The organism is Shewanella colwelliana ATCC 39565, from assembly GCF_000518705.1.
GTDB classification, from domain to species: Bacteria; Pseudomonadota; Gammaproteobacteria; order Enterobacterales; family Shewanellaceae; genus Shewanella; species Shewanella colwelliana.
Genome location: NZ_KI912479.1, coordinates 404,762 through 458,484 on the forward strand (window position 1 = coordinate 404,762; position 53,723 = coordinate 458,484).

At 42.6% G+C, this 53,723-nt stretch carries 49 protein-coding genes, 3 tRNA genes and 1 pseudogene (1 of these 53 cut by a window edge); 27 read left to right on the top strand and 26 right to left on the bottom strand.

The window, feature by feature from the left end:
- The 3 genes from L876_RS0118050 to L876_RS0118060 form a co-directional block, all read right to left on the bottom strand.
- Positions 1 to 593, bottom strand: the beginning of a protein-coding gene (locus tag L876_RS0118050; RefSeq protein ID WP_028765078.1) for an efflux RND transporter permease subunit. It extends 2,590 nt beyond the left edge of the window; only the first 593 of its 3,183 coding nucleotides appear in the window; it begins with the start codon at positions 591 to 593; its stop codon lies beyond the left edge, outside the window.
- A gap of 4 nt (positions 594 to 597) precedes the next feature.
- Complete coding sequence (locus L876_RS0118055; RefSeq protein WP_028765079.1) at positions 598 to 1,785, bottom strand: efflux RND transporter periplasmic adaptor subunit; 1,188 nt, start codon at positions 1,783 to 1,785, stop codon at positions 598 to 600.
- A gap of 322 nt (positions 1,786 to 2,107) precedes the next feature.
- Positions 2,108 to 3,118 carry a phosphotransferase gene (locus L876_RS0118060; RefSeq protein WP_028765080.1) on the bottom strand — a complete coding sequence of 337 codons (1,011 nt, stop codon included), beginning with the start codon at positions 3,116 to 3,118 and terminating at the stop codon, positions 2,108 to 2,110.
- Between the two features lie 148 nt (positions 3,119 to 3,266).
- Between L876_RS0118060 and L876_RS0118065 the strand changes: the two genes are divergently transcribed.
- Together L876_RS0118065 and L876_RS0118070 are read left to right on the top strand one after the other, a co-directional pair.
- A complete protein-coding gene (locus L876_RS0118065) occupies positions 3,267 to 3,599 on the top strand; it encodes a hypothetical protein (RefSeq protein WP_028765081.1) in 333 nt (110 codons plus the stop codon).
- A 59-nt stretch (positions 3,600 to 3,658) separates the two neighbouring features.
- Positions 3,659 to 4,354 (top strand): SDR family oxidoreductase, encoded by a 696-nt coding sequence (locus L876_RS0118070; RefSeq protein ID WP_028765082.1) that lies wholly within the window; start codon positions 3,659 to 3,661, stop codon positions 4,352 to 4,354.
- Positions 4,355 to 4,521: 167 nt separating this feature from the next.
- Here L876_RS0118070 and L876_RS0118075 read toward each other — a convergent pair whose 3' ends face one another.
- A complete protein-coding gene (locus tag L876_RS0118075) occupies positions 4,522 to 5,565 on the bottom strand; it encodes a hypothetical protein (RefSeq protein ID WP_051413183.1) in 1,044 nt (347 codons plus the stop codon).
- A gap of 117 nt (positions 5,566 to 5,682) precedes the next feature.
- Here L876_RS0118075 and L876_RS0118080 point away from each other — a divergent pair, with 117 nt between their 5' ends.
- The 5 genes from L876_RS0118080 (at position 5,683) to L876_RS0118105 (ending at position 9,121) form a co-directional block, all read left to right on the top strand.
- Complete coding sequence (locus L876_RS0118080) at positions 5,683 to 6,243, top strand: GNAT family N-acetyltransferase (RefSeq protein WP_037429185.1); 561 nt, start codon at positions 5,683 to 5,685, stop codon at positions 6,241 to 6,243.
- 33 nt (positions 6,244 to 6,276) lie between these two features.
- The gene (locus L876_RS0118085) at positions 6,277 to 7,608 is read left to right on the top strand and encodes an NAD(P)/FAD-dependent oxidoreductase (RefSeq protein ID WP_037429187.1); all 1,332 of its coding nucleotides are present in this window, start codon (positions 6,277 to 6,279) and stop codon (positions 7,606 to 7,608) included.
- 112 nt (positions 7,609 to 7,720) lie between these two features.
- On the top strand, positions 7,721 to 7,996 hold the full coding sequence (locus L876_RS0118090; RefSeq protein WP_028765086.1) for a hypothetical protein: 276 nt from the start codon (positions 7,721 to 7,723) through the stop codon (positions 7,994 to 7,996).
- 115 nt (positions 7,997 to 8,111) lie between these two features.
- Positions 8,112 to 8,501, top strand: coding sequence for a glycine zipper family protein (locus tag L876_RS0118095; RefSeq protein ID WP_028765087.1), 390 nt, complete (start codon positions 8,112 to 8,114; stop codon positions 8,499 to 8,501).
- A gap of 281 nt (positions 8,502 to 8,782) precedes the next feature.
- Positions 8,783 to 9,121, top strand: coding sequence for a hypothetical protein (locus L876_RS0118105; protein ID WP_028765088.1), 339 nt, complete (start codon positions 8,783 to 8,785; stop codon positions 9,119 to 9,121).
- 45 nt (positions 9,122 to 9,166) lie between these two features.
- Here L876_RS0118105 and gap read toward each other — a convergent pair whose 3' ends face one another.
- Positions 9,167 to 10,177, bottom strand: coding sequence for a type I glyceraldehyde-3-phosphate dehydrogenase (gene gap, locus L876_RS0118110; protein WP_028765089.1), 1,011 nt, complete (start codon positions 10,175 to 10,177; stop codon positions 9,167 to 9,169).
- 222 nt (positions 10,178 to 10,399) lie between these two features.
- A complete protein-coding gene (locus tag L876_RS0118115; protein WP_245686910.1) occupies positions 10,400 to 11,191 on the bottom strand; it encodes a DUF2989 domain-containing protein in 792 nt (263 codons plus the stop codon).
- Positions 11,192 to 11,449: 258 nt separating this feature from the next.
- Between L876_RS0118115 and L876_RS0118120 the strand changes: the two genes are divergently transcribed.
- The 5 genes from L876_RS0118120 to L876_RS0118140 all read left to right on the top strand — a co-directional run bounded on the left by L876_RS0118120 (position 11,450) and on the right by L876_RS0118140 (position 14,894).
- On the top strand, positions 11,450 to 12,886 hold the full coding sequence (locus L876_RS0118120; RefSeq protein WP_028765091.1) for a glyceraldehyde-3-phosphate dehydrogenase: 1,437 nt from the start codon (positions 11,450 to 11,452) through the stop codon (positions 12,884 to 12,886).
- Positions 12,887 to 13,120: 234 nt separating this feature from the next.
- Positions 13,121 to 13,196 (top strand) — tRNA-Gly (locus L876_RS0118125).
- A 30-nt stretch (positions 13,197 to 13,226) separates the two neighbouring features.
- Positions 13,227 to 13,300 (top strand) — tRNA-Cys (locus L876_RS0118130).
- A gap of 37 nt (positions 13,301 to 13,337) precedes the next feature.
- Positions 13,338 to 13,423: transfer RNA gene (locus L876_RS0118135), tRNA-Leu, on the top strand.
- Positions 13,424 to 13,700: 277 nt separating this feature from the next.
- Positions 13,701 to 14,894 carry an amino acid aminotransferase gene (locus L876_RS0118140; protein WP_028765092.1) on the top strand — a complete coding sequence of 398 codons (1,194 nt, stop codon included), beginning with the start codon at positions 13,701 to 13,703 and terminating at the stop codon, positions 14,892 to 14,894.
- Between the two features lie 55 nt (positions 14,895 to 14,949).
- Here the strand turns inward: L876_RS0118140 and yvcK are convergent, their stop codons facing one another.
- Positions 14,950 to 15,861 carry a uridine diphosphate-N-acetylglucosamine-binding protein YvcK gene (yvcK, locus tag L876_RS0118145; RefSeq protein ID WP_028765093.1) on the bottom strand — a complete coding sequence of 304 codons (912 nt, stop codon included), beginning with the start codon at positions 15,859 to 15,861 and terminating at the stop codon, positions 14,950 to 14,952.
- Between the two features lie 133 nt (positions 15,862 to 15,994).
- Here yvcK and L876_RS0118150 point away from each other — a divergent pair, with 133 nt between their 5' ends.
- Together L876_RS0118150 and L876_RS0118155 are read left to right on the top strand one after the other, a co-directional pair.
- Entirely contained in the window at positions 15,995 to 16,822 is an 828-nt protein-coding gene (locus tag L876_RS0118150; RefSeq protein ID WP_028765094.1) for a glucosaminidase domain-containing protein, read from the top strand.
- Complete coding sequence (locus L876_RS0118155) at positions 16,800 to 17,423, top strand: DUF2987 domain-containing protein (protein ID WP_028765095.1); 624 nt, start codon at positions 16,800 to 16,802, stop codon at positions 17,421 to 17,423. The genes L876_RS0118150 and L876_RS0118155 overlap by 23 nt, the downstream gene beginning before the upstream one ends.
- A gap of 95 nt (positions 17,424 to 17,518) precedes the next feature.
- On the opposite strand, the gene ttcA is transcribed toward L876_RS0118155, so the two are convergent.
- The 11 genes from ttcA to ccoN form a co-directional block, all read right to left on the bottom strand.
- Positions 17,519 to 18,472: a tRNA 2-thiocytidine(32) synthetase TtcA gene (gene ttcA, locus L876_RS0118160; RefSeq protein ID WP_028765096.1), complete on the bottom strand. Its 954-nt coding sequence runs from the start codon at positions 18,470 to 18,472 to the stop codon at positions 17,519 to 17,521.
- An 84-nt stretch (positions 18,473 to 18,556) separates the two neighbouring features.
- Entirely contained in the window at positions 18,557 to 19,489 is a 933-nt protein-coding gene (gene uspE / locus L876_RS0118165) for a universal stress protein UspE (RefSeq protein ID WP_028765097.1), read from the bottom strand.
- A gap of 94 nt (positions 19,490 to 19,583) precedes the next feature.
- On the bottom strand, positions 19,584 to 20,333 hold the full coding sequence (gene etrA, locus L876_RS0118170) for an electron transport transcriptional regulator EtrA (protein ID WP_028765098.1): 750 nt from the start codon (positions 20,331 to 20,333) through the stop codon (positions 19,584 to 19,586).
- Positions 20,334 to 20,388: 55 nt separating this feature from the next.
- A complete protein-coding gene (locus tag L876_RS0118175; RefSeq protein ID WP_028765099.1) occupies positions 20,389 to 21,081 on the bottom strand; it encodes a sulfite exporter TauE/SafE family protein in 693 nt (230 codons plus the stop codon).
- A complete protein-coding gene (ccoS, locus tag L876_RS0118180) occupies positions 21,078 to 21,263 on the bottom strand; it encodes a cbb3-type cytochrome oxidase assembly protein CcoS (protein WP_028765100.1) in 186 nt (61 codons plus the stop codon). Before ccoS ends, L876_RS0118175 begins: the two co-directional genes overlap by 4 nt.
- Positions 21,260 to 23,659, bottom strand: a complete 2,400-nt coding sequence (locus L876_RS0118185) for a heavy metal translocating P-type ATPase (protein ID WP_028765101.1) — start codon at positions 23,657 to 23,659, stop codon at positions 21,260 to 21,262. The genes ccoS and L876_RS0118185 overlap by 4 nt, the downstream gene beginning before the upstream one ends.
- A gap of 7 nt (positions 23,660 to 23,666) precedes the next feature.
- Entirely contained in the window at positions 23,667 to 24,146 is a 480-nt protein-coding gene (locus L876_RS0118190) for a FixH family protein (RefSeq protein WP_028765102.1), read from the bottom strand.
- A gap of 109 nt (positions 24,147 to 24,255) precedes the next feature.
- Complete coding sequence (ccoP, locus tag L876_RS0118195) at positions 24,256 to 25,224, bottom strand: cytochrome-c oxidase, cbb3-type subunit III (protein ID WP_028765103.1); 969 nt, start codon at positions 25,222 to 25,224, stop codon at positions 24,256 to 24,258.
- Complete coding sequence (locus L876_RS0118200) at positions 25,224 to 25,391, bottom strand: CcoQ/FixQ family Cbb3-type cytochrome c oxidase assembly chaperone (protein ID WP_028765104.1); 168 nt, start codon at positions 25,389 to 25,391, stop codon at positions 25,224 to 25,226. The genes ccoP and L876_RS0118200 overlap by 1 nt, the downstream gene beginning before the upstream one ends.
- 15 nt (positions 25,392 to 25,406) lie before the next feature.
- Complete coding sequence (gene ccoO, locus L876_RS0118205; protein ID WP_028765105.1) at positions 25,407 to 26,012, bottom strand: cytochrome-c oxidase, cbb3-type subunit II; 606 nt, start codon at positions 26,010 to 26,012, stop codon at positions 25,407 to 25,409.
- Positions 26,013 to 26,024: 12 nt separating this feature from the next.
- On the bottom strand, positions 26,025 to 27,452 hold the full coding sequence (gene ccoN / locus L876_RS0118210) for a cytochrome-c oxidase, cbb3-type subunit I (protein ID WP_028765106.1): 1,428 nt from the start codon (positions 27,450 to 27,452) through the stop codon (positions 26,025 to 26,027).
- A gap of 264 nt (positions 27,453 to 27,716) precedes the next feature.
- Between ccoN and L876_RS0118215 the strand changes: the two genes are divergently transcribed.
- A complete protein-coding gene (locus L876_RS0118215) occupies positions 27,717 to 28,193 on the top strand; it encodes a hypothetical protein (protein ID WP_028765107.1) in 477 nt (158 codons plus the stop codon).
- A gap of 48 nt (positions 28,194 to 28,241) precedes the next feature.
- On the opposite strand, the gene L876_RS0118220 is transcribed toward L876_RS0118215, so the two are convergent.
- On the bottom strand, positions 28,242 to 29,813 hold the full coding sequence (locus tag L876_RS0118220; RefSeq protein ID WP_028765108.1) for a DUF3369 domain-containing protein: 1,572 nt from the start codon (positions 29,811 to 29,813) through the stop codon (positions 28,242 to 28,244).
- A gap of 534 nt (positions 29,814 to 30,347) precedes the next feature.
- On the opposite strand from L876_RS0118220, the gene L876_RS0118225 reads away from it, so the two are divergent.
- Entirely contained in the window at positions 30,348 to 31,667 is a 1,320-nt protein-coding gene (locus L876_RS0118225) for a tyrosine-type recombinase/integrase (protein ID WP_037429196.1), read from the top strand.
- A 1,716-nt stretch (positions 31,668 to 33,383) separates the two neighbouring features.
- On the opposite strand, the gene L876_RS0118235 is transcribed toward L876_RS0118225, so the two are convergent.
- Genes L876_RS0118235 through L876_RS0118265 form a run of 7 tightly spaced genes read right to left on the bottom strand, consistent with a single transcriptional unit; the run spans position 33,384 to position 45,219 of the window.
- On the bottom strand, positions 33,384 to 36,638 hold the full coding sequence (locus L876_RS0118235) for a type I restriction endonuclease subunit R (RefSeq protein ID WP_028765111.1): 3,255 nt from the start codon (positions 36,636 to 36,638) through the stop codon (positions 33,384 to 33,386).
- Positions 36,635 to 37,933 (bottom strand): FRG domain-containing protein, encoded by a 1,299-nt coding sequence (locus L876_RS0118240; protein ID WP_028765112.1) that lies wholly within the window; start codon positions 37,931 to 37,933, stop codon positions 36,635 to 36,637. The genes L876_RS0118235 and L876_RS0118240 overlap by 4 nt, the downstream gene beginning before the upstream one ends.
- 52 nt (positions 37,934 to 37,985) lie before the next feature.
- Complete coding sequence (locus L876_RS0118245) at positions 37,986 to 39,755, bottom strand: Hsp70 family protein (protein ID WP_028765113.1); 1,770 nt, start codon at positions 39,753 to 39,755, stop codon at positions 37,986 to 37,988.
- Positions 39,743 to 41,080 carry a hypothetical protein gene (locus L876_RS0118250; RefSeq protein WP_028765114.1) on the bottom strand — a complete coding sequence of 446 codons (1,338 nt, stop codon included), beginning with the start codon at positions 41,078 to 41,080 and terminating at the stop codon, positions 39,743 to 39,745. The genes L876_RS0118245 and L876_RS0118250 overlap by 13 nt, the downstream gene beginning before the upstream one ends.
- Positions 41,073 to 42,164: a hypothetical protein gene (locus L876_RS0118255; protein ID WP_028765115.1), complete on the bottom strand. Its 1,092-nt coding sequence runs from the start codon at positions 42,162 to 42,164 to the stop codon at positions 41,073 to 41,075. Before L876_RS0118255 ends, L876_RS0118250 begins: the two co-directional genes overlap by 8 nt.
- Positions 42,165 to 43,463, bottom strand: a complete 1,299-nt coding sequence (locus L876_RS0118260) for a restriction endonuclease subunit S (RefSeq protein ID WP_028765116.1) — start codon at positions 43,461 to 43,463, stop codon at positions 42,165 to 42,167.
- Positions 43,453 to 45,219, bottom strand: a complete 1,767-nt coding sequence (locus L876_RS0118265) for a type I restriction-modification system subunit M (protein WP_028765117.1) — start codon at positions 45,217 to 45,219, stop codon at positions 43,453 to 43,455. The genes L876_RS0118260 and L876_RS0118265 overlap by 11 nt, the downstream gene beginning before the upstream one ends.
- Before the next feature lie 121 nt (positions 45,220 to 45,340).
- On the opposite strand from L876_RS0118265, the gene L876_RS0118270 reads away from it, so the two are divergent.
- From L876_RS0118270 to L876_RS0118320, 11 genes and pseudogenes are all read left to right on the top strand, one after another.
- Complete coding sequence (locus L876_RS0118270; RefSeq protein WP_028765118.1) at positions 45,341 to 45,937, top strand: tyrosine-type recombinase/integrase; 597 nt, start codon at positions 45,341 to 45,343, stop codon at positions 45,935 to 45,937.
- 9 nt (positions 45,938 to 45,946) lie between these two features.
- Complete coding sequence (locus L876_RS22920) at positions 45,947 to 46,120, top strand: hypothetical protein (protein ID WP_169731095.1); 174 nt, start codon at positions 45,947 to 45,949, stop codon at positions 46,118 to 46,120.
- Between the two features lies 1 nt (position 46,121).
- Complete coding sequence (locus L876_RS0118280; protein ID WP_028765119.1) at positions 46,122 to 46,589, top strand: DUF1643 domain-containing protein; 468 nt, start codon at positions 46,122 to 46,124, stop codon at positions 46,587 to 46,589.
- A 94-nt stretch (positions 46,590 to 46,683) separates the two neighbouring features.
- Positions 46,684 to 46,950, top strand: coding sequence for a hypothetical protein (locus tag L876_RS0118285; RefSeq protein WP_028765120.1), 267 nt, complete (start codon positions 46,684 to 46,686; stop codon positions 46,948 to 46,950).
- A 106-nt stretch (positions 46,951 to 47,056) separates the two neighbouring features.
- Entirely contained in the window at positions 47,057 to 47,545 is a 489-nt protein-coding gene (locus L876_RS0118290; RefSeq protein WP_028765121.1) for a hypothetical protein, read from the top strand.
- Between the two features lie 382 nt (positions 47,546 to 47,927).
- Positions 47,928 to 48,131 carry a helix-turn-helix domain-containing protein gene (locus tag L876_RS0118295; protein WP_051413185.1) on the top strand — a complete coding sequence of 68 codons (204 nt, stop codon included), beginning with the start codon at positions 47,928 to 47,930 and terminating at the stop codon, positions 48,129 to 48,131.
- A 47-nt stretch (positions 48,132 to 48,178) separates the two neighbouring features.
- Positions 48,179 to 49,876, top strand: coding sequence for a hypothetical protein (locus L876_RS0118300; RefSeq protein ID WP_028765123.1), 1,698 nt, complete (start codon positions 48,179 to 48,181; stop codon positions 49,874 to 49,876).
- Between the two features lie 787 nt (positions 49,877 to 50,663).
- The gene (locus tag L876_RS0118305; RefSeq protein WP_028765124.1) at positions 50,664 to 51,071 is read left to right on the top strand and encodes a LexA family protein; all 408 of its coding nucleotides are present in this window, start codon (positions 50,664 to 50,666) and stop codon (positions 51,069 to 51,071) included.
- 5 nt (positions 51,072 to 51,076) lie between these two features.
- A pseudogene (locus L876_RS23255) lies at positions 51,077 to 51,184 on the top strand (Y-family DNA polymerase); the annotation flags it as partial.
- Between the two features lie 143 nt (positions 51,185 to 51,327).
- A complete protein-coding gene (locus L876_RS0118315; RefSeq protein WP_028764735.1) occupies positions 51,328 to 52,758 on the top strand; it encodes a tyrosine-type recombinase/integrase in 1,431 nt (476 codons plus the stop codon).
- Positions 52,758 to 53,723, top strand: a 966-nt coding sequence (locus tag L876_RS0118320) for a hypothetical protein (RefSeq protein WP_028764734.1), incomplete at its 3' end; no start/stop codon positions are given. The genes L876_RS0118315 and L876_RS0118320, both read left to right, overlap by 1 nt.

A 53,723-nucleotide genomic window follows, 5' to 3' on the forward strand; every position in this document is an offset into this window, starting at 1 on the left:
TTAAACTCCCTTAACTTATCTTTACTCACCTCGATGGCGACTTCATAACCCAGACCGCCGTAGAACTCGGTAATATTCACCAAGGGCAGTTGCATTAATTCGTCGTGGATCTTTTCTCCAAGCTCTTTTAACTGCTTTGGCCCTACATCACCATAAAGGCTAATGTAAAACACCTCTTGCCGTAATTTGATTCGCTCGACTCTTGGGCGCTCCATGCCATCAGGAAAGCTGGATATAGAATCAATTTCAGACTTTATTTCATCGAGTACCACTTGCGGATCGTAAGAGTCTTCTATTCGAAAGTAGCCAGATGCTGAATTTCGATTAGAGTAGGTGATCACACGTTTCAGTCCTTGCACTCGCTCGAGCGCTTCTTCAACCTTAATGGTGATCCCTTCTTCGACTTCTTGAGGGGCAGCACCCGGATAAAAGGCGCTAAATTCAACCCAGTTAATTTCTACTTGAGGAAAAAACTGTTTACGGATTGTATTAGCCGTCAGTAATCCGCCTAAAATAATAATAATCATCAGCAGGTTAGCCGCAACACTATTTCGCGCAAACCAAGCGATGATATCTCTGTTTGTATCAGCCATCAGATTATTCCTTTTCTTCCATCGCTAATTGCGTAGGCTCTGCGCTAGGATCATCGATCGCTTTTTTGTCACCAGGTAAAGCTAGTTGCATCCCTTCAATGGGGTAGTCTAATGCTGATGTGATCACCTGCATGCCATCTTCTAGGCCATCACTGATCACAGCCAGTGCGCCTTGTTGGCGGACAACATTAACGGTTTGATATTTCAATTTTTTCTCGTCATCCAATATGGCGACTTTGTCTGCGACAATCAGGTGGCGAGCTAAGGTGGTGACATTCTCCGCTCTAGTACCATCAATATGCGCCGTAACGTAACTGCCAAACCGTAATTGATTTTTGTTGTCATGCAGTCCGTAGGGATCGTCTATTTGGGCGACGAGATAGGTCATACGGCTGCGGTTATCGATCACACCTTCGCTACGTACAATCTTACCTTTCCATTGTTGTTGTAATCCGGCGAATTGCCCCTGAATGGTGACTGAGGCACCGAGTCCTTTATTATCAAGGTAACGTATGTCTTTATCTGCAAGGGGGAGACGAATTTCTGCCTGAGCTGTACTAAGGAGCTTACCAAGCGGCGTGCCCATGCTTACGTACGAGCCCAATCCAATGGTACGGTTTTCGATTAGTGCATCATAAGGGGCTTTGATAATAGTTCGCTCTAAATTACGTTTAGCACGCTTTAACCCCGCTTCTGATGAGTTCAGCTTGGCTAACTCTTGTGCTAATTGTGGCTTACGTAGGCTTAGTTCGGTGGGGACACCGTCTTTAATGCGTTTCCACTCTTCTTCAGCTACTTTTCCATAGGCTTTTTCTTGCACTAGGGTTGCGCGAGCAGAGGCTAGGCTTGCTTCGGCATCGGTCAATGCGGCTTCATAGTCACTCGGATCAATTTTCGCGAGCACTTCCCCTTTTTTAATAAAACCGCCTCTAACAAAAGCTTCTGACAGATAAACTATTTCGCCATTAACTTGCGAGACGAGTTCGGTTTCATATTTAGCATTAACAATACCGTAGGAGTTAACGGTAAATACCATGGGGTCCATTTTAATAATATCGACTGAGACTACGGGCGTATTATCAACAATCGCTTTTTCTTCTGGTGGTTTTTTCATCGATGATATTGCCAAAAAACCGCCAATACCCGCGGCTAAAACGATGATAGGTAATATAATTTGCTTTTTGGTAGCCACAAACACTTCCTCTTGTTGAAGCTAAGTTACTCTAATCCACGAAGTAATTAACAAACGTAGATCTGACGATATAGAGATATAAAGTGTAGATGTTAACGAAATGAGGTGAATGTGAAAGGTCAATTATGTAAATAGGTGTGTGAAAATTGTTACAGCATGCGTAGATGGGAGTGATTAGTGTTTGAAAGAGAGTTGCGATGCCGAATTAGTGAACAAAATGTTGTTCGTGGGTACGCACCCGTTTACGTATACCGACAACTCTCTTGCTTTCAGTTTAGCTGCTTTGCGCTATTTTACTACCGAGCGCATGTCTCATCCTACCTCATAAGTTGTCTTGATCTAATGCGATTTGTGTCATTGATTGGCTAAAATTATTTAGCTTGTGATGTTGAGGCTGCCAACCAACAAGGAAGCGTTGAAAATCTGCCCACGCAAAGGGCAGTAATTCACGCCAAGATTGTTCTATTTTTACGATTTCAGATGGTGAAAATTTGGTTTGTAGCTCAGCACACAGTATTGAAAAATAAGCGTTAATAAAAGATTCATAGCCGTTCTCTAATTGGTGTTCTGATAACGCGCTGCCCAAAAAATAGATTAAATCTTTAATGCCAACGCCACCGCCTACGTATTGAAAGTCCACGGCTGCCACCTTAGGGGGGCAAGTGGGGGCCGGCTGTTCAGAAAAGCAGAAGTTCGCCACTTTGGCATCACCATGCACAATGGTCTGAAAAGGGCATTGAGTTAATTTTGCGTCAATGTGAGCTGCTAGCCGTTTTAGTTGGCTATCTGGCATCGCATTGTACTCTTCTTGTCGTGTTTCAAGGTGCCAATAGGTTCCTGTTGTCCATAAACCTTCGGGCCATTGTGGGGTTGGATTAACCTTAATAAAGCTTGCGTGGAAAATCGCTAGCCACTTAATGACGGCGAGAGCCTGTATGCCGTCCAGTTTTTCGTAACGTTTAGTGAAACCAGCTTGATCCAGGTCGCTGAGAATGATAATGGTCTGGTTTGAGGTTGTATCGTCAAGGCTTTGATAATAAACAGGTATTAAAGTGTCTTTGTGACAACGTTTAGACCAGTGCTGATACCACTGTCTTTCAACTTGATAAGAATGTAACTTGCGTTGGTGTCCTATGTCGCTATTCCACTGGTAGGGATGTAACGCGTTCTTAGGCGGTGTTATTAGTTTAACGATGTAGCGTTGTGGTTTGCCATTATGTAGTAGTTTATACCTTGCAATTTCACCGTAACCGCTCCAAAGGCGCTGTAATGTTCCAAGTTTAATGGCTTCACTTGCATTAAGTGTTTGGCATAGGTAGTTTGCTAAATTCAAATGAGAGTCATAATTGGATTTAAGATTGACGTGATTGTGACAAAAATAGCGTCAGATTTAAAGGCTAGTTAGAGTTAGATTAAATAGCTTTCGAGCGTATCCAGCCTTCGAGGTTATAATTAATAGCAAGAGTTGAGTAGGAGGTTTCATGACAGGGTTATCTGATGACAAAAAGTTAGTGCTCTTATGCCGAATAGAACCTGGCTGCTTAGGACCTGATGGGATCGACCACATCGCTAATTTCTGCCGCTTTGCTAATGGGGCATTAAAGCGTGTTGATGCTGAGTTTATTAAATGGCGACCACTGCCTAGATATGACAAATCTTTAGATGAAATTGAATATTCCATTGCAGGAAAAGGGCTCACCCGTCCTCAAGCAGCACAATACTTGGCCGTGTTTGATAAATCATTGGAAGAGTTTGAAGAACATTTCCATGACACCTTAACTGAGCTCATCGATATTTACTTAGCTAAAAAGTAGGGTAGGTCCGCCAGTATGTATTTATCGATTTATTTCAGCGCTAATTCAGGAAGTAATGTATGACAAAACATGTTGTGATCACTGGTGCTAACCGAGGTATTGGCTTAGGACTTGTTAAGTACTATTTAGACAAGGGCTATACTGTTGCTGCGTGCTGCCGCCAACCGAATCATGCCGATGAACTGAACGAGTTAGCAGAGCAATGTACCACACTTTCTGTTTATTCTCTTGATGTGGAGAGTGAGGCATCAATTAGCGACTTTGTCACTGCATTAGGGGATGCCGAGGTAGACCTAGTGATAAATAATGCAGGTTATTACGGTCCAAAAGGCTATGCTTTTGGTCAAGTAGACATCACGGAGTGGCATAAGGTGTTTGCTATTAATGCGATGGGACCATTATTGGTCGCGCAGCACTTAGCGCCGCTGCTGGCAAAGTGTGAAAATTCTAAGCTGGTTTGTCTCTCTTCTAAAATGGGGAGTATGACAGATAACACGAGTGGAGGAAGTTACTTATATCGGTCTTCAAAATCGGCCCTTAACGCTGTCGTTAAGAGCCTCTCTATCGATCTACTACCGCAAAATACTTTGTGTGTCGTCTTGCATCCCGGTTGGGTGCAAACAGAGATGGGAGGCCCCAATGCATTGATAACGGTAGAAGAATCGGTTCACGGGATGGCACAAACTATCGCTAAGTTGACCCTTGCTCAAACCGGGCAGTTTTTTAATTATAATGGTGAAACCATTCCTTGGTAGCACTCGTAACTAGCATAATTCGATTGTGATTCATTGTGAGATAAGTCCTCCAAAATCTTATTAAGTCGCAGTTAATAAGGCTTTGGAGGGGCTCAACTCACTCAATGATCTGTTAAAGCATATCAGTTAAGACCTACCCCTAATGCAAGCTTTTCAAAGTAAGAGGATTATTCAGGAAAAGCTGGCGAAATACATTTTTTCACTTCAAAACGATATTGATATTTTACGGTTTTATCGGGAATGATCTCTAGAATCTCATAATCATTGAGTTCAACCACGGAGGAGCCTGGCTGCTTGTGACAGCGTGAACGTTTGTCGCTTTCTAATTTGAATGCAAAATGGGCTATTAACTGCCTAACTTGAGTTTGATAGGTTTGTCTAATACGGGCATAGGTCGCTTCGTCTGGAAGTGGTTCGTCAGCAGTTAATGACTTAATACTATTTGTTTCTTCAAGTGCTTTAGGCTTCGTTTCGGACTTAGTTTCTTCAGCCCATACCTCAACAGCTGGAGTTTTGCTGGCTATCGTTTGGCCCATCTCGTCTATGGCATTATTTGATTGAGGTTGTTCAATGATTGCTAAGTTATTAAAGGTATCCTCGACATTCTGTTCCACATTGCCCACCAACATAAACACATGGTAGAGCACAATTGATGAGAGAATAAAACGTACGATCATCGTGATAAAGCGATAGTGCTTATTATCGGTCAAACGCCAGTTATTAACACCCAAAGGCCGCAGTATCAACAAAATTATGATATAAAAAGGCACAATTATCTGTGCCATCAATAATGCTATAGCACTGATGGCAATGACCCAAGCTGGAAGAAAAAGCAAGATTGCAAAGTTATGGGTGTAACTAAAATGGCTTGCTGGCACACCGACAATTTCGTTAACAGTGCTACTTGTCATGACTAAAGCAAAATTTGCCACGATCGCGTAAAACAGCAGCAGTATGGCTTTACCGGCTAGTGAGTGCCACAGTCGAGTAAATAGCGGCCAGAACTCTAGCATTAACGCAATGGTTGTAATAACGGCAATGGTGCCTAATTGGCTATCGGCAAAAAATAATACGATAGCGATCAAATAGAATCGCTGCGGCAAGGTTAAATTAGCCCAAATCAGCTTAATAGATTGCCATGTTGATTTGGGGTGCGAGGCAAGTAATTTGAGTCTCTTTTGGATATTTAACTGGGCAAAATTTGGTTGCACTATATTCCCTTACTCGCGGTGTCATTTTGTCTTAGATAGGTGCTTATGATTGATTATCGCCTATATGTTACTGTAGTGTTAATCGTCAGTAAATGCAGCAAATGATTACTTTATAATATGCCGATTAGAATAATACCACTCACAACTCCATATTTTAGCCAAGTGATCGCACTGGGAAACCATGTCCATGGTGATGGTTATTTGGATGCTGAGATGATGCAGCAGATCGCGAGCAAAGGGAGCAAAGACGGGATTAACGCTAACTTCGTTGCCTTAGACAATGAGCGCCTTATTGGTTTCAGACTCACCTATGCTCCGGGTTCGTGGACGATTGACCGTTGGTGTACGCCTGCCTCGTGGGATGTACCGACCGAGCAGCTCTGCTATTTTAAATGCAATACCGTCGCGACGGAATATCGAGGCCAAGGTGTTGGAGGTTCACTACTAAGGGCGTCAATAACTGCGACTCAAAAGCAAGGAGGGGTCGGAGGTTTGAGTCATCTCTGGAAACAAAGTCCGGATAATTCAGCTGTCGGATATTTTACTCGTGCTGGTGGCCGATTAATAAAAGAGCATCCAAATCGATGGAATAATAACCCAGATCATCCCGATTATGTTTGCGTATTGTGCGGCGAATCATGTCACTGCACCGCTTGTGAGATGTTGCTACTTTATTAACTCATCCTAGTGTTAGAAATTTAGGTTATTGCCATGACGTATGATCCGTTAATTACCCGATCCCCACATCACCAGCCTTGGCCCGATTCCTATTGGGCGTCTACGGTAGAGCGTCCACAGGTTCAGCCAGCCGTAAATGGAATATGCCAAACCGACGTTGCTATTGTTGGAGGAGGCTTTACAGGGTTGTTGACCGCATATTATTTGGCTAGTGAGTTCAATGTTGACTGTTGTGTTATTGAAGCAAATCAAATCGGTTTTGGGGCGAGCGGAAGAAATGCAGGTTTTGTTTTAAAGGGCTCGGGACGCTTAGGCTACCAGCAGATGGCAAAGCGCTGGGGATTGGAGACGACCCAGGGCGTATATCAAGAGTTTTCTGAGGCGGTACAACGTGTTGAGTCGCTCATTACTACCCATAATATCAATTGTGATACGCAGGCACATGGATATATCAAGGTCGCTCATAATCAGCGAGCTTATGAAAAACTCAAATCTACTGCGGCGTTTATGCAGCAACACCTAGGCGACAGTAGCGAGTTTTTGAGCAAGGAAGATCTTCAGGCTCAATACATGAACAATTATCAGGCCTATGGTGCACTGCGACTGAATGATGGTTTTGGGGTAAATCCTCTCAAGTTAGTATTAGGTTATAAAGAGGCAGTGATTGCTAGTGGCGTGTCTGTTTACGAATCAAGTTGCGTGTCACATTGGTTAACAGAAGGTGGTCAACATCGCCTATTAACCGAGCATGGTGAAGTCAGAGCAAATAAGGTGATCACTGCTGGTAATGCTTATACCCCAAAAAAGTTCAATGGTATTATCGACAAGCGATTTCTCCCTATTTTAAGTAATATCATCGTCACTGCACCGTTAAGCGAGCGACAATTGGCCTTATCTGGCTTAAAGACTCATCAGGTTACCATGGATACAAGGCTGCTAAAATATTACTACCGCCTTTTACCTGATAATCGTCTTTTATTCGGTGGTCGAGGGGCTATCACAGGTAAAAACGCTCAAGACCCCATTTATCAAAAACGTTTATTATCTGCATTGTCCGACTGCTTTCCAGCATTATCTGATTGTACTGTCACACATAATTGGACCGGATGGATTGCGGCCGCTCTCGATGATATGCCTCATGTGTTTAGCAAAAATGGGGTTGGATACAGTTTGGGCTACTGTGGTTCAGGTGTCGCGTATAGCGCACAAGCTGCCTATCGGTTAGCACAGAGTATAGTGGGAGAAACAGTACCCAATCTACCGCTATATCAAACGCCAATACCTAAATTTCCTTACGCAGGATTAAGGCGTTTAGGCCAGCGAGGGTATTACCACTATGCCTGGCTAAAGGATCGGTACTTTTAGTTGCCAATTTTGTTATGATGAAGCGTTAAACGCAAAAATTTCTGAATGTTCTATAATTTTTTATTCTCACATTCACCTAGGTATAGAAACGCTTACGTTCTAAGGCTTCGTTATGAAACATGTTGTAGATAAAATGCTTGATACCCACCAGAGTTTGGTACATTCAGAAGGGGTTAAGATCCTGTCTCACACTCAGCGTGAAATTGAAGAATGGGTACAACATACCATCACCATTGAGGGCTGTGACGCCCCGTTTAAGTTCAAACGAACCAAGAAGTATCGCAGCTTACAAGGCCAGAAAGTCAACATGACCTATTATCCTGAAACTGAAACCGTAGCAGGCTTTGATTTTGAAATCATGAAAGTGGTTCGCATAAAGCGTTACTGATTTAATTACTCGAATCTTTATTAAGCATTTGTACAGTTGTTGTCGGTTAATATCTTTCTATTATTTTAGAACTACTGAGCGAAGCACAGTAAATTTATAAAACAAAGGTGACACGATGAAGAAAGCCCTACTAATTGCCACTCTATTTTTATTTCATGGCGCTGCCAGTGCAAATGTCGTTATTGATAAATCAGGTGTAGATGAAAAAGACTATACCTACGATCTGCATCAATGCACTGAGCTATCGAACCAAGCGCAAAAGGATAAAGTTGAGGGCGGTATGGTCTCTGGTGCCGTTAAGGGGGCTGCTGTTGGGGCGGCAGTTGGTGCCATTTCAGGTGGTAGTGGTTCCAGTGGTGCGAAAACCGGTGCTGGCGTTGGTGTCGCGGGTGGTTTTTTGAATAGAAATAGCAGTAAAAGGGCGGCTGAGAAGTCCTTTCAAGATGAAAAACAAACCATCTTACGTAACTGTATGACCAACCGAGGTTATGTTGTGCTTAACTAGTGTTGCACTTGCTCCCCAATTTTTAAAGGCTCAAATTATGGGCCTTTTTTGTACCTGTTTTCAGGCCATAAAAATCATCGTTTCTAAACGCTAACCAAAAATGTGCTGCTCTTAATGTGTGCCAGGCGACTATATAAACTTTCTCGGTGTCATTATAAGTGTGATACAGATCTAATATCAGCCTTTTGTTCATTAGCTCCATCTTACGATTAAGACTCTGTTCAGCTTTTGCCCATTAAAATACTCGACACCACCAATATAGGCGATCAGTTGGAGCAGGTATGTCCCAAGTACAGCAAATAGACTCATTGAGAGAGTTGTATGTAGGCTCATTAAGTTTGCGAGAGAAAGCGAATTTTGCGAGTCGACGCCCTGCGGAGATAGTAAAGATGTTGGTTAATTCTGAATGTATGTTAGTCAGAGATTTTTTACTGGCTCACTACCTCGCCGATACAAGAGTACCGATTAAGTCGTTACTGCAGCAAAAGAAGCGAAGCTTAGACCTTTACCGCTATATCTTGACTGCAAAGCTGATACCCGTCGAAAAAGAGATTCTATTGAGCTACATGAATGCGAATATTCATCAATTAGATGAAGTGATTGTAGAGGTAAAGCATTAGCATAAAAAAGGAGCCATAAGGCTCCTTTTTCTATGTTGAGGCTAATTATTTAGCTGTCATCAACGCTACTGCGTTATCTAGCATGCGGTTACTGAAACCCCACTCGTTATCGTACCAAGCCATAACTTTAACTAGACGACCGTTAACACGGGTTTGTGTCGCATCAAAGTTTGATGAGTATGGATTATGGTTAAAGTCGATAGAGACTAACGGCTCTTTGTTTACCGCTAATACTTCGCTCATTGGCGCAACGCTTGCCGCTTTTTCAATAATCGCGTTGATCTCTTCAACTGTAGTGTCTCGAGCTGCGATAAATGATAGGTCAACCAGTGAAACGTTTACGGTTGGTACACGAACCGCTAAACCATCGAACTTGCCTGCAAGTTCAGGTACAACCAAACCGACAGCAGCCGCTGCACCTGTTTTAGTTGGGATCATTGACATGGCCGCTGCACGAGCACGACGTAGATCGGTGTGGTACACATCCGATAGACGTTGATCATTGGTGTATGCATGAATAGTGGTCATTAAACCTGATTCAATACCAATTTCGTCATTTAACGGCTTAGCAAAAGGTGCCAAACAGTTTGTAGTACATGATGCGTTAGAGATAACGGTCATGTCTGCAGTGATTTCATTGTTATTTACACCGTAAACAACGGTTGCATCAACATTCTTACCTGGTGCAGAGATGATAACTTTTTTAGCGCCTGCATTAAGGTGAGGTTGAACAGCTTCTTTTGAAGTGAAGATACCGGTACATTCGAACACCACGTCAACGTTTAGCTCTGCCCAAGGAAGCTTAGCTGGATCACGCTCAGAAAACGTCTTAATCTTGTCTTCGTTTACGTAGATAGCTTCTTCATCATGTTCAACTTTTGCATTGAAGCGACCATGTACTGAATCGTACTTGGTTAGGTGAGCATTGATTGAAGCATCGCCAAGATCGTTAATCGCAACGATCTTAATTGGATAGCCTTTTTCACTTTCATAAAGTGCGCGAAGTACGTTTCTTCCGATACGGCCATAGCCGTTAATTGCAACGCGGATAGTCATCTCATATCCCTCAGGTAATGTATAAAAATAATCTGGTAGTAAAATTACCAAATTGACAGCTATCGTCAAGTAATATCCCGCGTTATGCGCCAATTAGCTTAACAATTTTGCTGGTTTCTTTACAAAGATCAGGTTTTTTACAAAAAATGGTGTTTATTTTGTAAAAAAAATACTAGTGGCAAACATTTTGCCCAGTGGCCAGACGAGCCATTCTATCCCAAGCTATTTTTCTGATGGGCGATTAAGCTGCTGGCGAAGTTCACTAGAAGGGTAGTCACCATTTTTAAGTTGTTCAACTAAGCTTTCGGCTTGTTTATCTAAAAATGATTGCAGCTGAACATCACCATTAATCAAGGCTGACATTCTAGCGTCTGATGCGGTGTTTTTAGTCATCAAGACATTGGCTTTAGAAAACAGGTAGGTCTTCTCTAGATCACTTTTCTGTTGGTAGATACTGGCTAAACCAAGTAACCAGTCAGGGTTGACCTGTTCTGGAGATACCAAATCAAGTAACGTCAAATAGAGCGTCTTTGCTCGCTCAATATTGGATTTTTGATAGTAGGCCGCTAGGTGAGCAAGGATCAGTGGGTCGGTTATCTCATTATTGACCTCTGCATGGATCACTCTGGCTTGGGCGTTGAGATTGCCAAATCTTATCCAGTGGTAAAATGACAGATAGAGATCTGTGCTGTCTTTAGTTGAATCTTGCAGCTGAGCAAGGTTTTGGGCACTGATCCCAAAAGCCCGAACTCTGTCGTTGGTGCGTTCAGGGTGGAGAATATGTTGTACGCCAGCAGCAAGTTCGATGCACTTGCTATAGTTTTCGAGGTTAATTAGTTGCTGATATATCTGTTTACCTGTTGGGTTAGGGGTGTTTTTCAGCAGGAAACGCTTTTTAATTAGGTCCGCTTTTTCAAATCTGCACCAACTATCGCTATGTAGATCGTCACAAAGTTCAGGATTATTTTTACATATCGTGGTTGTATTAGCACCATTATCGCAGCCAAATAGCATCGAAATCATTAAAATCGATATTATTGGTGTAATGATTACAAAATAATTGCGCAATCGGACATCCTTTCGTGGTTTTTTCTAATATTATTACACGGTTACAGAAAATATCTTACTAGATCGAAAGGCGACTTTTCTTTACAATGTCGCCGACCAATACGAGGAATTATATTCCGATAATAATAGATTATTGGTCTTTTCTTTTTGTTACTCAAACATTTCTACAAATATAGTAGTTAAAGTGAGATAAAGGATCTGTAAATGACCGCTGATAAACACCTACAAAGTTGGCAAGAACGTTTCGAAATGGCTGAGGCAATGCAGCCGTTATTGGGAAAATTATATCGTAACCAGGGTGTAGAAGTCGTTCTATACGGTAAACCCCTTCTTAATGCTTCAACAATTGAAATCATTAAGTCTCACCGCTTAGTTCGTCGTCATGTTGGTGATAAATTAAGATTGCGTGAAAGCTTCCCGTTTGTCGAGGCATTAAGCAAACTTGCCGTAAAACAATGTAAAGTTGATATCGGTAAGCTGGCGATCAATTACTGGCGTGAACATAGCGATGCAAGCCAAGTCGAAGCCTATATGAGCCAAGCATTGGCATCAGCTATCGACCATGATGATAATCAGCAAGCACGTGATGTCGTACTATACGGTTTTGGGCGCATTGGTCGTCTACTTGCGCGCCTGCTAATTGAAAGAACGGGCGTAAGTAACAAACTATGTTTACGGGCGATCGTGTTACGCGGTGGTCGTAAAGGCGATTTAGAAAAACGTGCCAGCTTATTACGTCGTGATTCAGTTCATGGTCCATTTAATGGTTCAGTAGAAGTTGATGAAGAAAATAATGCAATCATTGCAAACGGTACTTACATTCAGGTCATCTACGCGAATTCGCCAGATGAGATTGACTACACCAAGTATGGTATCAATGATGCGTTAGTTGTCGATAATACAGGTATCTGGAAAGATGAAGCCGGTCTAGGGCTGCATTTGAAGTCTAACGGTGCCACAAAAGTGTTGTTAACTGCACCGGCAAAAGGTGCGATTAAGAATATCGTATACGGCGTTAATGAGAATGACATTCTTGATGAAGATACTATCGTCTCAGCAGCAAGCTGCACGACGAATGCCATCACACCAGTATTAAAAGCGGTTAATGACAAATACGGTATTGTAAATGGTCATGTTGAGACTATTCACTCTTATACGAATGATCAAAACCTTATTGATAACTACCATAGTGCCGATCGTCGTGGCCGCAGTGCACCGTTAAACATGGTGATCACTGAGACTGGCGCGGCTAAGGCTGTATCTAAAGCGCTTCCAGTGCTTGAGGGTAAGCTAACAGGTAATGCGATTCGTGTACCAACGCCAAATGTATCTATGGCGATTATCAGCCTTAACTTGAATGGCGAAACTAACAAACAAGATATGAATGAGTATCTTCGTAATGTTGCCTTATGCTCTGAGTTGCAAAATCAAGTAGATTTCACCGAATCGACAGAGATAGTGTCATCGGATCTCGTTGGCTCGCGTTATGCCGGCGTTGTTGATTCCCAAGCAACGATTGCTGAAGGCAATAGAACGATTTTATACGTTTGGTATGACAACGAATTTGGTTATAGCTGCCAAGTTGTTGGTGTGATGCAAAAGATGCTTGGTTTGCATTACCAATCGCTACCTGTTGCGTAAATTAGCTTAATTCGCAAAACGCCTTGGCCATTGCCAAGGCGTTTTTGTTTATGTAATCACCATTTTGACGAACAAAAAAACATAAAGGCGATTATTGCAGCAAACAGTTAATTAAACTCAATTATTGTTGTTTTTCACGTTGACTCTTTTAGTTAAATCGGTAGAATGCCATTCCGCAGTCAGGGGAAAGCTTCTTCAGGATACCTTTGGCTGAGATTGAACGTATTAAGATATGCGACATTAGCTCAGTTGGTAGAGCGATACCTTGCCAAGGTATAGGTCATCGGTTCGAACCCGATATGTCGCTCCAATTATGATTGGACTTAGACATTCAATGTATGGCGCGATGGCAGAATGGCTATGCTGCGGATTGCAAATCCGTCGATCTCGGTTCGACTCCGGGTCGCGCCTCCACTTTAAGTTTTAACGCAGTAGCGATAAAACACACATTGCCCGTGTGGTGGAATCGGTAGACACAAGGGATTTAAAATCCCTCACTGAATAAGCGTGCCAGTTCAAGTCTGGCCACGGGTACCATCTTAAGATGACAAAAAAGCCTCAACACATGTTGGGGCTTTTTTGTTTTTATCGAGCGGTAACACTCGGCATATTCATATTATCGAGATTTTATTCATTCTGTTTTAAATAGCTAATTATGATGAAGGATCGTCAATGTTTACTATTTATATTGCAGTTATCTCTCTCTTTCTAGTTTTATGTTGAACTTGCAAAAAATCCGCTTTTAAGGCTCAGTCGACAATGGTATAACTAGCGACGAACCCTACACTTTATCTATATTTTTAGGAAATCCGCCATGATTTTTAACCAGGTAGAACTTGCCCCTGCCGATCCGATCTTAGGTTTAACTGATGCATTTAAAGCTGACCCACGTGCCGAAAAGGTAAATCTTGGTGTTGGCATCTATAAAGATGAGTCGGGTCAAACACCCATTTTAAAGTCGGTGAAGTTAGCAGAGCGGAAACTACTTGATACGGAAACTAGCAAAAGTTATTTGGGTATTGATGGTGTCCAAGCTTATAACAGTGCAGTACAAACATTACTGTTTGGTGCAGAACATACCGTAATAGAAGCGGGCAGAGCGGTTACGGCTCAAGCACCAGGTGGGACTGGGTCGCTACGAGTTGCTGCGGAGTTTGTGGTCAGAAACACAGATTCTCGTACGATTTGGGTCAGTAACCCTACATGGGCAAATCATAATAATATTTTTGAGTCTGCGAAGTTATCGGTTAAGCAGTATCGTTACTATGATGCCGCGACACATGGTATGGATTTCGATGCCATGTTAGCTGACCTAGATGGTGCGGTCGCTGGCGATCTTGTCTTGTTGCATGGCTGCTGTCATAACCCTACAGGTATCGATTTAAACCTAGCTCAGTGGGAAGTGATAGCGCAGCTTTTCCTTGAAAAGGAATTAGTTCCTTTATTTGATTTTGCCTATCAAGGATTTGGAGCCGGCGTTGAAGAGGATGCACAAGGGTTACGCGTGGTGGCCAACGCTGTCCCAGAGCTGATTGTGGCTAACTCTTTTTCTAAAAACTTTGGTTTGTACAACGAGCGAATCGGTGCAGTAACTGTTGTGGCTAAGTGCCGCGAAACGGCTGAAATAGCCTTTAGCCAAGTAAAGAGTACGATTCGAGGCAATTACTCTAATCCACCGGCACATGGCGCACTTATTGTCGCCACCATATTAGCCGATGGGACACTTCGCACCTTATGGGAAAGCGAATTACAACAAATGCGAGAACGCATTGCTCAAATGCGCGTATTGTTTGTTGAAATGCTTAAGGCTGAAGGAGTAGAGCAAGATTTCAGTTTTATCTCAACCCAAAATGGCATGTTTAGTTTTTCGGGGCTGAATAAAGCGCAAGTCGGTCGTCTTCGTGATGAATTTGGTATCTATATCGTTGGCTCTGGACGCATTAGTGTGGCTGGGATGACAAAGGATAATATGCCAATTATCTGTAAGGCGATCGCTAAAGTCGTCTAACTGTTGTTATTGTTTATCATAAAAGCCCTTTACATTAATGTAAGGGGCTTTTGGTTTAAGCGGATTCGCTAAGTTTATCTTTGGACACGATTAACGATAATGCTTCGGCAATCGCTCCTCTATCATGCATTCCTTGATGATGTTTACTACGTAACGGATAGTAGGTGACATTATCGGCGCAGAGATAGTCTTCGCCATGGCATAGCACGTGATCAACTTGCTTATTGCCAAGGATTTGACTTAACCACTGTAATCGCTTTTCTAAACAAAAGTTTAGGGCACTGGATGGCTCTTGCGTTAGGTTTTCGATCAGCACAATCTTGGCTTTAGAGTCGGCTATCGCCTCGGATAATTTCGGAAGTAACAAAGGCGGCATAATACTGGTGAGGAAACTACCTGGTCCAAGTATTATCAAGTCTGCTGCGGCAATTGCTACACACGCTTCATCTGTGGCTTCAACCATAGGCTCGAGTGACAGTGCAATAGGATCCTCATGCATACCGTCTACTTCTACTTCACCAAAAATTTTATTGCCACAAGATTGAATAGCAACCAGATGGGTGGGCTGTTCCGACATCGGGATAACTTTTGTATCGATATTGAGCAGTTTACGAATGAGGTTGACGGCATCAAGCGGACGAACACATAGCTCATCGAGTGCTAAAAGAATGAGATTGCCCAAGTTATGATTAGTCAGCTCGCTATCGCCAGCAAATCGGTATTCAAACAGCAGAGAGCCGACTGATGGACGGCTGGCGAGTTGAGATAGGCAATTACGTAAATCTCCCCATGCAATACAATCTTGCTCTCTTCGTAAACGACCTGTCGAGCCACCATTGTCGGTTGTCGCGACGATGCCTGTAAGGCGCGGCCCCATAAAGCTGAGTGCGGACAGGACTCGGCCAAGTCCATGGCCTCCACCAATGGCGACGACATTGTTAAAACGATTTAGCGCATAGTCTTGCATTAGGGCTTTCCTTCCTGAATCCCAAATCAACTTCGTGGATATTATATCTGATATTATTGAATATTAGCGAGGTTTTGTTCTAGCTCATTAATGACATATAATCGGAATAATTTTAGTCATAAGAGTCGTTAATTTGAAAACAGGTCGTATAAATACTGTCATTTTGTCTTTGGGCATTGTCGTACTATTAATACTAATGGTTAAACTGTTTCTTATCGATGCTCAACAAGAGCAATCACACAGTTTAGGTAAGTTAAAGAAGAATAAGGCGCAATACAGTGCTATACCAGACTTTGCAGCGATCCCTGACGTTGGTGAAAAAAAACAGGCGTTTTTTGATTATCTAAGGCCTGCTATTACACATCACAATGCGATAATTCAGGATGAGCGAAAATTTCTATTGGCAACACAAGCGCATCTTAATGAAGGGTTATCGGTTTCTGAGGCAGAGTCATTTCGGGTACAGCAAATAGCCAGCAAGTATCAATATTCGCTTCGAAGCGTCAGCAACGACACGCTGGAGACGTTATTAATGAGAGTTGATACGATTCCAGAGAACATGGTACTCATTCAAGCCGCTAATGAAACAGGGTGGGGCAGTAGCCGCTTTGCAAGAGAGGGAATGAATTTTTTCGGCCAATGGTGTTTTAAAAAAGGGTGTGGATTAGTGCCACAGTCTCGCACTAAGGGGTTGAGCCATGAAGTTGCCGTATTTAAAAGTGTAGATGATTCAGTTGGCGCTTACATGCGTAATCTCAACTCTAATGCGGCCTATGGCTTGCTACGTTCCATACGTGCCGATCTGCGTGCCCAAGGCAAACCCGTCAAAGCAGAAGATCTAGTTTACGGCTTAATGCACTATTCTGAACGACAAGAAGCTTACATCGATGAGTTACTTGAAATGTTACGTCATAATAATCAATATTTGGTGGAAAATAATGAACAAAGGCCTGCTGTTTAGTTGCCTAATTACTGCTTCAGCCGTTGTGCAAGCAGCTCCTATATCACTGGAGTATCAAGGGTTTTATCAAAGATTAAAGCAGGTCAACAAAGGACATTACCCTTTGATTGAGGTAGCTTTCTCCGTTCCAAAAGCTAATGGTTGTGTGGTTAAATCGGGTAGTTTGACTACTGAAAAGGAATCATTTCCACTCACTATTACCGATAAACAACGTATATTCTTACCCTTTGATGACCGTCTTAAGTCTGATAGAGCGGTGATTAATTTGGACATGGTGGGTGACGCTAGCCAATGTGGGATTGCAATGCAGATCCGCGCTAAGCAAACAAAGCAACAATATCAGCAAGCAGAGATTGTCGATATACAAAACCAAATGAACGCTTTGTTAAGCGCCATGCAGGGCTTTCCCATGCGGTACTTTAGCGATGAGATCACTGGCGTTAACTTTGAGTTTGAACACCCAGCATCCGTTGTTATCGATGGTAATGCGCAACCTGTAGAGGGAGTATTTAGATTGTCTCGCCATGCGCTAGAACAGATAACTGAACTCTCTTTTAGTCGTGCTCCTGATGTTGTTAGTCCTTGGACCAACGGTCAGTAATGCTTATGGTGATTAGTATTAACCCTAGTATTTAAATGGTTACGCCCATAAAAAAGCCCTCAGTTGAGGGCTTTTTTAATCACGAATCACTATCGTTAGGGCTGATAAGTGCTTACGACCTCAATTTTTAACGCATCAGTATTTCGTTTCGCTTCATCAAGATCTATGTGCCCACTATTGGCTAAGTCGAGAAAATCGAATGCGGGTAAGTTTGACTCTGCGACATCGCCTTTCATCGGCGCATTTGGGTTACGGGTTAACGAAACAAAATCAAACTGCTCTCTGTCCACCCCTTGAGAAGGGCTGGTATTTTGCATTGCGGTGAAAATTGTCTCAATGCGTCCAGGAAAATCTCTATCCCAGCTTTTTAGCATATCCTTTACCGCTGCCCGTTTAAGGTTTTCCTGAGAACCACACAAGTTGCAAGGTATGATTGGAAACGCTTTTAACTCAGCATATTCAGCAATGTCTTTCTCGCGACTATAAGCCAGTGGACGAATGACTACATTAGCACCATCATCCGACAATAACTTTGGTGGCATGGCTTTTTGCTTACCGGCAAAAAACATATTAAGAAATAGCGTCTCGATAATATCATCGCGGTGATGACCCAATGCTATTTTAGTCGCGCCAATTTGTTGAGCAAACCCATATAAGGTACCACGACGAAGGCGACTGCAAAGGGAGCAAGTGGTTTTTCCTTCTGGTATCTTGTCTTTAACAATAGAGTAAGTATCTTTTTCTAAGATATGGTACGGCACATTTAGTGTATCTAAATAGGCGGGCAAAATATCTTCAGGAAAACCAGGTTGCTTCTGATCAAGATTTACTGCAACCAAGTTAAAGTTAATCGGCGCGCGCTGCTGCAGGTTGATAAGAATATCAAGCATTGCATAGCTGTCTTTACCACCAGATAGGCAACACATCACGGTGTCACCTTCTTCAATCATATTATAATCTGCGATCGCACTGCCAACTTCACGCCGTAAGCGCTTTTGAAGTTTGTTTAATCGAGTGATCTGTTTTTTAGAGAGGCTTTCTTCAGACATAATAAAAAACGCGCCTAGTATCGTAAAATTCTGGGCGCGTAGTATAGCTTAAATAAAAGATTGAAAGAAGCGATCTGTTATCGCTTAATCCTCTTCTAATGGAGACTTGTAGCCGTCTGGCTTAATAGCGAGAAGATCGCAGTTAATACTGTCGATAACATGCTCTGCAGTGTTACCGATTAGCGCAGCAGAAAAGCCTGTACGGCCAACAGTGCCAAGAATAACCAATTCGGCGTCAAGCTGCTCTGCAAGCTCTGGGATGACATCTTCTGGCAATCCCTCTTTAATATGACAATAGTCAGTTGATATGCCGTAGTTACTTGCTAAGTAGTTCACACGTTGCTCATGCTGCATACGGATGGTTTCGCTATAGGTATGGGCATCAAAATCAGGCAACTCAATCGCCAAGTTAACGGGAGTCCCTGGATAGCCATTAACTAAATGCACCTGAGCATCAAACTTTTTCGCTAAATCTTGCGCATGTTCGATAATTTTACCATTAAGCGTTTGATGGTCATCATCTTCAGAAGCAACGTTAATTGCACAAAGAATTTTACCCGCAACTGGCCAATCGTGCTCTTTAACCAATAATACGGGGACGGGAGCCTTACGCATTAAGTGCCAGTCGGTTGGGGTGAAAATAACCGATTTCAGCTTGTCGTGTTGATGGGTACCTTTGACAATAAGGTCAAATTCACCTTCCATTGCATGTAAAATAATGCTTTCAAATGGACGGTTATGCCAAATGACTTCGCTTTGAATGTCGACACCACTATCTTGATACTGCATTAAAATGTCTTCTAGCCAAGCTTTACGTTGTGCGATAACGCCTTGACGCATTGCTTCACGCTCTTGACCAGATAGAATTGAGGTCATCTCATAGGAAAAATCAAAAATCGACAAAAAGACGGTAACAGCGGCTTGGTTTTTAGAAGCAAGTTCAATTGCTCTAGCGAGTGCAGATTGTTTGTCGTTGGTTGGATCCACTACAACGAGGATTTTGTTATAGTCCTTCATAGATGATTCCTTTATCTGATGCGGTAATTTAATAATGGTCGATCACGGGTAAATTGCCTTGTTTTAGATCAATTTTACCCGTGATTTCGGATAGTTAGCGGCCTATCTTATTGTTTCCAGCCAGTTTGTTTAGTGACTCAAAGTCAATGATAGTAATGTATTTCCCTTTTACTTCTATTAACGCTGATTTTTGGAAGCGACCGAGTAAACGACTAATGGTTTCTACTGTTAGCCCTAGGTAATTACCAATATCACCGCGGGTCATCGTCAAGCGAAACTCTTTAGGTGAAAACCCACGATTACCAAAACGATTGGCCAAATTACTAATAAATGCAGCCAGACGTTCTTCAGCGTTTTTCTTACTGAGTAATAAAATCATCTCTTGATCGCTTTGGATCTCATTACTCATTAGGCGCATGATCTGCTGTCGTAGTTTGGGCATAGTGCCAGATAGATCATCGAGAGTATCGTAGGGGATTTCACATACCATAGATGTTTCAAGCGCTTGGGCAAAACTTTGGTGAGTTTGCGAATGAATGCCATCGAAACCGATAACGTCGCCAGCCAAATGAAAACCAGTGATTTGTTCATCGCCTTGTTCGGTAATGGTATAACTTTTAATGGTACCAGAACGTATCGCATAGAGAGATTTAAGCGTGTCACCAGACTTAAAAATTTGTTCGCCTTTTTGTATCGGCTTTTTACGCTCAATGATCTCATCAAGTTGATCGAGTTCATTGTTATTTAAGGTAAAAGGGATACAAAGTGTGCCCATGCTGCAGTCATGACAATGAATGGCGCATCCGGGTACTGCCGAACGACGACTTTTAATATTATCTGTCATAATCTCTCTCTAATTTAACAATTAGTCTTATGGTAAACCAATTTAGTAAACTGGGCTAGTTTAGCTGTGAAAATGCTATATACAAAGTCTGTATGCCGAAGCTGACGAGTATCAATCCACTGATTAAACGCACCGCTCTTTGTTGGACAAAGCGAGCAAAAAGCTCAGCGGCAACACCAACACTAACTAATGCTGGCAGGGTTCCGAGCCCAAATGCAGCCATAATCATAGCGCCTTGCTGGGCTGAGTTGGCGGCGACAGCCCACGTAAGCGTGCTATACACCAGTCCACAGGGTAACCAGCCCCAAAGGGTGCCAGCGATAAAAGCCTGTCTTAGGTTTTTTATGGGTAATAAACGTTTGGCGAGCGGGGAGAGCATGCGCCACAATAATTTACCTAAACGCTCTATCTGGACCACACCGGACCATATTTGTGCAATGTAAAGCCCGGTCGCTATCATCATTGCGCCCGCAATAATACGCAAACTGATAAGGTAAATATCGATACTAAATAGCGTACCTAACAGGGATGCTGAACCACCGACTAACGCCCCAGCAAGCGTATAGCTCAATATGCGTCCGAGGTTGTAACTAAGAATGAATTGCAGTTGTGAGAGCAAAATGTTTTGCTGTCGTGTTTGCGGCAACTGTTGTGAGAAGGCACCCACAAGTCCGCCACACATGCCAATACAATGACCTGCGCCCATTAAGCCGACTAAAAAAGCGCCGCTAACAGAAAAGGTTATCAATCTTGTTTCCGCTCTGTTTGGCTATCATCTGCATTGGGTTTAACGTCATCATCAAACAAAATGGACACGCTTTGTCTATCCAGATCGTCAAACTGTTCCGATTTAACCGCCCAAAAAAAGATACCGACTGCAATGAGAACAAATAGCATGGCAATGGGAATTAGTACGTAAATAATACTCATATTCGAACCTTAAGTAAGCGTAAACTGTTGGCGACAACAATGAGGGAACTGGCTGACATTCCAATGGCGGCGATATATGGCAGAACATGTCCAGTAACCGCTAGAGGGATTATAAACAGGTTGTAACCCAGCGCCCAGCATAAATTCTGTCGAATAATAGTACCTGTCAACTTAGCAACGTTAATCGCATCGGTGATCCTAGATAGTTGATCTCCAAGTAAGATGAGATCTGCGCTGTTTTTGGTAATCGCTGCCCCACTGCCCATAGCAACGGAAAGATTGGCACCAGCGAGTACTGGTGCATCGTTAATGCCATCGCCAAACATTGCCACCTGTTTATGCTGCTGTAACTGCTGAATTAACGTTAATTTGTCACTGGGCGATAACCCTTTATGGACATCGCTAATGCCAACGTTTCGGGCGACTTCATCAACGTGAGGGGAGTTATCACCACTGGCAATACTTAATGTACAACCAAGCTGAGTTAACGCCTTAGCGGTTTTGTTTGCATCGCTACGAATTTCATCCACCAAGGTAAAGCTAGCAAGGAGCGCTGTATCATTGGCTAAATAGATCTGCTGGGCTGAAGAGGTATTAACAGTAATATTTAAGGTGTCTTTGATGTATTTAGCGCTGCCGAGATAGTAGCCTTGGCCCCCGACTAATCCGGTTATGCCAGCACCTGAGATGTTCATGCACTCCCGTGCCTGCAGATGTGCTAGCCGGTAACCTTCAAATGCCTTCGCAATGGGGTGTAATGAATGAGCCTCAAGTGCAGCGCCTATCGCCAATACCTGTTCTTGGCTCACATCTGATTCGAGTGTGACTTGGCTTATCGTTAAACTGCCACAGGTGAGGGTACCTGTTTTATCAAACACCACATGATCAATGAGGGGCAGTTTCTCAAAAACACCGGGTTTACAGGCCACAACACCCATACGGGTAAACAGACCTGTGGCGCAAGTGACGGCAGTGGGGGTAGCAAGTGCTAGTGCACACGGACAAGTCGCTACCAAAACGGATAAGGTGACCCAAAAGGCATCTTCCGGCCAATAGGTTTTCCATATGACGTAAGTAAGGGCGGCGATGACTAAAATAGTCCAAGTAAAATAATTGGAAATCGAGTCAACATATAGCGCTACTTTAGGCTTGTTATTGGCAGCACTTTCTTGCAGGCGGATTATCTCTGCGACTAATTGATCTTGGCCTACTGCGGTAACCGTCACTTCAATAGGGTGATCTATGTTAATCGTGCCAGCAAAGACTTGGCTCTCAATAACTTTTGCTACCGGCATCTGTTCACCCGTTAGCATGGCTTCATTGATTGAAGTCGTCCCCGACTTTAGCTGTCCGTCTGCCGCTATCACTTCGCCAGGTTTCACTAAAATAATGTCACCTAGGGTTAAGCGTTTGGCTGAGATCTCACTGTGTTGGCCATCGGCCTCAATGATAGTGGCGGTTAAGGGGATCAGTTTATGCAAGTTATTAGAGCTAACGGATGCTTTTTGGCGCGCGTTTTGTTCGAAATATCTGCCAAGTAACAAGAAAAAGGTAAACATACTGACAGATTCAAAATAGACCTCGCCAGTGCCGTTAATGGTCGCAATACAGCTTGCGATATAGGCACCGCAAATAGCAATAGAAACGGACACATCCATGTTCAAACGGCCAGAAACCATGGACCGTAATGCACTAAAATAGAAAGGTTGAGCAGAGTAGAACACCACTGGTGCCGCAAATATCATGCTGACCCAACGGAAGTAGTCACGAAATTCTACGTCTAAATCGGTAAAGTAATCTGAATAAAGGGCGAGGGCAAACATCATCACCTGCATGGTCGCAAAACCAGCAAGACCCAATCGAAGAAGGAATTTACGACTATTCTTTTTACTTTGTATCTCTACATCATCAACCTGATAAGGGGCTGCTTGATAACCGATGCGGCTAATATGGGTTAAGATCTCACTGAGCTGAATGAGCGAATCATTCCAAACGATCAACGCGCGTTCGGTAGTGGTATTGACGGCAACCCGCTCAATGCCCTCAATATGTTTTAATTTGTGTTCAATTAGCCATGCACAAGCAGCACAGGTTATACCATCGATGGTTAAGGATATACTATTGAAAGCCCCATCGTTATGAACAAAGTCTTGTTGCACTTCTTTGAGATCGAAAGCAGAAAAGTGACCGAGTTCTTCGGGAACTAATGCGGTTTGTTTGCTGCCCGGCTCGGTTCTATACTTGTAATAGTTAGTGAGACCTGCGTCAATAATTGCCTGCGATACGGCTTGGCAACCAGGACAACACATAAGTTGTGTTTTGTTATTGATGATTGTGGTGAACTGCGAACCAGTAAGTACTGGCTCGCCACAATGAAAACAGTCTAGTTTTGCCATTAGTAAATTAGTTCAACCAGTACTGTGCATCATCTTTTAATTCAAGACGTTGCTGGATACGCCATGTACGGTCAAACCCTTCTAACCTGACTTCCCAAGCGCCAGTAATAGGTTGATCTAACTTGATGCGGTAGACATTATTACCATCAGCGGTGGCCACTTTGCCAAAATCACGCTTTTCAATAGTGGGATGGAAAAACTCAACACTCAACGCTGCAAGATATGGTTCGCCGCCGTGCTGGGTGAGGGTAACTTCGTTATCATCGACGGTAAGCTCAAACTGTAGACCGAGCTGTTTGGCTTGTTTAATTTTGCGTAAATCCATATTAATGGCTTTACCATCTTTGTAATAATCTTCTGATACTAAAGAGTCTTTATTATCAATGGCTAGAAAAAGAAGATTGATGCTGGCAACGACTGCGCATAAAGGCAAAATGATCAGAAACCAAGGCCAAAACTGTTTATACCAAGCTTGTGGTGTATTCATGGGTACTACCTGCTATTTTTGTTGGGCGTATTTTACCGTTATTGGCGCAATTTAGCACTTAAAAAAAAGGCCTCGATTATATCGAGGCCTTTATGTTACTTGTTTGTAACTACTTGTTTGACAAGCTATAAACGTAAGCAGAGATGACGTGAACCTTTTCTTCACCAAGTACGTCTTTCCATGCTGGCATTACACCAGAACGGCCGTTCTTGATACTTTGTTCGATCACGCCACGGCTACCGCCGTATAACCACGCATTGTCAGTAAGGTTAGGTGCACCCATAAACTTGTTGCCTGTGCCGTCCATACCGTGACAAGCAAAACAACCTTTCATGAACGAACCTTGACCTTGAGCAGCTAACGCTTCGTCATGGTCTCGGCCTGATAGCTTAACCACATATTCAGTCAGCCCTTTCAACTCGCTATCTTCGATAGGTAAACCACCTTTAGGCGGCATCATACCGTGACGACCGTCCATGATAGTGGTTTTGATCGTAGCCAAATCGCCACCGTATAACCAAGCACCATCGGCTAGGTTAGGGAAGCCTTTAGAGCCACGCGCATCACTACCATGACATTGAGCGCAGTTTTGTAGGAATAAACGACCGCCGACTTTTAGCGCTTCAGGGTCTTTAACCAACTCTTCTAGCGGAGTCGCTAGGTATGCAGCAAAGATAGGACCAAATCTCTCATCGGCTTTCTTAACTTCTTGGTCATACTGAACCCAGCGGCCCTCTTTTTCTGCAAGTTTTACTGCAGCTTCAGAGTCAGCTTTAATACCGTTTTCCGTACCAATGCTTTGGTTTGCACTAGACCAACCTAAGAAACCTTTAAAGTTACCAAGGCCTGGATATAGTGCCAGGTAAATCACACCAAATACGATAGTGAGATAAAACATGTAACTCCACCACTTAGGCAGTGGGTTATTGAGTTCTTCAATACCATCGAAGCTGTGACCCATTGATTCGCCTTCTTCAACACCTGTCGTGTTTTTAGAGACGATTTTCAGTAGGATGAAACATCCTGCGATTACCACTATAGTGAGTACGGTAATCCATATACTCCAGAAGCTACTCATCACTTATGCTCTCCTGAGTCCTTGCTTAACTCTTCATCAGAGAAAACAAGGTTAGCTGCTTCGTCGAATTGATTTTTACGACGAGCACTATAAGCCCATGCAAAAATACCGACAAACGTCAACATAACAACAATGGTGATAATCCCTTGTATTGTGCCGTAATCCATATTCATGCCTCCAATTTACTTAAGTGCGTGACCAAGTGACTGCAAGTATGCGATCAGTGCTTGCATCTCAGTTTTGCCTTCAACGGCTTTTTGAGCGTTGTCGACATCTTCTTGAGTGTAAGGAACACCGAAACCGCGGAATACTTCAATCTTTTGCGCTGTCAACTTACCGTCAAGTACGTTTTCAGCTAACCAAGGGAAACCTGGCATGTTTGACTGAGGTACCACTGCACGAGGGTCAATAAGGTGAACTTCGTGCCACTTATCACTATAGCGACCACCTACACGGGCAAGGTCTGGGCCGGTACGCTTAGAACCCCACTGGAAAGGGTGGTCCCAAACCGACTCGCCAGCAACAGAGTAGTGACCATAACGTTCTGTTTCAGCACGTAATGGACGAATCATCTGGCTGTGGCAGTTGTAGCAGCCTTCGCGGATATAGATGTCACGGCCTTCAAGCTCTAATGCTGTATACGGACGTAAGCCATCAACTGGTTCAGTTGTGTCTTTTTGGAAAAGCAAAGGTGTGATCTGTACCAAACCGCCAAAACTGATGGCAATAACGGTAAAAATCCCTAGAAGACCGATGTTTTTCTCGACTATCTCATGATTAAATTTCATCTAATCTACCCCTTATGCTTCAGCAAGTGCTGGCAAAGACTCTTTTGGTGCTTTAACTGTCTTGATAACGTTGAATGCCATGATCAGCATACCAGTTACGAAGAAACAGCCACCAAGGAATCGGACGAAGTAGAATGGGTATGAGGCTTCAATACTTTCTACAAAGCTGTAGGTCAAAGTACCGTCAGAGTTAACTGCACGCCACATTAGGCCCTGCATAACACCAGAAATCCACATAGAGACGATATACAAAACTGTACCAATAGTCGCCAACCAGAAATGGACGTTAACTAGGTTAGTGCTGTACATACGTCCATGTCCGTATAGAACAGGGATCAAGTGGTAAAGCGAACCGATAGAGACCATAGCAACCCACCCTAGTGCACCAGAGTGAACGTGACCAACTGTCCAGTCAGTGTAGTGAGATAGGGCGTTTACAGTTTTGATGGCCATCATTGGGCCTTCGAAGGTAGACATACCGTAGAAAGACAATGAAACAACAAGGAAACGAAGTACTGGGTCGGTTCTTAGCTTATGCCAAGCACCAGACAAGGTCATAATACCGTTGATCATTCCACCCCATGAAGGAGCGAATAGGATTAGCGACATCACCATACCAAGAGATTGAGTCCAATCAGGTAGTGCAGTGTAGTGCAAATGGTGAGGACCAGCCCAGATGTATAGCGCAATCAATGCCCAAAAGTGGACAATTGACAAACGGTAAGAATAAACAGGGCGACCAGCTTGCTTAGGTACAAAGTAGTACATCATACCAAGGAAGCCTGCTGTCAGTAGGAAACCTACTGCATTATGGCCATACCACCATTGAACCATGGCATCGACTGCACCAGCATATAGAGAGTAAGACTTCCATAAGCTGACAGGAACTGCCATAGAGTTAACGATGTGTAATACTGCTACCGTAATAATAAAGGCGCCGAAGAACCAGTTCGCTACATAGATATGTGACGTTGTTCTTTTAATTATGGTGCCAAAAAACACCACGGCATAGGCTACCCAAACGATAGTAATGGCGATATCGATTGGCCATTCTAGTTCAGCGTACTCTTTACCACTGGTAATACCTAGTGGAAGTGTTAATACTGCTGAAAGAATGATGGCTTGCCAACCCCAGAAGGTAAATGCAGCTATTCTAGGTGCAAATAGACGGGTTTGACAGGTACGCTGGACGATATAGTAGGATGTTGCGAAAAGTGCTGAAGTACCAAACGCGAAAATCACGGCATTAGTGTGCAGAGGTCTAAGACGACTGTACGTTAACCATGGAGTATCGAAGTTTAGTTGTGGCCAGATTAACTGGGCCGCGATCAATACACCAACTGTCATACCAATGATTCCCCACAAAACTGTGGTTAATGCAAATTGGCGGACAACAGTGTAATTGTAATCAGCGCCTTGAGGCTGGGAATGGTTCATCATATTGCTTCCACTGCTTATTACTTATACTTATTGTTTGAGCAAAGTAACACTTTACCCGGTAAAATGACGTCAAAGGCTTGTTTCCCTACGAAACAAAGTTGATCGTGTCAATGTGTTACACAACGTTAACGCAAATTAATGTTGAGCAACGCAATGATACTTGAGCAATATCAAAAAAGATAGGAATTATGCGGCCTGTAATATTGATCCAGATCAAAGTTGATATATAGAATGTAAACAGATTGATTCAGAAGGTTAAAATTTGTGCTAGTAAAAAAAATATCAAGTATATTCAAGGCTATTATCGGTATTGCTGTCATTATTGGCGTGAATGGCTGTAAACCGCCCGTCGATGACGGTGATCAACAGGCTAAACCAATATTTGTTAAGGATGTTAGCCTGTGTGATTTTTATGAAGGAATTTGTATAGTTAACGTCGGCGAAGATGCGTTGACTCTCAATATTACCCCCGCTAATACGCCAAGCGAAAAGCCGCTATCTGTCAGTGTAAACTTACCTGAGTCCGCCGTATTAATAAGCGCTAGAGTAGAGGGGAGAGATATGTTTATGGGTATTATCCCACTAAATCTTTCTCAAACAGCCAAAACCGAATATAAAGCAACTCTGATTTACGGTTCTTGTAGCAGCAATTACATGGTATGGCGGATGTTCGTTACCTATAGAAACAAGGGGGTAGAACAGACTGCAATGTTTGATTTTCTTGCCGATAATGACATTTAGTCAGAATATTTGAGTCATTAGCGTTATCGTTAATGACTCATTATCGACTCAACTATCGTCTGACAGTTCAACGCGCACCTTATTGAATATATCGATATTGTCGATAAATAGCTGAGCCAATGCTGGGTCAAAATGGCTACCCGAACTTTGACGGATCTCCTCAACAACATCTTCTATTGGCCAAGCTGGTTTGTAACATCGAGCGTGAGAAAGTGCGTCAAATACATCTGCTATCGCAACAATCCGAGCAAAGATATGGATCTGCTCACCACGTAAGCCAGATGGGTAACCTGAACCGTCAAACTTCTCATGGTGTTGCAGTGATATCGTCGCCGCGGCATTTAAAATGGGTCGTTCAGAATTGCCCAGTATTTGATGACCTATTGCAGGATGCTGACGCATGATTGCCCACTCTTCATCGTTAAGCTTACCAGGCTTAAGCAACACAGCATCAGGTGTAGCGATTTTACCAATGTCGTGCATTGGAGAGGCGTGTTTGATTAAATCGGCCTGTTGCTCGCCCAGACCAGCAAGCAGCGCCAGTTGGTAGCTGTATTCTGCCATCCGTTTAACATGGTTAGCAGCTTCCTTTGAACGGCTTTCTACCACATCACCTAAACGAAAAATCAGCTCTGATTGCGTGTCTTCTAACTCCTTATTAAGCAGCAAGTTCTCAAAAGCGACGCCAACATTCACCGCAAATATGTCGATAAGTTTCTTATCAAGGTCGCTAATGGTGTGGATGTTATCCATATAGAGGAGGTTTATCCAACCACTTTTGGCAGGAAAGTAACCCACGAAAATATCCTCTTCATAGAGGCAACGTTTTTCGTTTAACGCCTGTTTTAACAATCTCTCTATCGCATTGGGTATTGGTTTATCTTGATGGCCTGCGAACTGACCGGTACCAGCTAAAATATGTAGCCGATCAGTATTAACCACCTCACTCATTGCATCTATCGCATTGCAGCTTAAAATGAGTGTTTCATTGTCAAGGTTTAGCAGGTTTGCGACCTGGGTGAGCAGCCCGTCTGCAAAATTATGTAGGGTTCTGAGTTCAAACAGGCCAGAGGTGGCTTTGACGACTCGCTCTAGTCCTTCGCGATATTTGATTTGTGCAACCTTCGCTTGCTCAATTTCCATAATATCTCGGTATGAGCGCAGCGCTGAGTAAACGCTGGTGATGAGCTTTCTCGAATCAAGTTCGGCTTTTGCTTTGTAATCATTGATATCGTAATTAACAATGACATCTTCCTCTGGAGCTTGGCCTGGTTGGCCAGTACGCAGAATCAATCGAATTGATTTGTTTTTATTCTCCTCTCTTATCCAACGCACTAACTCTAGGCCGGCATGATCGCTTTCCATTACTACATCAACGAAGGCCATGGCTACGTTATTTTCTTTTGATAATATTGTTTTAGCTTCCTCACCGCTGTAGGCGTTTATAAATTCTATAGGTCGGTTGTCTAATCGAAAACGAGATAGCGCTAGTTTAGTCACAGTATGAACATCGGGTTCATCATCTACTATCAGTATGCGCCAAGCTGGACCTGAGTCTTTTTCTGGCTCTTTTTTACGGCCAGCGAAAAGTGGGCTCTTTTTTGCCATATCTATCAGCATTCGACTTCCTCAAGCAGGTTTAATAAATAAAATCCCTATCAATTATTGTAGAACACCAAAAAATTTTAACAGGCGTTTGTCGATGAAATATCTGATTTTTGTTGGCCAAACGCTAAATTCATCAGATTTATCTAATTCTTTTTCCTAAAGACCATATTTATGTAAGGGTTATAAACTGGTTTGTACACATTGAACTATTGCTGCCATTATCGATCACTGGATGGGATATTTGGCTGTTGTTATGGAGGGCTTAAAAAGGACTTGGACAGACTAGTTGGTGTCTATTTCATCGATTAACACTATTACGTAATGACAACATTTATAGGTATAATCATTTAGTTGCCGCAACTATTGGCTAATGATTTCAATTAAATTAATGGTGACATTTATCGCTAAACAAAGTGACGCGCAGTGCGGTGACACTGATTAATGGTTTCCTTTTGGACTTTATAAGCGGTGACCCAAGCCTAGAGCCGATTTGACCCGTACGCGTATCCTCCGCAGAACAAAGCCGTTAGAAACATAAGGCCTCCGATGAAGAATAGTGCTCAATCTGTTCAGTTAAACTTACCAGCGGTTATGCCGTTATTTGAAGCTCGAGAATATGTAGAGCAGGGCAATGCTATTGTTAACCAGTACATTACTCAGATAAGTATAAGTCGTGTTACAGATGCAGGGTTAGTCTACGAATTAGCCAACGATCTGCTATTTTCCCAGCGTGATAATGAAAACAGCTATAAAAGCTATCGAAGCGAGTTAACCTGCTTCTTGCATTGGTGTTTTGATGTAGCAAAATTATCTCCATCAGTCGTGTCTCGACGAGATATCGACAAATTTGTCGCATATTGCCAATCTCCACCAGCCAATCTTATCGGTGATCATAATGTTGCCCAATTTAAGTTAGATAAGTTGCTTGGCGAACGAGTTCCTAATCCAAAGTGGCTACCGTTCGTCGGCAAAAAACAATTTGGTGATAGGGTGCCTTATCAGTTAAGTGATAATGCTTTGAAAACAAAGATGGCTATCTTGTCATCTTTTTATGGTTTTTTGATGGCGGAGGACTATTGCGAACGAAACCCTTCACAAGCGTGGCTGAATCATTCACGCTTTGCGCATAAACATAAGTACCAGGTATCTGAAGACGATAGCGCCAGCCAGGCATTTTCCGAATTGCAATGGTCCTATGTTTTGGAAACGGTTGAAAAGTTAGCAAAGCAAGAACCTGCATCATTTCAACGCAGTGTTTTTTTAATTAAGCTTATGTATGGCTGCTATTTGCGGATCTCTGACGTTAGCGCTAGAGCAGGGTACACGCCAATAATGGGGCAGTTTATTCAAAATGTCCAAACGGGAATTTGGAGTTTCCATATTCCCAAAAGCAAAGGCGGTAAGCGTCGGGTGATACCTATATCTAATGCGATACTTGATGCATTGAAACATTACCGACGTTTTCTTAACTTGAGTGAATTACCTTCATATAAAGAGCAAACACCCCTATTTGTAAGGCATAGAGCGGCTGGTCGCGGAAGGGAAGTTGGTCTTGTCAATGCAAACCTTGGCATTAGGCAAGTACGCGATGATGTACAAAAGATCATTGATCTTGCGGCAAACAGTGCTGAACAAGATGGCATGATTCAAGATGCTATATCAATGAGGCAGTTAAGCGCGCACAGTATTAGGCACACAGGTATTACCCATGATATCAATCTTCATGGGAGGCCATTATCACATGTTCAAGCCGATGCCGGGCATGAAAGTATTGATACAACGTCTCAATACCTACACACGACGCAAGCCGAGCGCCATCAAAGTAAAGTCAACAAACCATTAGATAACCTAGCGGGAATCGAATGAAGTCAGTGAGGGGATCATAATGTTTGAAGATCTATATTATTAACAATAACCCTTACACGTACCTAGCTTTTATCGGGTTATGATGACCGGGCGACTATTTTTTATTCTATGATGAGTAAATGCCGATAAGTATCATTATCGGCATTTGAACACAAAGTAATGAGCATCTATTAGTGCAATGCTCTTGCATATATCTAGATGACACAATAACACCATACAAGTTATCGTTTTAGTACTGTAATGCCATTTGCACTGTTACATAGTGACTATTACCATCGCCCGATTAGATAAATGCAAGCCAACTTTGACGTAGATTTCTAGCTATCAGGACGAATGCTTTGACCTTAAGACGCGTTACATTATTTAGGGGTCGTCCGTTAACTCTGTACAGAAAGGAGTAATTAAACTCCTCAATTAAGTCCTCAACTAGGTAGCTAACATGTTTACCTAACCACCATGTTAAAAAGCCAAAGACGCTGAAGCATCCTAAGCTGGATAACTATGGATAATAATTTGTCTAAGATACTAAGTGAAGTATGAAAAGTAACAGATATTAGGCGTCGCTACGCTCACGAAATTTAAGTTGTCGGGTAGTTAGTTGTCAGATTTCGCGTAGCGACGCGCATAAAGCGCCCACAATGATAGAAATCGCGTTTTGCATCAGCATATTTCGAGAGCGTAAATAGACAATGTTATCTAGAGTTTGTAAATATAGAGTTTGCCGTCATTCAGTCTATTACCAGATGGATACTTAGTGTTATTGGATGAGTTGCTATAAAAGGTAGAGTCAGTTGATCATTACAGGTCAATGCCAATGGATCACAAAAGGGCTTTCGGTGCGACAGATGGTATGTAATGCATCTTGATAGAAGCAATTGCTAAAGCGGCTGAAAGCAGTGTTATACAAAATGTTAGTTGCAACGCGGACGATGACGTTGGAATTAGCAGCCATACCATAATGATGGCATTGTCGAGATTCCATATTGTCATTGTATCGGCACCTCTTTATCCTCATACGCATAAGTGCGCACAATGTATATTATGTTAAATAGTGTTTATGTAAGATATTGATTCTGCTAGATTTGTAAAGTTTCACTTAATTTCAGAATCTGAATCAAGAAGCAATTCAAGCTGTGACAGTCAATAGCCTCTCTGCCTTAGTCCAGATTGTTTAAATGATGAAAGGCAATTGAATTGATTAAAGATTAGGCGTCGCTACGTGCATGAAATCATTGATACCATACGATTGCCCAGTAGAATGTGCGCAGCGTTATGACAGCCTCTTTGGCAAATGCGTCAAATTCAATTTGGATAGAATTGTTGATAGTGATAAAAATGCAGCGGGCATGTACTTTTCTGCTCTGGTTTTCTATATCAGCGGTCTGATTACCTATAAATATGTGATTATTCCAGAATGAAAGGTATGGAAAGCCTCTAGAACAGTAAAGTTGGCCGCAACTTTTAGGTCCAATGGGTTCAGGTTGGTATCTATACGAAGTTATAGTACTGTCGCAAAGAATAGACACTAGTACGCTTTGACATTAGTCAGTTAAGTCCCCTAACCCATTTTGGGACAATTATTGCTTAGATATAAAACTCTAACTTGTTCCATTTTGATTACTTTCTTTAACCCTAAGTAGTAACTATTTGGTTTCTCATTAAAGAAATTATGCATAAATATACAAAAGGCAAGGTTGAGACGCCTTGCCTTTATCGTTACCTATACCAGTCATCAGCGAGTACTTCAGCTTGCTCTAAAACAAGCTTAATCGCAGCTTCTGCGGCGTCAGGTGGATACTTCCAGCGACGCAGCAGACGACGAACTAAATTACGCATGCGTGCTCGAACGCTATCACGCTTTTGCCAGTCTACCGTAGCCGACTTACGCAGCTGCTGAGTTAACTCGATAGCTAAACCACGCAAACTATCATCACCCAGTTCTCGCACTGAAGCTTCGTTCATGACCAGTGCTCGATAAAAAGCAATTTCATCAGGAGATAGATTTAGACCTTCTGCCATCTCTGCATCATCAGCCATCTCTTTCGCCCATTTGATTAGCTCTTCAATAACCTGAGCTGTTTCAATACTGCGATTATGATATTTTTGCAGTGTTGTCATGATGCGATCAGAATACTTCTTCTCTTGTACCACATCATTCTTCATCCGCGTTTTAACTTCATCACGCAGCAACTTCTCTAGTAACTCAACGGCAAGGTTCTTCTCTTTCATGTTCTTCACATCTTCCAAGAACTCTTCAGAGAGCAAACCAATATTAGGTTTATCTAACCCCACCATATTAAAGATGTCATCAACACCATCAGCAATAATCGCGTTATCTAATATCTGCTTTAATGCTGTGTTACGTTCTTCATCACTGCGTTTTTTATCAACTGTTGAGTGTTTAATATAAGCGGTTTTAATCGCAGAGTAGAAGGCTATTTCGTTTTTATAACCTTGGGTTTCATCCATGGTATTGCATAGAGAAAACGCTTTAGTCATTGCCGCCATTACATCCAAGAAGCGCCGTTTACCATCACGTACTTCTTCACCTTTACTATTGCGATGAGATAAACCTGATAAATGGTTTACTGCCCCAGGCAACAGACGCAGTGCATTCGTTTCAAACTCTGGTCGGTAGTTAAATACTGCACCATCAACTGGCGTGGCAAACATACCTCTCACAATATCAATTTTTTCCATTAATACTGAGAACGCTTCCGCTGTATCAACTGTTGGTTGCCCTTTACCTTGGCTATTGGTATAGGTTTTAAGGGCATTTTTTAGCTCATTGGCAATACCGATATAATCAACCACTAAACCGCCCGGCTTATCTCTAAACACACGGTTTACGCGTGCAATAGCCTGCATCAAATTGTGCCCCTTCATCGGCTTATCGATATACATGGTATGACAACATGGCGCATCAAAGCCTGTTAGCCACATATCACGCACAATCACCAATTGAAGTTCGTCATGGGTATCTTTATAGCGTTTTTCAAACAGCTTTTTGGTCTTCTTATCATGAATATGAGGCTGCATCTTCTCTTTGTCAGAGGCGCTGCCCGTCATCACGATTTTGATTGCGCCTTTATCGGGATCGGGGTGATGCCATTCAGGCTTTATTGCGACAATAGCATTGTAAAGATCGACACAGATCTCACGGCTCATCGCTACAATCATGGCTTTGCCGGGAAACGTCTCGCTGCGAGTGCTAAAATGGTTTACCAAATCGAAAGCGACTTGCTGAATACGAGGCTCAGCACCAACGAGCTTTTCTAGTGTTGCCCATTGTGATTTGATTTTCTCGCGGCTCGCGGTCTCTTCTTCCTCACCAATTTCATCTTCAACTTGGTCGTTAAGTTCTTCAATCTCTGCTTGATTGATATCAAGCTTAGCTAAACGAGATTCATAGTAGATTGGTACTGTGGCACCATCATCAACCGCATCTTGAATATCATAAACTGAGACATATTCGCCAAACACACCACGTGTATCTTTATCATCCATGGCAATCGGAGTGCCAGTGAAGCCAATGAATGAAGCATTAGGTAAAGCATCGCGCATGTATTTCGAGTAGCCAAATACATACTTAGAGCCGGTCACATTACCATTAGCATCTTTGACTTCGACTAACTTCGACTTATTACCATATTGGCTCCGGTGCGCTTCGTCAGACACAACTACAATGTTGGCACGCGTTGACAAGATAGGATGCTCAATTTCATCATCTAATAATGCAAACTTTTGAATGGTGGTAAAAATGATCCCACCCGATTGACGATTTAACAGTAATTGACGCAACAAGTCTCGACCATCTGCCTGTTGTGGGATCTGCTTTAATGTCTCCTGAGCCATACCGAATGTATTATAAAGCTGACCGTCAAGATCATTACGGTCTGTCACCACCACAATAGTTGGGTTATTCATTGCAGGCTGTTGCAGCAGCTTACTGGCGTAGCACACCATCGAGATACTCTTACCACTGCCCTGAGTATGCCAAACCACTCCAGCCTTACCGCTACCCGCTTTAATCTTATCTAAGCCTTTCGTCGCTTGAACCTGATATTTGCCTATACTCTCAGCAACCATAGGTAAATCGCTATCTGCTTGCTTAGCTTTAACGGTCGCTTCTACCGCAGCACGTACAGCATGAAACTGGTGATAGCCAGCTATCTTCTTAATGATGTTGTCGTTATCAATCTCAAAAAGAATAAAGTAACGAATATAATCAAGTAGCAAATCTGGTTTGAAGAAACCACGCACCATAGTTTCTAGTTGAAACTCCAGCAAGGGTTTATCGTCTTCGCCGGTTACTGTTTTCCATGGAAGGAAACGCTCTTTATTCGCCGTCAATGAGCCAACACGGGCAGTCCAACCATCACTTACAATCAATGCTTCATTAAAAACAAATAGATCAGAGATTTCATCTTTATAGGTTTGCAATTGATTGTACGCATTCCAGATATCTGCATGATCATCGGCCGGATTTTTTAATTCGATAACTGAAACGGGCAAACCATTAATAAACACCACCACATCGGGGCGACGGTTTCCCTTTTTGCCTGTAATGGTGAACTGATTAACAACAAGAAACTCATTATTATCTGGATGGCTAAAATCCATCAAACGCGCATGAGTGTGCTTAGTTTTAGTTTCCCCATCTTCATACACGCTGTACTCAACAGGAACGCCCTCAATCAAGTATTTGTGGAAAGCTCGATTGCTCTTAATCAGAACCGGAGTATCTGGTGTACTTACCGTATTCACTACCACTGCCAAGCTTTCTTGAGGTAGCTCTGGATTCAATACTTCTATGCGTTCAAGTAAACGCTGTTTCAACACCACCTGATGGTAATCATCACGCTCAGGAGCCTCGCCATCGGGAGCGATGTCGTAACCGTTTTTATAAAGGTAACCTTGGCTAGTAAACCAATCAAGGCATTGTTGTTCTAGTTGGTCTTCTGTAATCATTCTCCGCCCTCATCGCTCTTACAGGCTTCCCTATCAACTTCTTCACTTTTATCAGCAGCCATTTTGATCAAGTTCTCTGCCGCATCATTTAAATAGTCATCTGGGAATTTATGTTTTCTCAAAGCCCTACGTACAACATTTCTGAGTCGAGCTAAAATTGATTCTTTTTTATACCAATCAACACCCGCCTTTTCATTTATAAAGGAGAGTAATTCATCAACGACATACATTAAATCCTTTGGAATAACACTTTTATAAATAGAATCATGAATAATTAGTGCATCCAGCAAAGCACCTTTTACATTTGCCTTATCCAAGCGATGTTTTTTATTACTTTCTGATTTTTCAGATGATTGTTCTTCAGATTCAGTAGATATAAGCGAATTTGCAGGTTCTGAGTACAATAAATGCTTCGAGGCTCCCAATATGGCGTCTCGAATTAAGTCATTACAATAGCCTGATGCGCCAATTAGGTCAGGAAATAAACTGGCATGATGAATATTCATTTTTCGAAGTTTTTTCAAACAAGCCTGTCTAGTGTCTGGCTTATTTGGAATGTGTATTCTGCAAATATATTTTGCTACTTCCGTAACATCATCGATATCCACACCAGAGTCAGCTAAATGCTTCTCAAGCGATGACTCCAAAATCTCACCATAAGGCGCAAAACTAAATAAGCCAGCTTGGTTAACTAAGCGCCCATGGTCATCAATGGAAGGTTCGACAATTTGCAATTGCTCGCCAGCTTGGGTAACGTCTTCGCCATCTATCAGATCTTGAATGAATGACTTGTTTAAAATGAATACGGTTCGGCTATAATTGTTAAGTTCCCCAGTGTCACCATCGAGCCATGTAGGATCATCTGCGCCTTCAAAAGCAAAAAACAATGCAACATACGGGGACAAACTCCAGTCTAAAAGCGGAGTTGCCAATCCATGGTGCTGCCCGAGTGCCCAAAGCTCCGAGTCGCTGTTTAAAACACTTTTATCTTGTAGTCGACCACGTGTCGAAAGCTTAAAATTTCTCAGTTGCTTTGTGGCAATATCTTCTGTTACTGCTCCTTGCACTAGTCGATCTAATGTAGGCTCTAGTTGCCACTTGTAGTGCTTCTGCCCGCGGAATACATAATTACCTTCATGGTCGTTATCGCAATAAAAACGGACAACACGATCATAGTCTTCCCACAACTCAATTCGGGCAGAAGGTATAAGACCGTCAACCGTTTTATCAAAAATATCAAACTCTGGCCACATAGGCAGGTTAAGATAATATTTCTTCTCGACAGAACCAGACATACTTAATCCTTACCTAACTCGATTTCGCCCGAAAGCAGTTCAGTTGATAAATTTATTGAGTACAACAATTTTTTGTCCATTGTTTACGACAGATTGAGCAAGGCTGATACCTGACATACTCGACTCGTTGCTGCTCTGTAAAGTTCTTTTTAATGTATGGGTTGTTATCGTTATACTCCTTTAACAATTCACCAGGTACTAGCTCCCAAGAGCTATCTCTACAAGATATATTTGAAAGTGCCACAGTCCCAAAACGTAAAGGTGTCCTCGAGTTAATTTTTAAATTCTTTTTTTTTTGAGCGCTCTTGTTCTTTGTGACATTAAGGGCAAATTCCAGCTCATAGAACTCAGCAGTCACCTCTTCACCTTGATCTGTGCCTATAACCTGCACATGAGCAATCAAGTTGTCATCGATTTTAACCTTCACAATGATTCGCTCACTCAACGGAGGAAAATGCTTATTAATGGGAACTGATATATTGCCATAGTTTACCCGCGCATCCGACGCGCCGCTTTTTCCAATCATGACAGGCCTTTTAAACGTCATTAAAGCGGCTCCGTCTCTTGGATCCGTACAATACATTGATTGCTCTTGCTGAATGGAATGACCTCGTTTAGGTAAAACGGTTCCCTCTCGAAGCAAAGTTACAACTGAATTTCTTGCTTCTAGTAGCTCAAATGGTTTCGCCAAGGTAACATCTAACCTATCAGCAGCTATCCTCGCAGCTCCCTCTGAAATGATTCGATCACCTTTTGGGGAAACATGAAGTGCAGCAACACCAAAAACTTCATTCAGTTGTCGCTTAATTGTCGGCGTGTTCACCATGCCGCCAGTGGCTAAACACAGTGCTATTGTTTGTGGATCAATATCAGCCTGCTCGGGTGATAGGAGTATTTCAATCTCCCGCATTCCTTTTTGGATAAGACGAGAACATACATTTTCAACTTCATCTCTCGTCAACCAAACATCGATTTCTGATTCATCACCGTCACCTTGGTAGTAGTCAGGTAGAAATATGTTGGTTCTTTCTCTAGATGAAAGGGTAATTTTTGCTTTCTCACAGGCAACAAGTAGTTTGGCTTTCATATCTGGATTACGATCTAGATAGCGATCTTCTGTCCAACCGTGTTGTCTTGCATGCTGCTTCTCTACAAAAGAGAGTATTGCTTCATCTAGGTAATCCCCCCCAACTGAGTTATTGCCTTTGTTTTGAACTTGAACGAGTGAGCCATCAGTAACCTTACAAAGGGTTAAATCAAGAGTCCCTCCACCCCAATCGAAGACTAAAACCATCCTTCCCTCAAAGCGACGCAGAGCATCCTCTGTATCTTCTTGATCTTTAAAGTATGCATAGAGTGCAGCTAGCGGCTCATGCACGAAAGTTTCAATGTAGACACCAGCATTCAATAAAGCTTCTCTTAAAGCGACTCTACCCTGACCATCCATATCAACAGGAATTGTCACCACGGCACGGGTTAAATCAGCCGCCTCGGCATTATCATTATTAAGTGCATCTTCTTTTAAGTAGCGAACTAAATCAGTAACAACGTCCACTGGATTGACAATTCTTCCATCAACATTGATAGCTGTCTGTTTAAGCAACTTTTTAGGGCCACGAACAGTATTACCTAGAACACCCACTCCAGCTTCTTCAAGCTTCTCTTTAGCTTTCCTACCACAAATAACTTGGTCTGTTTCATAACGAACTACAGAAGGATGAGGCCTGTTGCCATCATCAAATGAAGTAATTCTCCCATCATGGGTTACTACCGAAATAAGACTATTTGTTGTGCCAAAGTCGATGCCAACTACTTGAACCATGGTAAACTTTCCTCAATACTCTCAAGAGCTAATTCTATTTGATGTACAGCAACTTCAACCTTCGGTTTCTCTCTCATCAATGCTTTTAGAGATAACTGCAATGCTGGCTCAACGTCTTCAGAGATTAGGTTATGGGCTTTCGACTTAGCTTTACCTGCATCATCTCTTAAATGCACTCTCGTGGCTTGCTCTGATAATTGCCTTTCGTGAAACTCACTTTTAAGACTTACCAACTCAGCCTCTAGTGCTTTTAACTCAGCTTCTTTAGCCTCAATAGTTGCTGTTAAATCATCAATCTTGTTTCTTTCACGCTTTAAATCTGCTTCATATTGGAGCCTTTCATTTTCAGCATACTTTCGTCTTTCGTCACTTATTTCGAAGTTCTGCTCAAAATAGCGAATAGCGATATTGAACTCATTGGAAGGCTCTTTAATAAAAGACGCAAAAGCGTAACTAACCGTTTTATCCTCATTTACTAGCTCCATACCGTCAGCAAGCAATACCTTCTGCATTTGAGCTATAGCTTTTTCGGAAGAGCACTTACCGGTCTCTAGCGCCCACAAACAACCTATGGCTAAGACATTTGTCGCTCTCTTTTTTAGCTCCGGACTACTAACCGCAAAATTAGCTTCTAGCTGCGCTGCTTTATCTGATTGCTCCGAAGCAGCCTTTTTGCGCGGTTTAAGCTGTCGCTCGAAATAATCTTTTATATTTCTACAAATTACAGCTATAACATCTTTGTTTGTGATATCAGTAGGACTCGCGTAATCAACAAAAATGTTGTCACTACCACGGTATCGTCCCACCCAGTTACGGCTTACTGCTAATACAGCAAACTCAATAAGTGCGCGCCTTACCTTCGATTGAGCGCCACTAGATAGTACAAGCAACCCCAGCAAGTGTTTGTAAGTTGGATCAAGCTTCGCAATATTAACGATTAAGCCATCAATGAATTTATGATCAGAAAGCTCAATACGATCCAGCCTCTTTAAAGCAGCTTCATGCTCACGGCTTACTTTTATTGGCTTAGGCTTACCATCTTTTTTTATCGCTAAAGTAAACACATCACTCAATATTTCACTTAGCGAATTCAAGGAAGCTTTTTCCGCTGAACTAGGCTTGACTGTGTTAACATTTTTTGTAGACACTTTGCTTTCAGTGCCTGTATTCACTTGAGCCTCTTGTACCTGCTCATCTTTAAGAGACCTATGCGTGCTTACTCTTTGGGCACTATCCTTATTGATATCCAAAGCAGTATCAGTCGACTGTTGATCACTTTGCTTGTTCTGCCTTGATCGGCTTAGGATTTCTCTTTTTTTAACCATTTTCTGACTCTATGTTATTGGTGAAATGCTCGGAAAATTCAATGACATTTTTCACACGCCGAACATAGTGTTTAACCATTTTAAGATTTGCCTCATCTTCAGCTTTTCGATAGCACAGGTAATCTAGCTTCTGCTTATCTTGAAGAGAAAGGTGATCACGATTCATTAGCTCAAGATCCTTCACTAGCTCATCAAAACTGAAACTTTGATAGCGGCCCACTAATTGATTGAGAATAATCTCGGAAGCATAATCAATAGGCAAACCGAGCTGCCCCTTCCATTTTTGTAAAGTATCAACTGACTCTACTTTATTAAAGAATTTCAATGCGATATCTAATGCAGGAATAAAACTAGTTTCACTTGGTATGCGAAAGTCATTCATGATGAACTTGATCATCTGACATAAAGAGATTACTAAGCAAGTATCGTAAGCGCTCAATAATGAAAAAGATTGATTAAGTCGGGCTGAAAAACCTTCAAAACTTAAGAAGTCAGCTCTATGGTCTTTCGCCATAATTCCTTGGATATATTTGACTAAGCCATCCCGATACCAGACACAGCCCTGTATATGCTCTGTCTCCTGAATAAATCGTGTTACAGAATCCCCATTAAAATCATCCTCACTAAACCACTGCCTGAATTTAGTATCCACCTCAGCTAGCTTGTCAGGATCGGCAATCTGCACATCAATACTTACTGATTTTTTAGTCTCTTTGCCATGTAGTTCTATATGCAAGAACTGCTGTTTGGAAGAACACAGTTGCTGTCTTAAATCGTCTAAATCAAAAAATTGTTGTCGATTAATAACAAATTTTTCGACAAAGGCTGCATCAATATCTTCAGGTCGAATGGTATGAGACACCTTAAACGTAGCACTTTGCACTTCACGCCCTGCAATAAGTAGCACTGGATTTGCGATTGGATGCTCAATCTCATGCCAATCTCGCTCTGAACTAGAGCTAAATTCCACTCCACAATGGCGACATTGATATACTATAGGTTTAGAACCTGTACAGCTTGAAGATGCGCCTCTCTCAAAGTAGAGGTCAATAGCAGTTTCCTGAATCCAACCAACCGTAGGCATCTAATCACCCTCCCCAATCTTTACTAACTCGATTTCGCCGGAAAGCAATTTAGGAAGTAAGGTGTCGCGCAAAGATGATAGGCTCTTAATCTCTGCAGAAAGAACCTCAACTTTTTGGTCGATTGGGTCAACAAGTTTATGGAAAGCATCTATTAAAGCTTGAGGAGGCGCAACAAAAGCAACTTTCTTCAACTCATTCTGGTTTATGGAGCTAAATACTGTTCCTGAAGAACCACTATCACCTAGCTTCTTCTCAATGTGACTCACAAAAGCATACGTAAATGAACGAGATTCACTCTTATGTTTTATAGCTGCAACACCACGCCCAATACAGCAATCGATAGCCGCCATGTTCTTATCGCCTACTGGAGCACGAACACTGATTAACGTATCACCTGCTTTAGCGTATCGTTTAGGGTCTGTTGTAAACACTCGAACATCAGGGTAACGGAAACCAAAATCTCTGCGTCCTTGGAAGAATGCAATTCCTTCACCTTCTTCGTTGTAGGTTTCGCCCTTAGGGGACTGCCCCATCGTGATATTGAAATGCTCCCCCATAGAGCTTGCTCCCCATCCTTCCGGGATCAACCCTAACTCAGACTCAACGAGCTTTTCTGGGAATAGCGAGGCAGTATCCGCATCCATACCATCTGGTTGATCGCCATTCATCTTGGCTTTCACAGGATCAAAATCGACAAACCATGACTTGAATATGGCTTGCGCCATTTGTTCTAGAGTTTGATTGGTCTGGGAATTCAGGATCACTTTTTCATCAAAATTTCTGGCTAAATCTGCAATTTGCTTACTCGTTTGATAATCAACTTTTGGGCATGGAAGTGACTCAATTATTTTCCCACTAATATTGGCTTGGTTCGCACTACCTGATGAGTTGGAAACTAAATAATCTTGGCTTTGAGGTAATGACAACCAATAGAAGATAAAGTCCAGATGAACACTATTCTCATCTAACAGGCAAACTCTACCTACTCGTTGATTAATCCAAGCATCTGGTTCATTTTTCCAAACACGAGCCACTCTGCCAACTAAAGACTGAGGTGCGTTTGGCCCAGATCCTGTCATAGATATAAGTACATCCCCTTCTTTAACCTTCCAGTTTTTTGTACTTGCAGCTATTTCATCTGATACATAAGCGGGTTCGGCATAATCAACAGTGCCGAATCTTACATTTTTAATTTTTAATACTTTATTCTTACTAAATTCAATAAAGTCTTTGCTTTTATAAGCATATCCACCCTGAACTTTTATATACTCACCCAGAGTAGTCATCTCAAAGCTCATAACCCAACCCCGCTAGGTTCTTCTTGATTTCCGCTTCAAGTGTCGCAGACTCAGCAAACTGCTCGCTCAACTTAGTGGTTAGCGTTGCCATCTTCTCACCAAATGGGATGCCATCGTCTAGCTCTTCAGTCGCGCCTACATAGCGCCCCGGAGTGAGTACAAAATCGTGCTTGGTGATCTCTTCAAGGGTTGCTGATTTACAGAAGCCTTGAATATCACGATATTCACCGCTTGGGCCGAAAATTGCTCCTGCATTTTCGGCACTTCCGCCATCCATGGCGGTCGTCTTCATAAGCTCTTCAGGATTTTGCATTTTCCAAGCATGGTAAAGGTCTGCGACTTTCTGAATATCATCACGGGTGAAATCACGCAGCACGCGATCTTTCATGTAGCCAAGGTTACGCGCATCAATGAACAGCACTTCGTCCTGACGATCACGTAACTTCCGACTTGCTTTATCAGTACGAGCCGTTTTGTTCTTGGTTAGGAACCAAATACATGCTGGGATCTGAGTGTTGGTAAACAGTTGCCCCGGTAGCGCAACCATACACTCGATAAGATCGTTCTCGATAAGCGCTTTACGAATTTCACCTTCGTTGTTGGTGGTTGAACTCATCGAACCGTTGGCGAGTAGCAGTGCTTGAGAGCCATCTGGCGCTAGGTGGTGAAGCATGTGCTGCATCCAAGCAAAGTTAGCGTTGCCTGCTGGCGGCTTACCGTATTTAAAGCGAGGGTCATTATCATCAACGCCCGTATTCCACTCTTTCATGTTGAAGGGTGGGTTTGCCATGATGAAGTCGGCACGTAAATCAGGGTGCTGCACATTGGTGTAGGTGCTAGCCGGCTCTTTACCGAAGTCGTAATCAAGACCACGGATCGCCATGTTCATCGCCGCTAGCTGCCATGTGGTGTGGTTGTATTCCTGACCGTAAATAGAGATCTTTTGCTTTTGCGTTAGCGGGTCGATGTCTTTTTGGTTAGCTCTACGCTCAATGAACTTTTCTGATTGCACAAAGAAGCCACCAGACCCCATTGCAGGGTCATACACACGACCTTCAAATGGTTCAATCATCTCAACAATCAACGATACGATAGAGGCTGGCGTATAGAACTGACCACCTTTTTTACCCTCAGCCAGTGCAAACTGACCAAGCATATATTCGTATACGTGACCAAGGATATCTTTACTGTTTAGATCTGCATGAACAAACGGAATGGTTGCGATCAGGTTGATCAGCTCGTTTAACTTCGCTTGGTCAATTTTCAAAGCAGAGTATGACTTGTTCAGTACACCTTTGAGTTTCGGGTTATCACGCTCGATTCCCTCAAGTGCGTTATCAATCAGGTGACCAACCGAGGTAATCTTTTTCGCTTTACCGTCAATCTCAAGCTCCGCACCACCAATTACACGAGGGCCGTTATCTTGTAAGAACTGCCAGCGAGATTCAGTAGGCAGCCAGAATACGTTCTTCTCGGTGTAAAAGTCGCGTTGCTCAAGTTCGATAGCGATTTCTGCTGCCAATTCTTGTTCAGAGAAGTCGGCTGGGTCTAGATAGTATTCGTGATCTGGGTTAGCGATGTCAGCTTTGATCTCATCCTGACGCAGCTTAAACGCATCAGAGACGTATTTGACGAAGATTAAGCCAAGTACAGCATGTTTGTATTGCGCTGCATCTAGTGTTGAGCGTAGCTTGTCTGCCGCATTCCAAAGCTTGGCTTCAAGCTCTTTCAAGTATTGCTGTTCTGTTTGATTCATAATGGTTTCTTAAATAAATTTTCTTGTATTAAAAGAATTGTCTGCATCATATCACTCAATGCTCAAAAGTCTTTGATTTATGCCTTACTTAATAGTGGATTTTTGAAGTAAGGAGCATGAAATGGAAGCTTGGAATAAAGGCAAGCGTATTGGTCAAAAGAAAGCATTCAAACTAGAGGATATTTGGCGCATTCGTATTAGGCTAGAGCTTGAGCAGCGGCTGTTTGAGCTGGCACTGTTTAATTTGGCTATTGATAGTAAATTGCGCTCATGTGATCTTCGAAACCTCAAGGTGCAAGATGTCAGCCGCAGTGGCTGCGTAATGTCCAGAACCATCGTTAAACAGCAAAAGACCCAGCAAGAAGTTCACTTTGAAATCACACCAAAGACACAACAAACACTATCACAGTGGATCATTCAAAACTCACTAGCACCAACGGATTACTTATTCCCAAGTCCTCGCCTTGTGGGGCAACCCATTTCGTACCACTACTACACCACGTTAGTTGATCGTTGGGTTACTGATATTGGCTTAGATAAGACCCAATATGGCACACATTCACTGCGGCGCACCAAAGCTTCTTTGATCTATGCCAAAACCAAGAATCTTAGAGCTATTCAGTTACTTCTGGGTCATGCTAAGCTCGAAAGTACGATTGAATACCTTGGTGTCGAGATTGAGGATGCCCTAAGGATTTCAGAGAGTTGTGAGACATAAGGAACCGCTATGCAATGCCCTGAATGTGAGAATCATTTTGGTTGGGATTGGATTGAAGATGAATGCATCGAGCCAAATGAAACCTTTGAATGCCCTAGTTGTGGGGTGATGCTGCGTTACACCATCGATGAAGGCACCTATTACGGCGCTCAGCATAAAACCGTTGAAGTGGTGGATGATTAAAATGAAAAAATCAGCTGTATTATCAGATTGCCGACAGTATCGCTACGAACTGTGGCGTGTTTGGGACGAATCGAAACCCTATACAGTGTTCATTGGACTCAATCCGTCTACAGCAGATGAAACAGAGGATGATCCAACAATTAGACGCTGTATTAACTTTGCTAAAAGTTGGGGATATGGTGGACTTTGTATGGTCAACCTTTTCGCTTTTCGTGCTACACAGCCGGAAGATATGAAGCGAGCTAGTGACCCTATTGGTAGCCAAAACGATTCGACCTTACTACGACTGGCAGAAAATGCTGGAGTAATAGTTGCCGCTTGGGGTAATGATGGTGTCTTCATGGAACGTTCCAGCAAGGTGAGAACGATGATCCCTACAATCTCAGCTTTAAAGGTAAATAAATCTGGTGAACCTGCACATCCGCTTTACTTAAAATCATCATTAACGCCTGTTGCGTTTGTAGATTAAAGATTGCTCTCTATATCACGATATAAGAGTTTGATTATCAAGGTGCAATTACATGCTTTAAATGCACTAATTATTTGTAAAATAGGAGTTATACATGGGAGCAGGAGGTCGTCGAGATCCAAGCGAGTACACGTCTATTATTTGTGAAGTTTTTTATGACGCATCAAGACGTAAGAACGGTGTTAGACCTGTGGTTGGTCAGCCTTTTCCTAATGATATGAAGGTCGAATGTGCTAAAGCTATTCGTGCTCTGCCGCTAGGAACTCAAATTAAGTTGTCAGTCGTTGAAACCGAGAAGGAAGGCAGCAGACCATTCCTCTATAGCAGCTATAAATGGGCTTATGACATTATCAAGCCGTAGCAATAGACTACAAGTTTAACTAATTGTGATAGTCGAGACGTCTGACTGAATATTACTTTATGGAAGGCCATAGCGATGACTTCCCAAGTACAATGGAAGCTATAATATGAGCGATTTAGAAACCAGACATTTCTTTGACGGTGACAAGCAAAAATCAGTATGTCTACCTCCTGACTTATGGCCTAGTCTTCAAGAACTAGCAAATGAAACAGCTAAATCTGAAAATTGGTTAGGAGGTACCGGAAGCGATTGGGATAATCTGAACATTTGGATCTTAGGGGAAATTCGTTCATGGATGGATTCTACCAGTGATTCAACTAGGTGGATTACATCACGTAGCTCCGAGCTTTATCAGTACATATATCAAACAAGAATATCTAGCAGAATTATTGAACCTTTTAATAATGAATTCGGTGAAGCAGAAAAAGCCCTCAGAAAAATCGGCTCTAACCTATGGTTTAGCGGTTTACCGAAAGATTTACAGGATTATCTGGTTTCTAATACGGTTGAATGCTTTGATACTTGGGACATGTCGATAGAGCAAGCCGCAACACAGGTTATTTCTGCTTTCGAAGCAATGAACTCACGTGAGTGATTGCCTAAGCTATGACTAACGCAAAATGTTTAAGTCGCTTTTGTCCCATTAAAAATGAAACGCACTGCGTAGCGTTTTCAAAAAGAGTGAATTTAGTGTCATACAAAACCAATAAATATCACGATGATTTGGGAATCAAAGAAAGTGAAAAGCCCCAATCAAAAGTTTTTTTTCTCCGATAAACGGTTGCTTCACAGTCGACCGACGATCCGTAATAATGAGGAAGCATGTCTATTGGTAAAAAACAGTATGACCAACGCTGGGATAATAGGTTGTAAGCTGTTGATTTTTAATCATTAGATTTTTGGTGAGAAACGATCTACATACTATTTCTGCATGTTGTCTTATTCTGGTTTACGAAACACAACAAAGGAGAACGACTATGTTTCGAACCATGAATGATGACGCTATAGAGGGCTTGTTTAAAGAGGGCATGTCGAGACTTGAGCAAGATAGATTCATGCAGTATCTCTACGACAAAGGGCATAATGTTCCCGCTATCGCAAAAAAATTAGGCCTTAGCAAACCGACTGTATACGGCAGAATAAATGCTACCCGTGGTCGTGGTCCAACTTTTGACGCATAAATAGAAGTTTAGCAGGCTTTAGGCCTGCTTTTTTCTGGAGAATAACAATGAAAAAATCTGAAATATCTGCTGAGTTAACCAAGCAGTGTCTGCACCTTTATTTAAAGTCCTCTTCCCCAGATTTTTTTAACCAGCCTAGCCTATATAGTCCACTGTACAGAATCTTATATGAGTCTCTTATAAAGAATGAAGAACCTCCAATTGAACAAGTTAATCACTTTCGATTATCTTTCGATAAAGAAAAAATAGATCTTGAGTGTCGCCAATGTTCGACCTCGTTTGACCGCTATTTGGTACACCTTTACCCCAATCGTTTTGAAGCCTCGAACCCACTAAAAATTGATAAAAAAGACTTAACTGTCACTGCGGTTCAAAGCTACTTGAATAAAGCATATGGACTGTTATCCATAGGGCGCGAGGCGTACAATCTCAATCACGAAATAAACAAAGCGCTATTTTTGCTGCCAAAGAAAAAAGTTGCAATGCTGACAAAACAGCCTTGTTCAATGGTATTTAAATTTTTAACGCTCTCTTACAAGTTATCTTCTATCAACAAGCAGTGGCGAGAGCTCATTAAATATCGCGATATCAAAGATTACATTGACCCAGAGAACAAACTAAAACATAAACAACCTAGCATGGACAATATTGTTACTTTTAACCTGCTAGACAACGCCAAAGCACGGCTCAACAGCGCCATTGTCAGTATGTTTTATTTTGAAATAGACCAAGGGAAAGGCGACGGCGACATTACAGAATCAAGAAATATTGCATTAATTACTTATGCCTATCAGACAATTTTAGATAGTGTCACAATTCATGGGTACAAGCTAGTTCGAGCAGGGTTTGATAATGATACTATTAAAGATCAATTTTGCTCTCTGTTAACAGAACAGTTCACTAAACTTAGGAATTCGATACCCTCGGCATCTGCTTATCAAGACGAAGATCAGGCGTTAGCTGATGAGCTCCAGACGGCCATGCTCAAAAATATCGCGTCAAATTTCGTGTTGGCGAAGCTCCTGTTTGAGCGTGAACTCGATTATCACCCGATAGCCAGCGGTACCATTGCATCATGGGTCTCAATGCATTTAGGCAAGAAAGCTATTGCTTCCCATGTAGAAGAAGAACTGAACCTTAACTCTGGGTCTTTTGATGTCCAATGCATCGCGATCGCTGAGATGTTGGCTAGTCTTTTAGTGGATAAGGGTGTCATTCGATTAGCTAAGCAGGTAATGGTGAACATGCTCTGTTTGGTTCTCGGGCACATCAATAAATCTGGCACGTTCTATTTAAAAGGCAATATTCAAGGTCTGAAAAAAAATCAATACAATGTAATGAAAGAACTTCGACACGCTCTTTATGAGATCCAACGTGATAACCATGATATCGGTCGTGATCAAGCTCAGCGGTTACTAAGACCAACCACCCTGCATTTTATTGAATTCGCTTTATTTCAAATACACTGGGCAATTCAGTCTTCTGCTTTAAACCCCCACTCCTCCCAAGAGCAGGAATACGAGGTGTTTAAAAAATTTAGAGAAAATATCTATATGGCTACTCTAGATATCTACAAGCTAACGCAATTTGATGACCATAGGCTCACGCTAAAAACAACTAGCTTGTTTATCCGAGAGTTTTTGCATCCGGAACTCAACCTATATACGGCCCACTTTGATAATTTACCGAAAGCACTCGGGAGCCATATAGAACGAAGTATGCTCATATGGCCATATCACGAATAATCAATCAAGCATCTTACTGAGGCACAGAAGCGGTAGCAGGTTTTTTTGATTGAACGATACTTTTGTAAATCCCAAATGACGCTTTAGTGAAGTGCACCTTCAATCGGTCGAAACACACAAAGGGGCAGAAAAATTTTAGAGCAATCAATCTAAGGCGCTTCTGTCCCGAAGCAACTCACAAACATCCTCATTACGCCACAAATGAATGATGCCTATTCATCCTTTAGTAAGATTTATGCAATTTAAAGGATTTATATGACATGAGTTTTATTAAGGTAAATCATGACTAAGAGCAATCGCTAGTTTAATGTGCGAAAAATGATAAAGGGGCATAAACGAGTTAACTCACTAACCAGTTGAGTGCTTAACTCGAAACAAGCATGGTCGATCGTTTAGCCTTGAATTAAATGTTCTCTTAATGGTTTTGTTGCCCACGGTTGGAACTTCATACCACGTTTCAACTTCACTCTTAGCCAACGGATATACAGACGTCCAAATTATAGTGTTTAAGGGTCTGTCTTACCTTTCTGCGCCCTTCTTGACGAATTACTAAGCAATCCTTATGAGCTGTCACTTCCTCTAACTCACCATCTTTAAAGATGCTTCTCATCGGTGGTTTGCATTAAGAGCGACTTGCTTAGACTCATTCAATGGTGAGCAATATTGCCTTTGATAATAAGCCCGTCAGTAACATGGGCGTGTTGAATGAAAGGCCTAGCTTCGTGGTGATTGCTAAAATCAGAATAATTGCTAGAATACTGTATATACATACAGCATGCAGTAAATTATGAACGTTATTCCCATTTCAGCTAGCGCAGGCATCACCGGATTTGAATCTCCGGCGACTGACTACAAGCAACTTCCACTAAGTCTTGATGAATTGCTGATTGAACATCCAAGCGCCACCTTTATCGGGCAAGCCCGTGGCGACTCTATGCAAGGCGTTGGCATTTTCGATGAAGATATCTTGATTGTGGATAGGCACGTTAGTGTCAAAAACCAAGATGTGATTGTGGCTAATTACAATGGCGCCTTTGTCTGCAAAATCATTGATACGGTTAATCGCCAACTCCTCTCTGCCAATGAGTCGCACATGAGCACGCCAATACTTGAGCATGACTCGTTTAGCGTGGAAGGTGTGGTGATTCGCTCGATACGTTGTCATCGTCAAAGTCCAATACTCACAAGAGATTAACCACTATGTTTGCGCTTGTGGATGCGAACTCTTTTTACTGCAGTGCCGAGCAAGTGTTCAGGCCCGAATGGCGTGGTCGGCCCATCGTTGTGCTCAGTAATAACGATGGCTGTTACCTTTACGTAAAACCTGTCGTTATCACACTGTTGCGTAATTGATATGTGTGAAATTGCTATGGTAGGCTCTAGCCGTATGAGTGCATCATAGGCGTTTTTATCGTCTGCTGATTTACTCGCCAGTTATCGAGGGGAGCCATATGCAGATCATCAGCTATGAATTAAAGGACTGGGAGTACCGCGAGCCAGAAGTCTATGTTGACGAAAACGGCGAGCTACAGGTGCGCTATATTGGTGAGCTTAAACAGATAGGCCCCATTACCTTGCTATACCGAGTTGGATTTGATGAAAGTGACAAAGTGGTTCATTCCGAGCCCCTTGAAGCTGTAAACAACTATCTGATGTACCAAAAAATCCACCATGACGCGAAGTGTGTTTCGGTGGCATCTCGTGCGCTAAAGCATTACTTCACTTTCCTAGCTGATGAAAACGTCACTCGGCGAGAGAATGGCCTGCCTGAGCTGCTCTGGAACGAAATGCCTGTACGGGAAAATCAGCGTCCGACCTATCGCTATCGTCAATGCCTTAAAGACTGTTACAAGTCACAAGACCCTGATGTGCATCTAGCTCGCACAACCTGTAATGCCTATCTGAACCGAGTGGTTGATTTCTACAAACACTACCTGAGGCACGGCTTTCATTTCGGTCATGAGCCGTTTCAGTATGAATTTGTTAGGGTCAACATTCAGAATGATCATACCTCTATGCAGGCATCGAGGCACATAGAGGTGCATACTACAGATCTGCGTCTGAAGTTGCCAAAAGACAGACGAAAGCGCCCGAATCCTTTAACGGCACTAGCACCTTATCAGTGGAATGCGTTGGACAATATCTTGCGTGTTTCGCGCAAAGTATTGACCAAACGAAATGGACAACTGATATTGGGCAGGTTTCCAGAAGAAGTGAGCTGGATCCTTCTCGTAATGCGCTGGACAGGTCTGCGTCGTCAAGAAGTACTTTCGCTACGTGCTGGGTTGATTTTCAAGCCTAATGCTCGCCAGTTACACCAGGGGTACGTCGAGATCGACATTGGCCCCTCTGTTGGTGTTGAGACCAAGTTTGGCAAGTATCGCACTGTCGAGATGCCGAGCCAATTGATGGCTGAGCTGTACGGTTACTTGCAATCGACACGATACATCAAACGTCGGGATAAGTATCGTTTAACACTCACGGACCAGCAGCGCCAAACTGGCGGAGATCACCTGTTCCTGAGCGGAAGTGGTGTTCCGTTTGCTCTGACTACACTGAATGCGCGTTGGTCTGACATACGCCGAACGCTAGCGCACCCTAAACTGGGCCTGGGGGAGCCATTCGAACACAAGAGCCACAACCTACGCTCAACTTATGCAGTGGAACGCTTTATTGGACTGTTGGACAAAGGCGTCGATGAAGGCAAGGCCTTTCGTTTTGTGCAGAACTACCTTGGTCATGAAAAAGAAGATACCACGCGCCACTATATGAGTCAGGCTCGTGATCGCATTGATGGAAAGTGCAGCCCGCAAGAGGTTTGGGAAAATGTGATTGACCACCACTTTGGACAGGGAATATTTGCTCTTGGCGGTAACGGATAATGGCCTTTAAAAAGAAAAGTGCGCGCAAGCTTCCTAAGAGCAACACACCAATAGCCAACCCGGTACGTCCAATGTCTATTGAAGCGATGGTTATCGCCACTGATGGTGGGGGAAAGTGCTACTTCAAACGACTGAAGTATAAAGGTTGTCCTTTGGTATTGGGCGGCCGAGATCCACTAAAGTCAGAGAAGTTTTGTCCGTCAGAGCAATTGGTTGATATGCAGCGTGATGAGATAATACGTGAATTATATGAGCTGATTCGCGAGTGGCCAGCTAATCGAACGACTAAAGGCTATTTTGATAGCTTATGCAAATATACAGCAGCGCTCGATGCTGTGGGGCGTCCGCTGAATTTCTCTGCTAACAACGTAATGTGGTATGGAGGGGAGTTACAGCGACTTATCAAGCTGAGTAAAGCTCAGGGGGGAATTAAGCCTGCCACGGCAAATTCTCGAAAGCAAGCGATTAGAGCCATCCTCAGAGCTAAAGGAGAGCATTTGTTGATAAAGCAAATGCCGAAGTTTGCTCGTGAATCGACCCCCTTTCAAACCTTGGACGATGACGGTTTTACCAGAATTGGAAGATTCTTAAACCGGGGATACCAAGGTTACATGGCACATTTGCTAGCTGGTACCTCACCTACGATATGCCCAATGCATGACCATAGTCGACTGCTTGAACTTAAATTGAACAAACGGCAGCTTGGGAATGAGGTTAACGCAGCCAAGAAAAGGGTCGCTCCCTTACAAGGTGATTGGCGCAATCAGTTGGTACGGCTAGCGCTTTTGCTGACTCACATGCTTACCGGTATTAATCCTACACCCTTATATCACTTGCGGCGTTGTGATGTACGTTTCAAGAAAGGTGCAGGAGATTGTTATTACATTGAAACCATTAAGAACCGCGCAGGTGGGCAGCGGCAGGATAATGAACTGGGTTTTACCAAATTCAGTAAAGATTTTTTC

Bases quoted from the DNA above. Each gene is read 5' to 3' on its own strand.
- gap (WP_028765089.1), bottom strand. From the start codon at position 10,177: ATGACTATCCGCGTTGCAATTAACGGCTATGGCCGTATCGGAAGAAAC.
- L876_RS0118190 (WP_028765102.1), bottom strand. From the start codon at position 24,146: ATGAATACACCACAAGCTTGGTATAAACAGTTTTGGCCTTGGTTTCTG.
- L876_RS0118280 (WP_028765119.1), top strand. From the start codon at position 46,122: ATGAAAAAATCAGCTGTATTATCAGATTGCCGACAGTATCGCTACGAA.
- L876_RS0118065 (WP_028765081.1), top strand. From the start codon at position 3,267: ATGACAGGGTTATCTGATGACAAAAAGTTAGTGCTCTTATGCCGAATA.
- ttcA (WP_028765096.1), bottom strand. From the start codon at position 18,472: ATGTCTGAAGAAAGCCTCTCTAAAAAACAGATCACTCGATTAAACAAA.
- L876_RS0118225 (WP_037429196.1), top strand. From the start codon at position 30,348: ATGAAGAATAGTGCTCAATCTGTTCAGTTAAACTTACCAGCGGTTATG.
- ccoN (WP_028765106.1), bottom strand. From the start codon at position 27,452: ATGATGAACCATTCCCAGCCTCAAGGCGCTGATTACAATTACACTGTT.
- L876_RS22920 (WP_169731095.1), top strand. From the start codon at position 45,947: ATGCAATGCCCTGAATGTGAGAATCATTTTGGTTGGGATTGGATTGAA.
- ccoO (WP_028765105.1), bottom strand. From the start codon at position 26,012: ATGAAATTTAATCATGAGATAGTCGAGAAAAACATCGGTCTTCTAGGG.
- L876_RS0118295 (WP_051413185.1), top strand. From the start codon at position 47,928: ATGTTTCGAACCATGAATGATGACGCTATAGAGGGCTTGTTTAAAGAG.
- ccoS (WP_028765100.1), bottom strand. From the start codon at position 21,263: ATGAGTATTATTTACGTACTAATTCCCATTGCCATGCTATTTGTTCTC.
- L876_RS0118080 (WP_037429185.1), top strand. From the start codon at position 5,683: ATGCCGATTAGAATAATACCACTCACAACTCCATATTTTAGCCAAGTG.
- L876_RS0118140 (WP_028765092.1), top strand. From the start codon at position 13,701: ATGATTTTTAACCAGGTAGAACTTGCCCCTGCCGATCCGATCTTAGGT.
- L876_RS0118245 (WP_028765113.1), bottom strand. From the start codon at position 39,755: ATGGTTCAAGTAGTTGGCATCGACTTTGGCACAACAAATAGTCTTATT.
- L876_RS0118155 (WP_028765095.1), top strand. From the start codon at position 16,800: ATGAACAAAGGCCTGCTGTTTAGTTGCCTAATTACTGCTTCAGCCGTT.
- L876_RS0118270 (WP_028765118.1), top strand. From the start codon at position 45,341: ATGGAAGCTTGGAATAAAGGCAAGCGTATTGGTCAAAAGAAAGCATTC.
- L876_RS0118200 (WP_028765104.1), bottom strand. From the start codon at position 25,391: ATGGATTACGGCACAATACAAGGGATTATCACCATTGTTGTTATGTTG.
- L876_RS0118090 (WP_028765086.1), top strand. From the start codon at position 7,721: ATGAAACATGTTGTAGATAAAATGCTTGATACCCACCAGAGTTTGGTA.
- L876_RS0118265 (WP_028765117.1), bottom strand. From the start codon at position 45,219: ATGAATCAAACAGAACAGCAATACTTGAAAGAGCTTGAAGCCAAGCTT.
- L876_RS0118300 (WP_028765123.1), top strand. From the start codon at position 48,179: ATGAAAAAATCTGAAATATCTGCTGAGTTAACCAAGCAGTGTCTGCAC.
- L876_RS0118285 (WP_028765120.1), top strand. From the start codon at position 46,684: ATGGGAGCAGGAGGTCGTCGAGATCCAAGCGAGTACACGTCTATTATT.
- L876_RS0118220 (WP_028765108.1), bottom strand. From the start codon at position 29,813: ATGCTGATAGATATGGCAAAAAAGAGCCCACTTTTCGCTGGCCGTAAA.
- L876_RS0118290 (WP_028765121.1), top strand. From the start codon at position 47,057: ATGAGCGATTTAGAAACCAGACATTTCTTTGACGGTGACAAGCAAAAA.
- L876_RS0118305 (WP_028765124.1), top strand. From the start codon at position 50,664: ATGAACGTTATTCCCATTTCAGCTAGCGCAGGCATCACCGGATTTGAA.
- L876_RS0118250 (WP_028765114.1), bottom strand. From the start codon at position 41,080: ATGGTTAAAAAAAGAGAAATCCTAAGCCGATCAAGGCAGAACAAGCAA.
- L876_RS0118185 (WP_028765101.1), bottom strand. From the start codon at position 23,659: ATGGCAAAACTAGACTGTTTTCATTGTGGCGAGCCAGTACTTACTGGT.
- L876_RS0118235 (WP_028765111.1), bottom strand. From the start codon at position 36,638: ATGATTACAGAAGACCAACTAGAACAACAATGCCTTGATTGGTTTACT.
- uspE (WP_028765097.1), bottom strand. From the start codon at position 19,489: ATGAAGGACTATAACAAAATCCTCGTTGTAGTGGATCCAACCAACGAC.
- L876_RS0118255 (WP_028765115.1), bottom strand. From the start codon at position 42,164: ATGCCTACGGTTGGTTGGATTCAGGAAACTGCTATTGACCTCTACTTT.
- L876_RS0118240 (WP_028765112.1), bottom strand. From the start codon at position 37,933: ATGTCTGGTTCTGTCGAGAAGAAATATTATCTTAACCTGCCTATGTGG.
- L876_RS0118115 (WP_245686910.1), bottom strand. From the start codon at position 11,191: ATGCTATTTGGCTGCGATAATGGTGCTAATACAACCACGATATGTAAA.
- ccoP (WP_028765103.1), bottom strand. From the start codon at position 25,224: ATGAGTAGCTTCTGGAGTATATGGATTACCGTACTCACTATAGTGGTA.
- L876_RS0118260 (WP_028765116.1), bottom strand. From the start codon at position 43,463: ATGAGCTTTGAGATGACTACTCTGGGTGAGTATATAAAAGTTCAGGGT.
- L876_RS0118105 (WP_028765088.1), top strand. From the start codon at position 8,783: ATGTCCCAAGTACAGCAAATAGACTCATTGAGAGAGTTGTATGTAGGC.
- L876_RS0118070 (WP_028765082.1), top strand. From the start codon at position 3,659: ATGACAAAACATGTTGTGATCACTGGTGCTAACCGAGGTATTGGCTTA.
- yvcK (WP_028765093.1), bottom strand. From the start codon at position 15,861: ATGCAAGACTATGCGCTAAATCGTTTTAACAATGTCGTCGCCATTGGT.
- L876_RS0118095 (WP_028765087.1), top strand. From the start codon at position 8,112: ATGAAGAAAGCCCTACTAATTGCCACTCTATTTTTATTTCATGGCGCT.
- L876_RS0118315 (WP_028764735.1), top strand. From the start codon at position 51,328: ATGCAGATCATCAGCTATGAATTAAAGGACTGGGAGTACCGCGAGCCA.
- L876_RS0118120 (WP_028765091.1), top strand. From the start codon at position 11,450: ATGACCGCTGATAAACACCTACAAAGTTGGCAAGAACGTTTCGAAATG.
- etrA (WP_028765098.1), bottom strand. From the start codon at position 20,333: ATGACAGATAATATTAAAAGTCGTCGTTCGGCAGTACCCGGATGCGCC.
- L876_RS0118085 (WP_037429187.1), top strand. From the start codon at position 6,277: ATGACGTATGATCCGTTAATTACCCGATCCCCACATCACCAGCCTTGG.